The organism is Mesorhizobium sp. A623 (assembly GCF_054489405.1).
Window position 1 is genome coordinate 1 of sequence record NZ_JBTMXB010000011.1, and the last position, 56,123, is coordinate 56,123.

A 56,123-nucleotide genomic window follows, 5' to 3' on the forward strand; every position below is an offset into this window, starting at 1 on the left:
TTTCGTCTTTCGGGCAGACGTTTTTCATCGGCCTGTCGGGCAACGAATTGCGTGAAACATTTCACCTGTCCGGCGGTGCATTCGGCGGCATCTACATGCTTGCCACCCTCGCTAGTGCCGCAACCCTGCCGTGGCTCGGACGGACGCTCGATCTGATGCCCGGCTGGAAAGTGGTCCGCTTCACCATGCCGGGGCTCGCACTTGCCTGTGTCTTGTTAGCGCTTGCTCCCAATGTCCTCGTCCTGACGCTCGCACTTTATTTGTTGCGTCTCTTCGGCCAAGGCATGATGACGGAAATAGCCTTCACCGAGATCGGCCGCTGGTTCGTTGCCAACCGCGGTCGCGCGATGGCCCTGATCGCACCCGGGCAACAGGTCGGTTCCGCCATACTGCCCGCCATCGTTGTGCTGATCGTCGGGACGACGGGTAACTGGCGCATGGGCTGGTATATTTCAGCGGCCGCAGTTCTGTTTGTCGGCCTGCCCGCGATCATGGGGCTGATGCGGGTGGAACGCGAGCCACAATCCAAGGACGCCAACGTCGCGACGCTGCGCACGGCACGCGACTGGACGCGTGGCGAGGTGGTACGGGATCCCATTCTGTATCTGCTGCTCGTTGGCACACTCGCGCCCGCATTCATTGTCACTGTCATCTTTTTCCACCAGGGGTATCTAATCGAACTCCGCGGTTACGACCCCTTGGCCTTTGCCACTTCCTTTGCGGTGATGTCGGTGACCACGATCGTTTTCGGATTCGTGTGCGGCTATCTCGTCGACCGGTTCGGCGCTCTCAGGTTGTTGCCCTTTTTCCTCCTGCCTCTTGCCGTCGCATCCCTAGCCGTCGGGCTGATCACGCCGATTTGGGGGCTCTACGTTTTCATGCTCCTCGTCGGGGTCAGCAATGGATTCACGTCCACCCTTTTGGGTGCTCTTTGGCCGGAGGTCTACGGCGTCGCAAATCTCGGCGGCATCCGGGCAATCACTGTTTCGGCTATGGTCCTGGCAAGTGCCGTCGGTCCGGGCGTTACCGGAGTGCTGATCGATGTGGGCATAACGTTGCCTACACAGATGGTATGGATGGCTGCCTGGTGCATCGGAATCTGTTTCGTGCTGGCGTATGCTGCCCAGCAGATACGACAGCGTGAAGTCGTGCCCCGGCCATGCCAGGCATGATCGGCGAGCACGAGAAGCTCACAAACTTCCTGATATCCATTATTTGACCTAATCCGTCAGCCAACCTTGACCCTCGCGATTCGATGTTCCAGTCATGCCACGTAGGAAAACTGGCAACGAGATGACCACGATATGAATTTTACAGACGTACAGGCATGGTTCTCGGTTCATTATGTCCTTTGGACAAATATAGCTTTCGCCTTTCTGATCATTCTCGGCGTGCTGATACTCAATCGAATCATAAAGCAGGTGCTCGGATCATTCATTCGTCGCGCCGAAGCCACACACAATATTTGGCGAACCGCCGTTCTGAAATCCCTGAATTCTCCCGTTCACGGTGTCGTCTGGATCATCGGCCTCACCCTGGCGGTTGGCTTCCTCACCCGTAACGGCAGCTTCAGCCTCCTCTCGGGAGTCTTTGCCCCAACCCGCGATGTCGCCGTCATTGTGGTCGTCGTCTGGTTCCTCTTGCAGGCCGTAGCGCGGATCGAGATCGGCCTTCAGGAGAGTTCACGCGCCAAGGGCCAGGAAATCGATCCGACGGCCGCTGACGCAATCGGCAAGCTGGTACGGGCCGCAATCATCATTACGGCAATCCTGGTTGGTATGCAGACCCTTGGCTTTTCCATCTCGGGCATCCTCGCTTTCGGCGGAATTGGCGGCATCGCAATCGGTTTCGCTGCCCAAGGTCTCGTGGCCAATCTCTTCGGCGGCCTGACCATTTATGCCAGTCGCCCCTTCAAAGTCGGAGAATGGATCATCATGCCGGGCACCGAAGTCATGGGCGAGGTCCAGAATATCGGATGGCGAGCGACGCGCGTCATGGGTTTCGACCGAAGGCCGTTTTATGTACCCAACGCACTCTTCAACACCGCGGTCCTGATCAACCATTCACGCATGACTGCTCGACGCATCGAGGAATACGTTCACATCCGCTACCGGGATATCGACAAAGTGGGCATCATCGTTGCCGCTACCAACAAGATGCTCTCGGAGCACCCCGGTCTCCAACACGACTTCTTCGTATTTCAGATGGATTCCTACGGCGAATACGCTCTGAAGCTGTTCCTCTACGCTTTCACCACGGGCACGGACTACAACGAGTACATGTCGATCAAGGAAGACATCCTGCTGAAAATTGCCGGCATCGTTCACGAGCATGGAGCCGAACTGGCTGTCCCGACATCCACCGTTCATGTGCCGGAAGGGCTTAGCTTTCAGCGGAAGCCGAGAAACGAAGAATCCGAGCCGCTACTTCAAGGAATTTCCGAGCGTCCGCAGACGGCGTGACGAACGCCGCCGTTGCCATGGTCCAGAGGCATGCTGTCTTCAATTTCCTTTTCCGAGCTTCAGGCAGCCATTTGGTATGCTGGTTCCCCCGCCTCCCAAGGGCGTAATCGCCGTTGCGACCCAGATGCGTTCGGGAAGACTTCCAAGAGTCGCGCTTTAATGATCTCAAGATTGTCAGCGGCCTGGAACTTGGCGACGGCCGCGCGGAGTCAATTGTCGCCGAGACGGTGAAAGCGAATGCGGCCCCGGAAGAGGTCTCAGCAACTTGGGTGTCAATTCAGACCGACTGGAATTCCGCGATCGCTGACATGCTGTCCGTCCATTGGCGGTTCAACGGCCGATCCGACTGGTAACTGGGCGACCGGAATATGGCAGCGGATGAACCCAGTGGCCGTATCCTGCAGGGGTGGCGACACCTCTGCGCAGATGGCTCCAATTTGGTGAGGACAGCGGCCAGCCAGAGGACAACCCACATTCGCTTTGGATCGCGAGTTCGGCATAGAGGGCAACTTCGGAACGTAATGGTCCCTTCCGAGACTAGGGGCAGCTCGAAGAAGCATTTCAGTATATGGATGTAATTGTGAGTTAAATAGCGCGTCCGTTTTTGCCGCTTGCATTATCTCTCCATGGTAAAGAACGGCAACGCTATCAGCCAACTGCCTGACCACAGCGAGATCGTGAGAAATAAACAGCATTGCGATCGAGTGCAATTTCTTCAGTGAGGAGAGAAGTTCAACGATTTTTGCCTGAACGGACACATCGAGGGCAGAAAGGATCTCGTCGCAGATCAACAGTTTTGGGTTTACCAACAGAGCACGACAAATTGCTATTCTTTGCCGCTCGCCGCCGGACAGCTGATCAGGGAAACGATCCAGATAGCCAGCATGAAGCCCCACATTTTCCAATGCAATCTCGATGGCCTTGAGGTCCCGTTCGACCCCAAAATGATCCAGAGGCCGTTGGAGTATTCTCCGGATTCGATGTCGTGGATTGAGCGATGCATCGGGGTTTTGGAATATATACTGGATTTCTCTCAGCTGCTGACTCGTCCGGCGGCCAAGAGTTGGCTCCAGCAAATTTTCGCCCAAGCTAAGGCTGCCCGACATAGGCGAAAGCCGTCCACTGATTGCGCGGGCAATAGTTGATTTCCCGCTGCCGGATTCTCCGACCAACGCGAGGACCTCGCCAGAAGGAATCTCAAGGTTGATGTCACGCGCGACAATTGTCTGTGCCCTACCGAACAGTTTTCGCAGCCTACTGGGCCTAGCATAGGACAATGCCAGATTCGATACCGATAACAATGAGGGCGGAGAATGCCCGCGCAGACTGTGAACCTCTGAAGTTTTGAGTGGAGCCGTCGCCGTAATAGAGATATCGGTCCACCGCATACAGGCTACGGAATGCTTGTCTGCAATGGACACAAGTGCCTGTGGTGTCGAGCGACATTCCGGGCCTGCGAAATCGCAACGGGGTTCGAATTTACACCCTACTGAAATTTGATCGCTACGGAGTACACCGCGCAACCCATGGAATCCTGCTTCGCCTAGCTCGATAGTCGGAATTGATGCTATCAACCCGCGAGAATAGGGGTGAGTGGGTCGCGATAACAAAGTTGAACAATCGGCAACTTCCACAATCTGACCGGCATACATCACACCTACGCGATCGGCGATCTGCGCAAGCAGGGCGAGATCATGGGTGACGTAAAGCATTGCCATCCCGATACTATTTCTCAAATCCGACAGCAGTTGAATGATCTGGCGTTGAGTCGTGACGTCCAAGCCAGTAGTCGGCTCATCAAGAACGAGTAAATCCGGGTTGCAAGCAACGGCCATTGCAATCGTCACCCGCTGCTGCTGGCCACCCGACAATTCGTGAGGGTAGCGACGGCTGACATCGGGCAGTCCAACCATCGCGAAGAGTTCGGAGATCCGTTTGTCCATCGACAAGCCGCTTGGAAGCGCCCGGTGCCGTTTGATCATCTCTCGAATTTGCGACCCAGCGCGCATACCCGGGCTCAATGACGTCGTCGGGTTTTGTGGAACAAGCGCTATACGGTTACCGCGCATGCCTCTCAGTGATCGGGAATCAAGCTTGAGAAGATCAGTACCCTCAAACAGTACCTGACCGGTCCTTACACGACTGGTCGAGGCACCATAGGCAAGGAGGCGATAGGCTATGGTGGACTTCCCGCAGCCGGATTCTCCCACCAGTCCAAATGTCTCTCCTCGATTAATGTCAAAGGATACGTTCTCAACGACGTCGACCCACCCCCCTTTTCCTGGGTACGCTATACTTAGGTCACGAATTTCGATGAACTTCGTCATTCTTCAAGCCCCGATGACAGGACGTTCGCCCAGCGCACGCGATAATCCATCGGTAAAGAGATTGAACCCGATGACCAACGACGCCAAACAGAGGCCCGGTCCAAAAACGGTTACAGGAGAGGCGATCAGCAAATTGCGGTTCTCACTGATCATCAGACCCCATTCAGGGGTGGGGGGCCGGATGCCGAAACCCAGAAACCCTAGCGCACCGATAAGCACGGGCGCATAGCTTAGGCGCAATGAAAACTCGACAAGAAGTACGTTTGCCGTATTGGGGAGGATCTCACGCAATACGATCGACCAGATGCCCTCACCCCGCAACTGGGCAGCTGCGACATACTCCCTGGTAGCGACTTCCATCGCCGCAGCCCGTGCGATTCTGGCGGTCCGCGGGGCGTAGACAAAGGCAACCACAATGGCAATGAGCAGGGGCTGCCCGGCAAGAGCAGGCCCGGCTGCGATGATCAACACGAGCGCCAGAGCGAGAAATGGAATGCTGATCATGGCCTCGACAAGACGCTGGACGATTTCATCGAACCAACCGCCGAGGTATCCGGACAGGAGACCTAGAACCGTCCCGGCGACCATCCCCAGGACGGTGCCCGCGAATGCAAGCAGCAAAACGATGTGGGCCCCATACATGCAGCGGCTCAGGACATCCCTCCCGATTTGGTCGATGCCCATTGGATGCTGCCACGACATTCCTGAGAGCGGAATACCGGTCGCCATTTGAGCAAAGCCATAGGGGGTCCAGAATATCCCGATGAGTGCGAACAGTGCATGAGCAGCGAGGATGATCGATCCCGTTTTGAATGCACCGGGCATGGCCCGCCACCACCCAAATTGGACACGAGGAGAAGGCACCCATTTACGGGCTGATGACTTGGCAAGACTCATGATCCAGCCCTCAATCGGGGTTGAAGCAAGATCGCAGCGATATCCACTACGAGGTTGGCCGCGATGTAAACCGCCGCACTGATCATGACCGTTGCCTTGATCAGGGTAACGTCGCGTAATTGCAGCGCATCAATCAGAAGCGTGCCAAAGCCTGGATAAGAGAACACGCGTTCTACAATCACGACGCCTCCGATAAGGAACCCGAGGTTGAGGGCGGTAACGTTCAGTGCCGGAACAATCGCGTTCGGCAATGCGTGTCGCCAAAGCACTGCAGAAGGCCTCAGCCCTTTTAGCTCCGCCAAGCGTACATAGTCCGACCGCAAAACCTCAATCAGGCTGTCTCGTAAGATGCGAATTGCATAGACCGCCATAATAATCGCAAGGGTGACGGCCGGAAGAACCATAGCGCGGAGATGTTCTTGCCAACCACTCGTGTCAGAAACCGTAGCCAGGGCAGGCAGGATTGGAATAGCAACAGCGAAGACAAAAAGCAGGATGGTCGCGAGCAGGAAATCCGGGAGCGATAACAGCAACAACGTCACTACCGAGATCGCATTGTCGATCACACTACCCCGATGGGTGGCCTGGATGATTGCGGGAACGATCGCCAAAACAAGATAAATCGCAAAGGCAAACAGCGACAAAAGTAGCGTATTCACGATGCGAGGGCCAAGGACGTCAACGATCGGACGCCCCGTTGCGAGCGAAACACCCAGATCGCCGTGCAACAAGTCACGAAGCCAATGGAGATATCTGAGCAGAGCTGGCTGGTCGAGTTGAAGTTGGGAGCGAAGAATCTCGAGCGCCTTTTCGGTGGCGTCACGCCCGAGGATACGCGTTGCTACATCACCTGGGAGTGCCTCGAGTATCAGAAAAATCAGAAGCGATACAAGCAGCAGCGTAAGGACAGAGAGGGAGATCCTGGTGATGACAAATCGGAATATCCTCATCTCGACCCAACTCCTGACACGGCCGTGACCAGCCCCTTAAAAGGGGGAACAAAAACTGCATCGGTTAGAAGGTCACCCTGCCAGATGTATAAGAGTACGAGCGGCCTGTCGCCCGATAGTGTCGCATGTGGAACCCACGAGGGATGATGAATGATTTCTCCCGCGCTCCGTGAAGACCAAGGAGCATTTCCTGCTTGCCAGGACGAAGGCCCCGTAACTGTGTAATAAATCTCGTCTGCTGGGTGATGATGAAGCGGGTAGTGTGTTCCTGGTCCAAGAAGCATCAAGCCAAAAGCGATCCCCGTGTCGGCAATTAAAGGAGGCGGCTCTTTGTTCGGGCCGCAAATAATTCCATACCCATAGTTATCGCCGAAATCCGGGCTTGGTGGAGCTGCCAAATAGGCCTCGCTCCGGGTAACGTGGATTTCAAGTAAAAGGTCAGCAAGAGATTTTGCCAATGGCGAGTTATAAGACCGCAGCTCCTCTTCACAAATCGACTGAACGGGTACACGTGCCTTCGGCACTTTATTAATATTCGATAAGTCATTTTTTAGGGTACGCAGGCGATTTGCTGGTGCTCTTACGACTTCCATATCTTGTCGATCCAATTCATCGGCGAAACAGCCAAGAAATGTGGAGAGAAGCGAGAGGGTCATGCAAATAGCCTCGTATCGGTGCCAGTTGGCACCGATGGATTCGTTGCGATATAGTTCGGGGAAACTCTACGGGCTATTGATCGCAATGCAGTTGCGAATAGTCGATACGGTTCACATCGACGTTAGGCTCGTAGCCCGAGCATCCCTTACGCAAACCTGCCACGACGGACGTAAAAACGGGCAAGATCATGCCTCCTTCTTCCGCAACGATGCGCTGTGCATCGCGGTACAATTCATTGCGCTCCTGCTCGTTCAGCGTCTGGCCTGCCTTTACAACAAGCTGATCGAAATCGGCCCGCTTCCAGTGCGTTTCATTCCATTCAGATTTGCTGTTAAGCGAAAGCGTAAGGGCCTCGGCGGGCGGACGGGCGGCGGTGTAAGAGATGACGGCTGGCTTCTTGAGCCACACAGTGTCCCAGTACCCTTCCGCAGGAGACGTGATAACATTGACTTTGATACCCGCAGGGGCCGCCATCTGTGCGTAAACCTGGGCCAGAAGCAGCATCCCAGGATAAGAATCCGAGGTATACAGATCAATGCTTATTCCGTCGGGATGGCCTGCCTCCGCCAGCAGGGATTTCGCGCGCTCGGTGTCAGCAGCCATCGGGGCCGTACCTAGACCCAGCGGCGAACTGAGCGGTATTGGCGTATCACCGCCAATTTCCCCATATCCCAACAAGACGGTGTCCAAGATCATCTGACGATCCATGACAAGTTTCAATGCTTCGCGCACCCTAACGTCATCGAACGGTGGGGTATCGGTCCAGACCGCCATGTACAGAGAGGTCGCTCCAGGTGTTGAGACGAGGTCGACGGCCGGATTGTCCTTCAAGGTAATCAGGCTTGCCGGGTCAACGGTAAGAGACAGGTCGACGGTACCCGACAACAGAGCTGAAAGACGCGAAGTCGGTTCAAGGCTAGTTGTTATTTCAAGACATTCCGCCTTTGGAAGCCCGGGACGCCAGTAGTTTGGGTTGCGCCGCATAACGCGCACCGGGCCGTTTACTGTAAATTTTTCCTGCATAAACGGGCCCGTGCCGTCACCCTTGACCAATAATTCCGAGCTCTTTGCGCCATCGGGAACCATTAGCGCATATTTCGTGGCGATCAGCATTGGCAGTTCGACGACAGGCTCCTTCACCTTGAACCGCACAGTATGATCGTCAACGGCGGTGATTCCATCGGCGTCCAGGAAGGCAAGTGTTGAAAAGCCCCCGGGTGAAATCGCCGGATCCAGGAGCCTTCGATACGAATAAACGACATCGGAGGCATCGAAATCCGAGCCGTCATGGAATTTAACGCCTTTCCGGAGGTGGAATGTCCATTCTGTCGCGTCAGCGTTCGATTCCCATGACTCTGCAAGGACAGGAATGGGTTTCATGGAGTTACTGCGGTCGACGAGCGGCTCATAGACCGCTCTTATGTGATAGACACTGTCTGTACCGATCAGGCCAGCTGGGTCCATCGTCTGCTTTACGCCGTCGGACTCATAGCCGAGAACGCGAACACAGTTTTCTCCCGCAAAAGCGAGGGTTGACGGAAACAGGTATGTACATGCAGCGAGAGCGAGAGTTGAGGCTTTCAACCAACTACGTTTCATCATGTTTCCCCACCATTATTGGTTTTGAACACGAAGCAAAAATTCACTTGCTGTTGCAAACGATAAGAAGTTACGCTCACTTGAATAAATTTCATGTTGCGATGCACATATGATCCATCGAGCACTCCCACCGTTGACAGCTTTGAGAGTATTCGAGGCGGCTGCCCGTCTGCTCAGTTTCAAGGACGCGGCAAAGGAGTTGAACCTGAGCCAATCGGCTGTCAGCCACCAAATTGCGTCATTGGAGCGCTATTTGGGCACGGCTCTTTTTCGCAGACTCCCGGGCCGGGTAGAACTCAACCAGAAGGGGAGAATTTATTACCCGGTTGTGCAGGAATCCTTGGATCGCATAGCGATTACAACTGACCTCATTCGCGAGGTGCCAACCGAAGGAGCCTTGACCGTACAGGTCTACGTCACCGTCGCCGTGCGCTGGCTCATTCCAAAGCTCCCACATTTCAAGGAAGTTGCGCCTAAAGTTGCCGTCAGCCTCGATGCAAGCCTTCTGGATTGGGAATTCATCCCTGATCGCGCTGATGTCGGGTTCATCTATACGCGTACGCCCGACCGACCAAACGTAACGTACACACTCTTGCGGCGAGAGCACCTTGTAGCAGTTTGCTCGAAAGCAATTGCCGACACTGTCAAACGTCCCGAAGACCTCAGGAATATCCCAATTCTGGCTGTGTCGGGTACAGACGAAGACGCATCGATATGGGCCGAAAGCATTGGCCTCACCACGTTAACGCAGAAATCGTCGCCTCTGTTTGACAGTAATTTGTTGGCGATCGAAGCAGCAATAAACGGGCAAGGAATCGTGGTAGTGCCCAAATTTTTAGTTGATGCCGATCTTCGCAGCGGAAATCTCGTTATCCCCATTGAAACAGACGTCATGCAGCCAGGCGGATGGTACCTCACGCATTTAGCCAGACGAGGCAACGAGAAGCCCATTAAGATGTTTATCGATTGGGTTCGGTCACTGTGATCCGTTCGAACGTCTCCTCAACACGGGGCACGCTTTCGTTACAGCCGTGCTCTGCTGGCAAAGGGAAATCAAAAGTCTTCCAGTCCCTGCGGTCCATCTACCCTCGACCAAATTAGGTAGTCCCATTCATCCGTTTGGCGCTAACCGAACCGGAGTCGCGGGCCGCCGCCCCGCGCGGGTTGATTTTGGCCTCGTCTGCGGGCAGTCTTTTTCGTTCGGCGGCTGGGCATACCCAGGAGGCAGCAATGCCGGACGCTTCCGTTTTGCCCCCATTGATCCGCATGCATGCAGACCTTGGCCAAGATGCCAGACAGGATTTTGTCGTCAAAATTTTCTCACCGTCCACGCTGGTCGTCTCGATAGTCGGCGACGGTGCGGTCTTTGAAATCGAGGATTTTGTCGCCTCCAAAATGGTGCCGTCGGATGAGCCGCCGCGCCACGACTCAGCCTACGACTACGAAGATCACCATCCAGGAGGTGATGTGCACCCTGGAGGAGCCCATGCCGTCCAGTGGGTGGAGACTGGCCGTGCCAAAGCGGGAGAGCCGCTCCCCGTGCTGCCGAATCAACACGTGCAAGGCCACGTGATCGCCCGCGGTGGGGTAACCCCCGGTATGCGTACGGCAAGTCTTCATATCGAAGGCCTCGGCGACGAGCCTGTTGAAATCCCGATCCGGTTTATGGTCGGCAAGGTATCCATCACAGCGGCCGAGAACCCGGTCGTTTTGCATCAGGAACAATGGGGGGAGATCGGTCTCGTCGTGTCGCTGCCGGGTTCGCTCGACACCGAGATCACGCTGTCCGTTTCAAGCCCTGCCGACGCCATAAAATCTCGCTTCGTGGTGCCGACAGCAGGTAGCGTGACGACGTCCCTAAAGGTGCTTGTGACCAAGCATTTCTTCGAAATCGGCCCGGCACAAGTTCAAATTATCGTTGAGGGGGTGCAGGAATCCCCGCAATATCACACGCTCGATATTATCGTGCAGGCACCCTTGGTGCCTGCATCGGAAGCCGATAGGCCGTCATCAGGTTACCTGCTGCAATACGTCCGCGAGATGAACCGACCTGTGGCTGTGAGATATCTCGGCTTTCGCTGCGTGAGGGAGTCTGCTGAATTCTCCTTGGCCGACGAGCCGTATTATATTTTCGGAATTCTTCCAACCGATCTCGAAATGAAAAATAAAAAACGAACACATATCTATGATGACGTCGATGAAGGTGAAATACGGCTTGAGACAATTGAAATCTACAGCGGCCCGCCAATCGGTCTCGCTTTTTCGGTCACGGCGCTAGAGCACGATACCGGAGACCCCGATGAATATGAGAAGATCGTTGAGAAGGCAGTCGATAAAGCAGCCGAAGGTGCCGTTGATGGACTTGCACAAGTCCCCGTCGTAGGTCCTGCGCTGGCTGTTCTCGGTTCACTCGTATATATCGTCCTTGGCCCCGCGCTGATTGAATGGGTCAATGACCTTTTGGGAACGGGCGAAGATATCGTCGCCTCTACTGTTGTCACGCTCACGCCTCAGGAAATGATGCGGATCAGACGTTCTGAACCCGCCGATTTCAATGGCATCCGTGCACATTTTTCCAGGGCATTCCACCGACCGGGGGAGGGTGCATTCACGCTCTATTTTGATATCGTTCCTGCTGTCTAGCGCCGCCGGCGGCTCAGCTTGCCATAGATGATTTCCAGCCAGGCCTTCTGCTTCGGACTGATGCTGTAGCCACCTCCGAGCACCAACTTGGCCCTCATCTGCCGAACGAACGACGCCTCTCTCTCGTTCATGGCATCCGGATATCGACAGCAGAACTCGGCCATGGCAGAGCAGGTATCGAGATCACGTTCCTCGTCATCGCAATCAGCGAAATCCATTTTCCCCTGCGCCGCCGGCGGATTTGATCCGATGGCTTTCACGAGATCGTGGAAATCGCATCCTGCCGACTGCAAGGTTCTGGAGATCGCGGCCGCGGCACTGACGACTTCGCCGGGCTGATCGGATGCCAGCAGGGGGATCAGTTTCGATAGTTTGGGTGCTATACCAACGAGCGACGCCATAACATCACTTCATGACTTCGCGTTCGGGCTGCCTCGAGAACAGAAATGCGGGTGGTCCCGGACGGGCTGTCTGCGCCTTCCGTTCTTCGACCGCCTGGGCCTTGGCAGCCTCGAAGCTCTCTCGCCGATGGATTTCAAGATCGATGCGGGTCCACGTGGACTGAGGTTGGCATCTTTCGCCCTTCAGTTCCTGCCCCCGCTTCAGGTTCTCGCCGATCTCGACCGTCAACCATTTGCGGTCCATGGGATTCAGTTCTTTTTGAAGCCGCTGCTCCGTGCCGGGAACCAAATTTGACTGCGCGCTGCCGCGTACGGAAACCGCACCCCGACCCGGAACCGACAACTCGAGGTAGACCTTCCCGCCATATTCGGGCGGGTACATTTTGACTTTGCAGTCATCGAAATGCGAACTCCGATCCGGGTTGCCACCTTGCGCAAGAATGAATTCTTTAGCCTCGTCGTGCGCGTGACGAATTTGTTCACCGTCGACCTTTCCGGCCTTCCACCAGGGAAATTTGCGTTCGACCGCCTGGTTCGCGTAATCGGCAATCGTCTGGTAGCGATCTCTGTAATCCGTTGACATCGGGCACCCCCTCGCTGTTTTCGAGAGGGTAGGCGGTCGTCACGCAAGGAACCAATCCGCCGATTGGTAAGGCTCGGCCTATCCACCCCTCCCAACCTTCCAGTCAGGGTTTGCTCAACTCCCTAAGCACAAAAAACTGAAGGCGGCCTACCTTCATGGTGGACCGCCTTAATTCACAATCGTGCTGATCTCAGTCGAGGCTGGTAAAGACAGCGCTCCGTAGCTGTTGACTGATCACGCAGCCATTCGTTCCATCTTCAAGCGCATTTCACGCAGCCTTGCTGTCTTCTTCTCACGCACTTGACGTTCTGCTGTGATATATTCACGTGAAATCCTGTCGGCGCGCACGTGTCTGTTTTCCGGTTTCTCTCTCGCTACTACCTGCATGATTTTCTGTTCTCCATATTGCTTGTCTAATATGGGATTTTTATTCAGAAATTCAATGCTTTCGCGGCCAAAGGTCACCCCTGACACTTCAGACGACTTCACGGCTTCTGTGACTACTTCGCCTTCTTGCGAAGAAGTTTGTCCGCCATGATCTGCGGTACCGGAGGCTCGGGTTCAGGCTCGAAATCTCCGGTTTCGACCTCGTACTCCCAATCGTCAGGCAACGACGGCCGCGTGATGTCGATCCTGCCGACACGGATTTCTTCCTGCGCATCGATCGCCCATTTCAGATACACGCGGATCAGACCATTCAACACGAGTTCGTTCGGCGACACGGGATATCCGGCCCCAAGCCATGAATCGATCGACACCTTCTGCAGGCCAACCCGACGGGCGAGTTCCTGTCGCTGAATATTGAGCCCTCTCATTACCCACGAAAGCAGACGCTTCCGCCGCGCTCTCGGCTCTGTTGGGAGAGGCTCCCCGTCGATCACGATCGGAAAAGGGTCCTGGATCAGTCGCCGATAGTGCTGGCGGTAGGCAACATCTGTCCCCACGATGGCGTTCCGCTTGGTCTCTTTCCAGTCGCCGCCGGCGACATGGATCATAGAGATGTATCCGACACGTCCAGGAATTCGAACTCTTGCCTTGGCGTCTTCGCCAATGGCATCGATGGCCGCAAAGTGGGCTTCGAGTGCGAACGCTTTGACGAATTCTGCTTCGGACAGGGGATTCTCGGCTTCGAGTGAGCGCCCGATCTGGATTACCACGTCGACATGACGGCTGACGAGGCCCAGCACCTTGCCGATGATTTCGTCTTTCGGCCGTAGCAGGTTCCGCGCGGAATGAAGCGCCGTCATGGTGTGCAGCGGGATATCGAACACAGCCGCGATTTCGGGTACGCGCATGCCCGTGCAGGCCACGAGATCCCGTAAAATGCCCTTGCGGTTCCACATAAGTCCGGGGCCGGGCTCTGGCGGCAGGGAAAAACTCATTTCTTCTCGCGCCTGCGCTTCAACATTCTCGATATCGTGGGCTGCGAGAAGCCGCGCTCATCCTGATCGAGTTCAGGGTATTTCGTCCGCATGTGCTTTTTGACGTCTGTCTGGGACATGCCGCCGTCAATCAGTTTGAATACCTCGTTTTCCTGCCGTTTCGTCAGGATCGGAGGGCGGCCGAAAACATGGCCTCGCTTGCGCCCTTCAAGATGTCCGCCCCGCGTGCTGTCGCCCTGAACTTTCCATTCGGCGGCCGCGGAGGCCCGCAGGATGCGATAGGCCGTTTCACGGGTGCTTTTGATTTTCAAATTGTCTTCCAGCACATGAACCGATGCCCCGACGTGCAGGACCTCCTCAATCACCTTGCCGAAAGCCCCCGCATTGTAGCCGAGACGGGCAAGATCGGTGACGACCAGGACATCGCCTTCCTGCAGTCGGCCGACAACACGTTCGGGTGCGGGGTACTTGAGCCACCAATTATCGACGTCCTTCACATTGCCGACGAGCGAAAGCAGGGCAGGGCGTATTCGAGCTTTCAGGGGTTCCCTCTCCGAGACGATCTCGTTGGTGTCGGACAAGGCTTCCATCTGTGCAGCGTGGGCGTCTGTCTTCTCGAAAGGCGACAGGCAAGCGTAACCATAAATCAAGCTAGCGTCCTCGTATCCTATTACCAAGTTGTCTTGCTCATATGCATATGCTATTAAACCGTCGCGTTGTCGATCGCAAGCAGGAAGAGGATTCACAGCTTTATGAGCGAGGACTTTGACTGGGAGGCATTCGGCAAAGGCGGCTGGGCGGACGAGTATCCCGGATTGCGGGAACTTCTCGATCAGAAAGCTGCCGAGCAGAAGGAGAAACGCGATGGCAAGGAAGGGTGAACCCGATCTCACGATGATGTACGCCTCGGTGGCCGTCGGCAGCATTTTGCTTTCCAACGGCATGATGGCGGCCGCCAAAGGTCTGGGCGCGGGCATCGGTGCAGCCATCCGTGAAACCCGCAATGCCAGGCGCACCAACGACTGGAACAAGGCGGTCACCGCGAAGGCTGAGGAGGTCGACGCGCTGCTGGCTGAATACGACCAGTTCCGCAAGGACACCCTCTCGCCGTATGTACATCTGTCTCGGAATGCCGTCGAAAAGTACATGGTGTTCCGTCGGATGAAGCAGGCAGCGTATGATGGGCGTTCCCTATACGATTGCTACGATGTCCTTGCCGAACTCGTCACCCTGGTGCGGAACGAGATCGCAAATGCGAGGTCGATGGCCCGCAAGATGTCGAACGAACTCATCAAGCGGCAAGTCGCCAAGCGGATCGCTGAAGCCGTGGCGGCCTGATCCCACGCGGTGTTGCGGCAACTGAAAGGGAGGCTCGACGGCCTCCCTTGTCATTTCGGGTCGGAGGAAGTTGGGGAGTAAGTCCCGCAGCTGTTTCCCGGGAGGAACGACAACGGGGAAATCGCCCGGGTCAGTTCACTGCCTGCTCTTCCCTTGCTGATCAATCAAGACTGCCTGTTGCCATCGGCTTGGCGCTTTGTCGGTGCGATGAATGCAGCCGACCCAGCAGCAGGGGCGTTTCTTGCCTTCCAGCAGTTCTTCACAGGTTCGTTCAATGCGTCGCTGGCGCGTCTTTAATTGTTTCGCGTCTTCCACCCAGCAGATGAATTCATTCCGGCCGAGCGGCGTCAGGTTTTCCCACGGCACAAAGATATTCGGGTCTGAGCGCAAGGCTGCCTGAAGATCCTCACCTGCTTCATGGACTGTGCCATGTGGAAAAGCGTTCGTCATGCAACTTCCAAAAAATCCGGCCAGCAAGCCGCGTTCACCAACTCCGAATAGAACGGCAGCCTCCGATTTTGGCAACTGGACGATAAAATGTCCACAGTTCAGGATGAATCGGCAATTATTGGCAGGAAGTGGAACGGCAAATTTGGGGAGGCAGGTCTCGAAAGCTGACATTATGTCGGTGATCCCGATCTCTCTTTTTCACTTTAGCGATTATTCAAACCTCATATGCTCTGAATTGTGTTGAATACATTCATCGAGTCGATGCAAGACACGTGCATAACGGGTAAAGATTTTAGTATCTACACCAAGGTTCAACGCTGATGCCCGCACTATCCGCCGTCGAATGGGATATCATTGATGCCCGCGTACAAGCTTCGATGGAGCGTCATGCCGCGAAGGACCATTCCAAGGGATTTCTTGGCCTTGTGTTGGAGCAATACTTCCCCGACCGAGCCTCAGATTTTCCTGAAATGATCGTTGACGGCGGTAACGATCTAGGTGTTGACGCGATTGAGATCTTGGAACGGGATGCGAGGGCGGAGGTCTTCATATTCCAGTCGAAACATCGCACATCGCTGAAGTCTACCGACAGAACGATCAACGACAGCGAAGTCTTAAAAATAGCATCCTTTCTGCATGCTGTGTTCGACAAGGAGCCACGTCTCCTACAGACCGGAAATTTGCAGCTGACCGAAGCGGTGTCCAGGATTTGGAACCTCCACGAACACGGTGTCGTTTGCCGCTACCAAGTCGTTTTCTGCACAAATGGTCAAGGTCTCTCTGCGTCCGCCGAGACAATATTGGAAAGCTCTCTTAAGACGCTTTATTCGGTTTATCACGAAGTCTACGGCCCAGCGGAAATTATGCGAGACATTGGGGCGGCGGGGCGCGAGTCCGAAGTGGGGTACCTTCAGGTTATCGGAAAGGAGGCCTTCGAACGCACTGACGGAGACATCAGAGGCGTCATCGCATCTGTCGATGCGGGGTCGTTCGTGGACCTTATCGGGACTGCAGATGGCAAGTCGATCAAGCGACACCTGTTCGACGAAAACCTCCGCATCTTCCTCGGTGCTAATGGCGGTTACAACGGCAACATCATCGAGACGGCGACGTCTCACGACAGCCATCTGTTCTGGTATCTCAACAACGGCATCACCATCACCTGCAAGCAATATGCCTTCAATAAAGGGCATTCCAATCCGAAAATCCGGATCGAAGATTTTCAGATAGTAAACGGCGCTCAGACTTCCCATTCGCTACTCGAAGCCTATAAGCGCGCTCCAGAAGCATTTGAAAATGTTGTGCTAATGGTGAGAATTTACGCAACGGATCGCGAAGACATAGCGGAAAGGGTAGCCGTAGCAACAAACAGTCAGGCTCGTATTCAGTCCAGAGACCTCCGCGCAAACCATCCAGCTCTGAAGAAGCTCGAGCTCGGCTTTCACGACCAAGGATACTTCTTCGAGCGAAAAAGGAACATGCATGCGGACCGTGATCCAAAGAAGCGGATTGATGCACTCAAACTCGGGCAAATCCTACTCTCGTTCCAACTGATGGAGCCGGACCGGGCGAAGGCAGATTCAGACACAATATTTGGTGATCGGTTCCATCAGATATTCAACGAAAACTACCGCGTCGATGATCTCTGTCGATTGGTCGAACTATACAGATTAATCGAGGAGATGCGTGATGCCCACGTTGCCAAGCAGAGAGATGCCATCGAGCCGACTGGTGAAAGCCAATACCTAGTTTACGGCCACTGGTTCGTGCTTTACGCAGCCAAACTAATCCTCACTCAAAACGCAAAACCGTTGCCTACAGGTCAAGAGGCGAGGACATTGGTACTCGAAGCGATTGCTCTTGTGGCTAGAGCATGCACCAGCGTGAAGGCCACCGCACATTACCAACTGTTTCGAAGCTCGAAAACCAAGGCGCGCCTCATATCAGAGCTCGAGGGACGTCAAATGAGCCTATTCGATCTGTAGGCGCTTTGGGGGGGAAGGGCGCAATCCACATGCAGCCCATGGTTTGTCTTGGCGTTGGCCTATCCACCTCTCCCAATCTTAAAGACAAAGGCTTGCCCAACTCCCTTAAAATCCCATCGCGCGCCTTCGAGGCGCAGGTGCCGATCTCGGCCCATCCCGCCTCTCTTTCTCGTCCGCGATGAGTTCCTCACCCACGGATGACGCCTCGCGCACAATACGGAGACGCTCATCACGGGTCAGATGCTTCGTCATCCCCGACCTGGCTTTCACCACGGCCATCAGCACGGCATCGCGCGCCTTGTCCGGCTCCATTTTTGCGAGGGCTGCCAAAGTCTTTTCATCGCCCCCAGCCGCGATACCAAGAAGCCATGTCCGCTGGGGCGCGAGAACTTCCGTGAGATCGACCGCCGATCGTTTGTCCTTCGGCGTCCCGGCATATGCCAAGATGGCAGCTATGGCGGCATCTGAACACATCGTCAGCTTCCGTTCTGGCGACATCTCAAGGCCAGGCTCGGCCGCCTCGGACTCTTCGTCCGGCTTCCCCGCCACCTTAGGTGCCGCAGGCACAGAATAGCCGCCGCCCCCTGAAGGCACCGCCCACCCGAACAGCGCGCGAAGGACAGACATGATGAATTTCATGATCATGTCCATGAGATTCTTCATCATTGCGAGAGCGTTTTTCATCGTCGGAAACCTCCTTGTTACACCACGGATGTTCACTCGCTCTCATGAAAGAAACAAAGAAACAGTTGGTTTCTTGCGCCGACAGACTCCACAACATATCATGATATAGAGCGAGTTATTTTCGCATAGGCATTACGAAAGGCGGGACTTCATGGATTACGAAATCGACCCAATCGGCAACGACACATACCGGGTGACTGTCAGCCTGTCCGATGCCGAGATGAAGGAATTCCGCCTGGCTCATATCAGGTCAACGGGCCTGAACGTGGCGTCTCTCCCCGTCCTGCAGGTCGGCTACATCAACGACCGCATCGAACACGACGAATCCGGCATCGCCCATATGGCTGCCGTCGAGCGTCGGCTGTTCGCCACTTATCTCGAGCGGAACCCGGACCTCATCGAAGAAATCAGCCGCATGGCGGCGAATTCGGATTCATGGTCGCCGCCGGCGGCCTGAGCAATCAGAAACCCAACAGGAGGGAACGAAAATGGCAAATTTAGAAAGCACTGAATACGAACGCAGCGTCGTGGACAGCGTGATGGCAACGTTGGAATCCGGTGACCTGAACGACCTGATGTCCTCCGGAAAGGACGATCCTGCTCATCGTCGGAGACCTGATTCCGCTGTTTCCTCGCCTGTTTCGGATGTCGCCAGCCAAGTGGTTGAGGACATCTTTTATGACGAGGAAGAGACCAGATATTATGACGAGAAACAGTCCGAATATTGGAGCGCATTCTATGCAGCCAATACGGACGATCCCGATCAACTTAAAGAACTGGCGGAGGAACAATCTCGCGATGAAGCTCTCGAAGGTGGCATCATCGGCGTCGTTGACTACAAGGGTCAAGATCCTCACAGGAAAAACGACCTCTACGAGGTGGCATTCGGACGCAACGGCAAGGTTGAAACAGCGGTAATCGAGGTGTCCGATCATCTGGGCAACCCTGAATACGTCGGCATCTACAGGGGCGAGGACATCGGCGGTGAGCAGGAATACCGGGATGAACTCGAGCCTTTCCTGAGGGGAATGACAACTGAAATCGAGGCGTCCATTCTGCCTCATCATGATCGCATTAATCCTGATGCCGCGAAGGAGCGCTCGGACAAGGCGAAACTCGGCCTTCGCGAGGACAACGGCCAGCACGTTGCCTTGGTGCCGATCCCCGATGCCCTTCAGGAGGAGTTCTCGCTGAACATCCTGAGACGAGCCAATGTCGATATCCAGCCTGATGACAGGTTCGAACTCAAGCTCGATGTTGATGGCGACAAGGTCTCGCTGGATCGCCGGTTTAACGCTGCCAGCTATCAGGGCCGCTTCGAGGAAGCCCTGTTCAAACACCACGAAGCCAACCTGAACAAGGATGCCGCCATCCTGGCAGCCGAAGCCCAAGCGGCACGGCACCCACCTGTGAAAGCCGAATACTCTGCGCCTGCGGGCGACATCGATCACAGTGACATGGAAACGTACAAGGCGTCAGTCGGCCACGATCACTTCGCCGTCGAGGTCAAATTTGACGAGGCATACCAGGTGGTCGACGTCCAACTGGCAGGCGTCCAGGACGGTTATGAATTCGAATCCGACGACGGTGCCCATGGCGAATATCTGGCTTCTTTGGTCAGGGACAACCAGAAGGAGCTGGTCGCCGTCATCCAAGACAAGGCCGATACCGCGAAATCTGATTTCATGAAGCAATTCGGATGGGACAGCGACGAAAGCATGGACGCCGGGTACTGCGTAATCTCGCAAGATGAGGTGGATCGCCTGCGTGACGCCGCCGATGCCTCAAGCAAGGCGCTGGTCTTCGAGCAGGGGAGAACGGTCGACGGACGACCTGTCGATCTCACCTTCGACATGAAGGGACGCATCGAAGAAGCGTCACCGACCGGACTGGCGTTGCCGTTGAAGCCCGTTATCGAAGGCTCCCACGAACACATGGTCTATGCGAAGGCAGAACTGTCCGACGACGGCATCTCGCTGACGAAGAACAAGATCGGCGAATACAAGGTCGATTTCGTTCAGGGAACCCATGGTCACGTCGCGGGAGACGAAGGCTCCGCCTATTACACAGACGATCTCTTGGATGCGGTCGGCACCGCCCGTGAAATGGTCGCCCATCGTGAACTGCAGATCGCAATCGACAACGATGAAGACCATAATCGGTTGGTGTCGCGATGAGCAGGATCTCGATCAGCAAATCGGCATCGGGAGGACTCTCGGTGTCGATGCCTATCCCAGAGAACATCGGTAAGCAGTTTGACGCCAGATTGTTGTCGCGATCCGGTGTTCAGATCGACGGCGGCTGCGCAACGTTCGGATTCACGAGTTCCGGCAATGGCAACATCTCACTGGATCGCCAGTTCCGTGTCGATTCATATCCCGGCCGCTTTGAAACCGACATGGCATCGTATCACCTGGCGGACATCAAGAAGGAGTTCGAAAGCAGCGCCAGCCATATAGTCGGGAAGCAAAGTGGCCAGGAAACTGAAGACCCGATGAACGCCAACAAGTCATCTGCGGCGGCAGCAACAAATGCGCCACCGGAAGAGGCACCATCAGAAGGACCGACACGGCGACAGGACGATGATGAAACCATCGAGGCTTTCCCGGACGGCACCAAGGAAATGAAAGATATGAGGCGGCAACCGGCGAAGCCTGAACCGAAGCCGAAACCACCGAGTGCACCTGAGCCGATAATACCGCCGCCGCCGAAGGCACCGAAACCTTATATCCCGCCACCGCCAAGGATCCCCGATGCCCCGCGGATGAAGTAATGTGGAACCGAAAATTTCGGGGCAACTATCCGTACAGCGAACTTTGCAACTGATCGACAAACTCGGCGACAACCGCCTCTTCATCGAGCCTTTCAAAGTGCCGTGGGCGGCCATCTCCGACAGAGTCGTCCGAAGCTCGCGGGTATATTTCTTGCAGATTGTCCACCGAAAGCATCAAACAGTAGGGACCAACGATACCCTCCTCGATAAGAAAGCTGTTCAACGAGGAGAAGAAAGCCTTCAGGTCGGACCCAAACTTCGCCAAGTCCGGTGAACCATGTCGAGTTTCAAAGGGGTGCTTCATCCAACCGCTGATGTACCAGTCAGTTCCGACGAATAGTCTCTGATGGGATGAGGTCGCCTCGAAGCCTTCGCTGCATCCACGAAGTCGCGGCAGAATCCCTCCATCGAAATTCAGGATCGCTTTTGAATTGGTTCGGGAAGACGCGTAGCGAGGGCGGGTACTGTCGTAGTGCTGCCTCGGCAAAATCCCGAAATGGAGCCGAGGTGCAATCTCTTCTTCGCTTTCTTCCTGAAAAACGCTGAAGCCCGACCGCGCGTTCCGCATATGGACCATCGAGTCTTCAAGACCAGTGGTATTCACATCCATCGCAAAACGCTTTTGAAGATCCCCCTCCATCCTTTCACGGCTGGCCAGGAGCTCCTGAATCTCCCCTACGGTCAGGATTCGGTTTCGCGAACCGGAACGCGTATAAAATGCTCCAGATATTCCGTTCTGGTAGGGCCTGCTGGAGTGCTCGGGGATGCGGATATCCATCACGAAGCCATCATCGACATCGATGAATTCAATATCAACCTTGGATGGCAACGGTTTGATATTGTCCTGGATCACCTGCAAATACTGGTTCCGGATTTTCTCCTTGTTGCCTGTCAGCGGATGATAGCTGCGCCAATAGCCGTCCTCCTCATCAACCCCCACGATCAAGTGACCAGCGCCACCGTTGAGAAAGGCTACGATATCATCGAGGAACCGCTCTTTGGATGATTTCGTCGATCTGGTCTGCTTCTCGCTAAGATCAACTTGGCGCTTGAAGTCGTAGTGCCTGCCCTCGGCGATCTCCTTGGATTCGATCAGCTCACGGGTAGGCACTTTCGGCATCGACATGGCACATCCCTGTCAGACGGATTTCTCGTTAGCTCTTGTTTTGCTTCTTTTCACAACAATAGCTAGCGAAGCAGGGAGTCAATGTTGTTGCGTATCTGTGCCTTCCTACCCTCAAGAAATAGCTACGCGGCTCCACCACCAACGAATGACTTCAAAATCCCTGGAGCCGCCTCAATCCAACTCTGGACCAGAGGAATCCATATCCACATCGCCAACACATAAAAAAAAGCGGTTCCAGCCCAGACGCCGATCTTGATGGGGAAGGGCACCGCATTGCCGACCCTGAGAGCCGAAAACCAACCAAGCAGCCACATCGTGCCCAGGGCAACGACATTCATCACGATGCCGACAAAGCCGATGCTTCTCATGGTTGCAGGGCTAGGCACCGGGATCAAGTCGCCAAGCCGACCCATAAAATACAATGGTCCCAGCACGCAGACCACCAGAAGCAGGGGGAGGAAAAACAGAACCCTCTTGCCTTGCATTGCCGACATAAAAACCGAACTCTGATTGCTCATATCACCCCCCTTAGAAATTGCCTGAAACCGTCAGGCCGTTGACCTTCCGGACACCGTCGGCATCCGCATTTTCCTCCTCGGTTGCCTTCGGTTTTACAACGGCAACTGCCTCTGCAGCAGGCTCCGCAATGACCGGTTCGGCAGCCACGACAACCTCGGGTTCTTCCTTGGGCGCTGTCGGGATCGCAGCAGTTTCGACAACGTCAGCCGGAACCGGAACCTTCTGTTCGATGGCTGGTGCCATCGGGGTCGCGTCGGCAACGGAAGGCGTCACGTCGTCGTCGGTGAAGTCCTCGGGTTCGACAGCCTCTTCGGCCGCGATATGCTCGGCGTCGGCAGCCAGGTCCTCCGGCTTCGGCGAGAAGTGTACGATGCCGTCTTCTACCGTTGCCGCTGGCATTGTGGCCTCGGCGATAGCCGACGTCTTAGCCGCTGCGATTTCCTGACGGGTTTTGGCCGACCCCAAGGCAATCAGGAGATCGGGTGTGACCTTCTGGTCGCCCGAAATGGCGTTGTCGGTCATGAACAGGCCAATCGCCTTGCTGGTATTCGAACCCCCGAACCCATCGGCGCTGCCGACTTCGGTGTATCCGAGATCGAGCAGTTTCTGCTGCGCCGTCCGTATATTCTCGTCGGGAACACGGGCAGGTCTCGGGGCGGCCGCTTGCGCGCGGGGAGCCGATTGCTGGCTACGGGCGGCGGGTGCGGATTTCTGCTGTTTGGTCGTCTTCGGGCTTTTTGGCCTGTTATTCAGTGCTTTGATGCCCTCGCCGACGACTGCCATGCCGATGTCGAACAGCAAACGCTCGGCATCGCCAGCTCTCGCCGGAGCCGTTATCGTCACCGCGAAAACCGAAGCCATCAAGGCGGCTGTAATCTTCTTCATATCGTTGCCCTCCTTTTTCGATGGCTCAATGATCGTCACGGAAGCATGCAAGGCACCAGCCTTAGCGCTGTCTCATCCGATCTTCGTCTTCCTGAGACTGGTACGAGACCGCCGCGATGGGTGCCGGAATATCGATCGGTTCGTGATCGGATTCCATTTCGTCGTCAGCCCGCCGCATCACGGACGCTACGCCTGAATCGGTGTCCTTGGCCCTGTCGTTGTCGGCCAGTTCCATTTCGAACTCTTCCGGCATTCCCCCATTCGTGGGCTTGTCCAGCCGGGTCTCGATTTCCTTCTGGTGATACTCGAGCCCTGTGTCGTGCAAATATCTCCGCATCTCCTCGGCCCAAGGCTTGCCCTCGGCTTCCATGCGATCGATGGAGTTGCTCGCCTGTTTGTACGAATCCTCGAACTTCGAGGCGTCCTTTGAATCCGTATCGGCACCGCTCTTCAGGAAGCGATCGGCATCGTTCCTGAAATCGTTCATGTTGGATTTGAATTCCCGCCTGTCTGTCAGGTAGTCATTGAAGTCGCTGTTCGAGGCCGCCATTTCACCGCGGGCGTCATGCAAAGCCTGCTCGTCACCGGACTCGCTGGCCTTGTCCATGGCTTCCATCACCTGCCTGGAGCGCTCCTTCATGTCATAGATGCGATGCCTGTCGGCCTGTGAGAATTCCGCATACAACGATGCAGAAGCATCAGTTTTCGGAGTCTCGGTCTTTTCGGCCGACTGCTCCTGTTCCCGTTCCTCGCTGCGGCGGACCGGTGCCATCTCATATTCCCGGTCGTGATCTTCCTCACGATCACCGAATTCCATCTCGGTCGGCATCTGCGGATTCGAGAAATGGTCATCTTCCCGCATTTGGGCTTCGCCGTCGCTGTCGGCTTCTTCCTCGCCGTTCAGGCTCCGCAGGTGTGCGTCCTCGGCCGCCTGTGCCTCACCTTCGAAATCATGGTCATGGTCGTAGGCCATCGGGTCTTCACCGCGATCCCATGCAGCCTGCATCTCGTCGGCCCTGGCTTCGGCATCGTCGACATCATCGACGGGGTAGCCCTTGTCGGTATCGTTCTCGCCGTTGTCATCCTCGGTGCCGTAACGGGCCAACTCTTCCGCTTCTTCAACAGCCTTTGCCTCGATGACACGGTCACGAAGGCGGTCCATCATCGATGACTGCTGCTCAGGCTGGGTTTCGACGTCATTTTGCTCGGCTTCGATCTCGGCGGCCTTCGCCTCCTCGGCTTCCTGCTGCTCGGTGAGTTCATCGGCGGAAGCCTCGTCCTGATCGACGGCATCCTCCTCGGCCTGTTGCAGACGTTCCTGATCAGCCTGTTTCTCGGCCTCGTCCTGGACATCAGCCTGGGTATCGACTTCTTCCGGGTACTCAATGACAATCTCATCCCGGGCGTTGTCATGAACCTGCGGCCCCTCCAGCAACTTGGGCGGGGCCTCCAGCATCAAGTTATCGGATTCCATCGTCTCCCGAAGGCTGGCATCCATCTCCGTGACAGCATTCAGTTTTGCATAGAGGTCTTCCGCCTTAAGGCCCAGATTCGTGACCTCGAGATACTGCTCACGGTAATTTTTCGAATCCTTGCCATACAGCTGGCCGTACATCGCCAAGACGGATTCACCAGTGTCGCGCTCATATGCCTTGGCCTCGTATGTTTTCCTGGCTTCAAGGACGAGAGCACCGTTGGCGTCGCCTTCCGATTTCCGGTCGGCGATAGCCTGGTCATAGGCTCCCTGCTTGTCGTTGAAGGCTTGGTATCTCTCGTCCGCTAGCTTCTGCGCATGCTGCAGAAACGGTACCGTCGTGAAGGCGTTGCCCTTTTCGACGATTTCAGCGGCTTTGTTGTCGAAGCCCGAAAAGGTTCCGCGCGGGATTTCCTTTGTGCCGTCGGACTTGATGTAATCGACAAGCGCCTTCTGGTGACCGTCGTGCCAGCGCTGGATATCGCTGCCTATCTCCTGCATCTCTTCACGGGACAACTGCCTGTCGCCCTTCCGGGCCTGCTCGATCATCTGCTGCCAGCGCTCGGCGTCACGCTTCTTGTCGTAGTATCGATTGGTCTGCTCGCGTTCTTTTTCATGATGAGCGAGGGTGTCATCCAGAGCCTTCAGGTTTTCCGTAAGCCGGGCCAAGGCCTCGTCGTCCGATGCTTTCTTGTCCCAATACTGTTTGTCATTTTCTGCCATGTTAGCCTCCCATCATAGTGCTATTATGCATAATACCCGTCGGCGGAGCATTTGTCAGATCCCGGTTACTTTCTCAGGTAAACGAAGTCCCTCCGGGTCGTGCCCGCGCGGTTCCAGATCACGAAGGCGTAGCCCTCCTCGAAGTCGACGATGTCGTTCATGGTGACGAGGGGCTGAACCGAGCCTTCCTTCATTTCCGTTTTCTGTGCATCTTCCATGGCCACCAGTCGGTTTCGGCCCTCGTTCACGTTCTGCTGGTCGTGATCGATATTGCTGGACAGGTCGGCTTTGGTCCCAACCTCGATATCCTGCGTCACGCAGTGGAAAACATCCTGATCGTTGATTGTCGTGTGCAGGCTCGGCCACAGACCGCCAATGAAACGGGCAAGAGGAGGTGGCACCAACGCATTGCCGATGGCATCCAAGAGCTGCGTAAAATTCGGAAACAGGTTGGCCGCATACGGGCGCGACTGAAAGGCAGATCCCGCCGACTTGATAATGAACTCGGCGTTGTCGGGGTCGTCCGTTTTGAAGAAGATCTTGGTCGTGAAGTTTGCCATCAGCTCCATGGCTTTCACGTGCCCGATATTCTTCGACAGCGCGTGCACTGTCTGCGTCGCAACAACCAGGAACATACCGGTCTCACGGCACTTTGCCAGGAACGTGGTGTCGGCCTTTCCGCCGTCGCCGTCGGTGATGTAATCCTGGTATTCATCGATCATGACCATGCACGAAGACGTCAGCGGTGCGTCAGCGACTTCCTGGTAGTGTTTCAGCAGCTTCGCGCCTTCCTCCGAATTGAATGCCATCGTCTGGACGTCATCAGTGAAGCTCGCAATTTTGTTTTCGACGCCGCTATAGGCGCGCTCGTTGACCCACTTCATGTTCCTCAAATCGAACCGCTTCTCAGCAGGAAACCGCTTTCTGAAGATCGCTACAGTCTCTTTCATCATTGAATCGAGATCAGCACCGCTTTCAGCGAACTCGACGTCCTGCAGCAGTATCTCAAGCTCCATAAGAGCAGTGGCACGCTTTTGAAGGGACACAAGATTTTGACGGCAATCGTCTACTCTGCCCAGGAGTTCTATGGCCTTGGAAGATTCAGCCAAGCGCTTTTGGGCAAGAAGGTAGGCACGCTGCTTGATGAAGTTCGCGATGGTTTTGCCCGCGGGCCCATCAGCGATTTCCGACAAGCCGAGCAAAAGGATCTTTCCATCAAAGATATCCTCAATATTGACAGTCGGATACTTCTTCGTCTCACCGGAAGCAAAGCGTTCGGCAAGCCTCTTGTTAGCCGCCAGATCGCCGAAAGTGTTGCTGATATTTGATATATAGGAAGATCTGGTTTCCACAGCCATTTCTTTCCATTCACCAGTGAAAAAGCGCGCGGCGTCGATCACATGGGTATCGAAGGACACCCCGTTTTGCAGCTGCTTCATGACCCATGTACCGATACCGAAATTCAGGGACGTTTCCAGCGCGATGGCGACCATACCCATGAGCGACGAGGGGCTGTATTCCCGGTTTAACCAGGGATCCTTGCCTCCAATTGTCACCTTCCTGCTTTCCAGAAGCTTTCCGAAATACCCCGAATGTCCGAGAGCATTGCCGGAGCCTTTGATCCACTGTTCATTGTCAACGACACCCGCCTTCTGCTTTGCCAGCAGAATGTATAATTCGACGACTTCCGAGATGGACATCCCGCGCGTGACATCCATCACATTTAGCCCATCTTCAGTCCCAACGAGTTTGACATCGGCCATCCTATGCTCGGGGATGACTTTCGGCAGGTCGAAGGCGATCTTGCCCTTGCCGTCCAGCGCCAGCATTCCTGCCTTGTGGTCGCGAATTATGTTACCTTCGCTGTCACGCTCCCTGAAATCGCTCTCGAAGTAGGTTTTTGCCAACGGCAACAGGAGGTCACGCGTTTTTCCCGAACCCGTGCCACCACCAGTGTAAATGTTCTGACGGATCGAGATCCCGTCGAGGCAAACTTCCTGTCCTGCATAGGGAGCACCAGGGTCACCTCTCCAACCTAAAAGACCAGTTGTCTCTCCCAATTTGAAAAGCGGCAAGTGTTTACGCCAACCGAGAGCCTGGCCAATGGAGTTGGCATACTTGACCATCATGGCGGCCGTCTTTTTCCTTTCGAATCTCCAATGGTAATGGGAGTCCTGAGACGGCATCGTCAGAACAAAGGTCAGCGAATGTTTCCATGGGCCGATTACCTTGTTCAACGAGATCGCCGTCGCCGAACCGGTCGACATCGCAAAGACGAGCGCGGAGAGGGTCAAGCATGCCGTAATCGGCCAGACGTTGGACGACAGCAGTTCCGTCACCTTCCCGATGGCATCGGCTGCGTAGACGGCAACACCAGACGACCACACATGAATCTTCGTGCTCAGGGGCAGGTCCGTCATCCAGGCTGCATCCCAAGGTGCAACAGGCATTCCGGGCCACTTTAAATTTGTCGAGAGACCCAATGCCAGAGCGAAGAGTCCGGCGGCCTGACCAACACGGACGCCCGTCCTGACGGCGCTGGTTTCGATATTTCTCCCGTCTTCCTGGGTGATATTGCTGTAACCGGTCCACCACATGAACTGTCCGTCTGGCGTGCGGCCGTTCCAATCGAGCGAATGCCTCAGATCCTCGGGCACCTCCTGGGTCAGGTGAGGAAATCTACTTCCGTTGTGGTCGATGGTGCCGTCGCTGTTGCGTTTGACGCCATATCGAGCTTCCGCGAACTTGTCCTTGTCGCCAGCCAAGAGCCAGTCTTCGTCTTTCTGGACGCCGCCTTGGGACTTGATGCGCGTCTTTGCAATAAAGCCGACAGCCTTGGATAGACCGGTCTCCGCTTTCGAAACGACGGCCTGATCTGCATTTTTCGCTTTCGCCAGCAGTTTCTTGATTTTACCGAATGCAATCATGATGCCCTCCTTATTCCGTGGCTGCGAACATCGACTTCAAGACGTCGCCGTATTTCGTGAGATCGCCTGCACGGCATTCGCCGATCAGTGTTCCGATTTCGCCGTAGATCGCCTTGCAGTCCCAACTGCCGCGGCTGCCGATCTCGATGACGTTCAGACTCAGACGACCCTGGAAGCTGACGGCAAACAGGAATGTCCGCTCCATGTCTCTGGGGAGGATAACGGCACCGGTTGAAGACAGCGCCGCCACGTTTTCGGGTTTCGCAAAGAAGCCTGCGGACCTCGCCACCAAAGGCGGCTTGTCGAGTTTCGGCGTGTTCGTCCAGTCGGAAATCTTGTCGCTATGGTTGCCGACGTCGGTCAACGCCGCATTGAACACCGTGATGATGTCGTTCATTTCCAGCGAACTCTCGGCAACCATTGGCGCGGCCGAGAACCAGAAGTATGGCTCGATGCCGGCAGTGCCGGAATCAGGCTGCTCATAGAGCGCCTTCACCATGACCGGGATTTCCTCGACCTGTGCGATATCGCCGGACCTGCAGGAAGTACCCGTTTCACCGAAGATTACGCCGCAACTGCCGCCCTGCGTCCTGACCCGCACCTGCGCCTTCCCATCGACGTAGGCGGCAATGGCAAGTTGTCCTGGGACATCGGTCGTGGCGATGACGCCACCGTTCTTCATGGCCTCGATCGCCTTCGGATTATGAAACATACCCTTGGCGGCAACCGTCATCGGAGCCGCAGGCAACAAGCTGACCGCACTGGTAATCGCCGAGTGCAGGGAGCCACCCTGTGTCTGTGCAAATTGATCAACGGCTTTGGTCAACGCGTTGAAGTCATCCGACGTCAGGACCGAACTGTCGGCAACCAGCGGAAAATCGAGATACCAAGGTCGGCTCGGCTCAACTTCCTGCACTTCCTCCACCTCTGCGATAGCCATCTCAGGCGCAGGTTCGCCGTAGAGGGTGTTCCGGAGAAGATTCAGGTCACCAGCGCCCATTGCCGAGAGCGGCTTGCAGCCGTCATACATAATCCCGAGAATTGTGTAGCAGCCGTAGTTGCCGAAGTATGAGATCGCAGGGACCCCACCGATGTATGCCGCGGTGAAATAGCTGCCGGGTTCGTCGGTGATGGCAATCGCCCCGGTCGTCTCCATCCTTTTGAGATTGCTGTCATCCTGCAGGAAGCCCTGCGCCGACACGGTCTCGACCTCGGTGGGCTTTGCAATCGTCAGGCCGTCAACTGCGAGCTGGTATCGAAGCACCCAAGCTGTCGTATCCCATTCGTTGGACGCCTCGAGCCGAGCAGCGGTTGCCTCATCCTTCGCCTTTTCCACCTCGTTCTGAGACGGCGTCTTAACCAGCGACGCCTGATAATCGGCGAGCAACTTCTTCGAGGCGACGGCGTCGGGCATCCCCGCACGGATGTCGGTAAAGCGGGTCAGGAACCCGAAACGCGCATGCGCACGGGTGCCATCCGGTAGAAGGATCGCTGTCGTTTCGTCGAAACCGATGCCACTGTGAACCAGGTCTCCGAGCCACGAACGCCCGGAATCCTCGAACGTGTCGGTTGAAGCAGCCAAAGCCTCGACGGCTCCATTATCGCCGTCAGCTTCTACGGGGTCAGAGGACAGGTAATAGCTGACGTTGGATTTCAGGAAGGCATACGTGCTTTTGACGGGGTCGAACTGACCGACACCAGAAATCGCAAACCCCAAGAAGAATGCCGAGGCCAGGATACCCATGGGAGCAATGAAGCGTCCATATTTCGCGGCATTCGACAGCTGCGAAAATACGACGTGTCCCTCCGATGCAAAGTACTCGATGTCTGTCTTGAACCTGAAAACATCGGACGCCTTCGGACCGAAAAACTTCGGTTCCTTCTCAGCGGTCTCCCCCGACGGCGCAGCAGACTCGTCATCCACATCGACGCGATCAGCATAATCCCCGACATCCAGCTCTTCCTTGAACTCAACTTCATCCGACACCTCAGGCCCTCCCTGTCGTCTTGCGGAACTGCTTCGATCTCAGGGTCAGCTCCGCGTAATCGTTCCGCAATTTCTCGAATTCGGCCTCCGTGTAGTGACCAGCCGCATACTCGCGGACGGCCGTCCGGACGATTTCTGTAAGGGTCACGCCCTCTTGGGCTGCCATGGCACGGACGTGATCCAGCAGCGGTTGTCCGAAGGCCACCGACGTCGTCCCGTACCTGTTTGTCTTTTGATTTTCCTCGGCCACGGACACCTCCCGAACGCTTCATTATTTCGATGAGACGATGAGGTGCTGAATGTCACAATAGCCGACAGAAAGATTTCTATGATAATTTTTAGGGCTACTGATCATAGATGCCGACATAATTTGACCCGATAGCGAAACCTGATGTTGATGATTTCAAGCTATCGTCGCCTCGGGCAACTTGGGGTCAATCATGAGCAAGGGCATTTTGACGATTATCGCCGCCATGACGTGCGCGGCGGCCGCCGGATATTTCGGCCCCGATGCCCTGGCCAAACTCCCGATGTCAGCCTCGGTCTCACCGGCCGCAATGAAATTCACGCAAACCCTCGTCGGTCGTGCCTCCGTCATCGACGGCGACACCATCGAAATTCATGGTGAACGCGTCCGGTTCAACGGCATCGATGCCCCGGAAAGCGCGCAGCAGTGCACTGACGGCGGCCACAATCAATATCGATGCGGCGCAAAGGCAGCCCATGCCCTGGCGATATGGTTGGCGGCCTCATCCCCGACGACTTGCGAGTTCGTCAGCAGGGATCAGTACGACCGGTTCGTCGGTAACTGCACCAGGGCTAACGGCGATAGCGTTCAGAGATGGCTAGTTCGAAACGGCCACGCCATGGACTGGCCCCGATATTCCAAAGGCGTTTTTGCCAGCGAGCAGTCAGCCGCCAAATCGGCAAAACTCGGCATCTGGCGGGGGGAGGTTCAGCCGCCGTGGGAATGGCGGGCTGCCAAGCGTGACGCCGTCGTAGCCCCGACATTGACGACCATCGCAGGGCAGGGCGGTAACTGCGAAATCAAGGGCAACATCAGCAAGAAAGGCGAACGCATCTATCACGTGCCGGGCCAGAAGTATTACGGGAAAACAAGGATAACGCCGTCCAAAGGCGAACAGTGGTTCTGCTCGGAAGGGGATGCCCGAGCTGCTGGATGGCGGCGTTCAAGGCGGTGAGCGAAGCCAACCAAATATTGGTTGATCGTTGCGGTGAAAAGACCACCGCAAATATGAGGTACCCGGCAATGTTTCCAGGTATCCGTGCTTCTTATGATACGTTAGCTATCAGCTCTGTCCATTGAAGTCAGACGCCCTGTATCATCTGAGCGCCTCATTCTCGAAGGACGTCGAAGACTTGGTGAAGATCCTCCCATAGTTCGTCCTCGTGCTCGAGGCCGATGCTCACCCGGATAATTGTCCTATCGTCTCCATAAGGTCCGAAGTCGCGCTCACCTTCCACCGACATGGGAGCGAGGAGACTCCGGGTGCCACCCCAAGATGCACCGATTGCAAACGTCTGAAGTGAGCCCAAGGCTCCGTTTACCCGACTGCCCACTGACCTTGGAAGGACAATACTGAATACGCCACTGGCTCCTTCGAAATCGCGTTTCCACAATTCGTGGCCCTTAAATGAGGGAAGCGCCGGATGAAGAACTTCCAGGTTCGAAAAGGTTGAGGCAAGCCTGCGAGCAATTCGTTCAGCTACCGCACCGACATGAGTGATGCGAACCGCCATTGTTTCAATCCCTCGCAAAGCCAGCGAGCATTCGTCAGGGGATACGCTAAAGCCGAGAGCGCTCATTGTAGCGCGTAACTGAGCGAAATGCTCCCATTGGCTGACGGTGACGGAGCCGAGGAGAAGGTCGGAATGGCCTCCAACGTATTTGGTCAGCGCCTCCATCACAAAGTCGACACCATGTTCGAGCGGCTTGAACAGTAGCGGGCTTGCCCAAGTGTTGTCGCATCCTACCAGAGCGCCCGCAGCATGGGCGGCCGATGCAATGGCTGCAACATCCTGAATTTCCAATGTCGTTGAACCGGGGGACTCTATCCAGACGAGTTTTACTCGGTCGTTCAGGCTCTCTGATATTCTCGCTCCGATAACTGGGTCATAGATTGCATGATCGATACCCAGTGATGCGAGATAATTCTGACAGAAGTTTCGAACGGGTGGATAAACGGCGTCCGGGATAAGCACGCAATCACCGGGTCGAAGCACAGACAGCATGATAACTGTAATCGCCGCCTGACCGGACGGAAGGATTACGCTGCGCTCTCCTCGGTGGAGTTCAGTAAGTTGCGCTTCGAGTGTACGAGATGTCGGCGTACCGTTCATCCCGTATGTATAACCATCAGGGCCTCGGTCCTTCCTACGAGCGTATTCTTCTGCATCTTTGAATACGATCGTCGAAGCCCTGTAGGTCGGGACTGTAAGGCTTGCAAAACCATCCAGAGGTGATTCCGAGTGCCGAACGCATCGGGTGGCGTCTTTCATAGATGTACCTATTATCGAAACACTGTTTCAAATATAGATATCAGATGAGTCCCGAGTGTCAATCGACATCCGGTCCATCAGAAAGATTTCTAGGCGGGAGGCAAATATCCCAGTTCTTTGGACAGTCGTTCAGCAGCAGCCATGACAAAGGCGGCTGCCGTTTCTGTCGTCAGTTCTGGAGCAAACTGCCTCGCAAATGCGACGCTTAACGCTGCTCGAGTACTCCCCGAGGCAGTTCGAATTGGTGCACCAACTGACGTCACGCCAAGGATGTTCTCATCCATCACTGTCGCGTAGCCAAGGCGACGGATGTCCGCCAACGCAGCAATCACCTCCCGCGGATCTGTTATTGTTGCAGCCGTGACCTTAGTGAGCGGACCCGATCCGAGCAGTGTAGTTGCTTGCTCGTCGGTTAAAGAGGCTAACAGCACTTTTCCCATCGCGGTTGTATGCAGGTGAGTCACCTCTCCTGGGTCATTCCGGATTGCAACCGGTCCTGCACTCTGCACTGACAATAGATAGACAGCCCGATTTCCTTGAAGGGTGCCGAGATAGCCGTTGAGCATCTGACTGGACGCCAACTTCTGGAGTTCGGCATGAGCGGCAACGATTACGTTGTCGGTTCTTTCAAGCGAGGTGCCGAGGCTGAGGGCGCGATATCCGATACTGTAGCGACGGGTTTCTTCGTCCTGACGTACGTAATTGTGCTGAACCAAGGTCTTCAACAGACGCTGGACGATTGCCGGGCTGAGAGCCAGTTGCCTTGATATCTCACGAACGCCAACAGGACGGGTTGATGCGTCCAATAGTTCCAGGACCGCGATACCACGATCAAGTGACTGGCTGCCTGTCATCTCGCAATGTCCCCATTATCGCTACGCCGTGTTCATCGACACGACCCCATCACTTGTCAAGATATCGCGTTGACGTGTCGATTTGAAACATGTTAACGGAACAGTGACGCGATAATCGATACGTTTCTCAATAGGTCTCTTATCGCGGAATCGCAATGGGGAACATGGAAATGATGTTTGGATTCTTGAAGAACCTAAAAGTGGCGTTTGGATTGGGAACTGTGGCCGCACTGATCGCGTTCCAGCCAGCGAATGCCGGACCCTCACTGCCGTCGGATACCATCCATGCCGGAATCCTTCGAACTGCGCCGCCCTTCGCGTTCGTTCAGGATAACAACTACAAGGGGATGACTTACGACATCCTCCAAGCCATTGCGAAGAAGGAAGGGTTCAAGGTTGATCTGCGTCCGATGGGTTTCGACGCAATGATCCCTGCTATGCAAGCCGAGCAGATTGATGTCGCTGTCGCAGGTTTCTTCGTTACCGAGCAGCGCAAGAAGATCATCGATTTTTCAACGCCGTTCTTCAAAGAGGGAAGCGTGCTGGCCGTTCCAATCGATAGCCCAATCAAATCCTATGAAGATTTGAAGGGCAAAACGATCGTTTCTCAGCAGGGTTCGGCCGCTCTGGCGCTCCTAAACAAGATCGCACCGAAATATGACGTCCAAGTTGGCATTCTCGCTGACTCTGCAAACATGCTTCTTGCCACCCAAACTGGTAATGCCGATGGCATCTTTTTCGATTCGGCCGTCGTTGCCTACCAAATCGCCGTGGAAAAAGATCATCCAACATTAAGGCTCGTCGGTGATATCCAGAGCCCGTCGGATATCGCTTTCGCTCTTCCCAAGGGCTCACCTTGGAAGGAAGTCCTTGATGAGGGCCTCGATAAACTGCGGAACTCAGGCGAACTTGAGAAGATCGTCGACACCTACGTGGCCAAGTAAGGCTCGATGAGCGCGTGACGCGAACGCGCTCAACATAAAGGCAAATTTACCCATGGAAGCAATCCTTGGCTATCTTCCGGCACTGCTCTATGGGGCGAGTTACACCGTCGTCGTGACTATTCTCGCGATGATTTTGGGAGCCATTCTCGGCGCTGTGATCGCCTTGATGCAGTTAGCCCGTAACCGCCCCATGAATGCAATCGCTCGTGGTTATAACAGCGTAATCCGTGGCGTACCTCTTCTAATCCAAATCCTGTACATATTCTTTGGTCTGCCATTGTTGACTGGATTGCGACTGTCCGCGTTAACCGCTGGAATACTGGCAATGACACTCTATACCGGTGCATTCCTATCGGAGATTTTCCGGGCGGGCATCATCTCCATTGACAAAGGGCAAATGGAAGCTGGCCGCTCCATCGGATTCTCACATTGGCAAACAATGCGCTTGATCATCTTCCCACAGGCCATCTGGCGGATGATCCCTGCTATTGCCAATCAGTTCAGCATTACCCTTAAGGACACGTCCCTCCTTTCGATCATTGGTGTCGTCGAACTCACGATGGCCGGGCAGACAATCTATTCGATGAACTTTGACACGGTTCGGGTTCTTACCCTCGTCGGTGTGATTTACTTCCTGATTTTCCTGTTCGTTGAACGCATCACGCAAGCTTTAGAAAGGCGGTATGCAACATGATCAGGGCGGTTTCTGTAACGAAGAGCTTCGGAAGCCTTCAGGTATTGAAAGGCGTCAGCCTTGACGTCGCGAAGCGTGAGGTCGTCTGCATCATCGGTTCGTCTGGCTCGGGAAAGTCCACGTTCCTGCGATGCTTGAACAGACTTGAGGAGCCCGATAGCGGTGAAATCTACTTCGATGACCAAAGCATCCTCGTGAAAGGCCATGAGGTGGACAAATTGCGCCAGCGCATGGGCATGGTCTTCCAGCATTTCAATCTTTTCCCCCATCTCAGCGTCCTCGAAAACATATCCCTCGGCCCGATCCGCCTCAGAAAACTCAGCAAGGATCGTAGCTTCGAAGAGGCGCGTACTCTGCTCGCCAAGGTTGGGCTCAGCGACAAGGCCAACGCCTGGCCAGCCGAACTGTCGGGCGGTCAGAAGCAGCGGGTTGCAATCGCGAGAGCTCTTGCGATGCATCCGGAAGCCATGCTTTTCGACGAGCCGACCTCCGCCCTCGATCCCGAAATGGTCAAGGAAGTGCTCGAGGTCATTCGATCTCTGGCCGACGAGGGAATGACGATGGTGATTGTTACCCATGAGATGGGATTCGCCCGCGAAGTTGGCGATCGAATAGCTTTCATGGATGCTGGACTGATCGTTGAGGATGAAAAGCCAAAAGAGTTCTTCGCAAACCCAAAGCATCCCCGTGCCAAAGAGTTTCTTTCGAAGATACTCTGATTCTTCTAGCTCTACGTCTCGGCCGAAAATGGTCAGGACGACTTCCGAAAAGGCGATTCTATGAAATTCGTATCCTTACCGGTGTCTCTTCGTGATCTCGCATCTGCGAGAATACAGCGAGTGAGAGACGCACTTAAGAATGAAGATGCTGACGTTCTAGTTGTCTCCAGCGCGGAAAATGTTCTTTATATGACTGGGTACGAGAGCATGCTGGCAAGTCTCAATAAGCCCCATCCTTATGCTGCCATCATCAGCAGGGACCAACTCGTACTGGTGGCTCCGTGCGGTGATTTCGCTCCTGCCATCTATGAGGGTTTCGCTCCCGATGACGTGATCCCATTCGGACGCTTCTATTTCAGCGGCGAAACGCCGTCGGCCACTGTCAACGTCGAACACTTGTCGTTTGCTCCGGCACTGCGGCAAGGTTTGGCGCGCTTTGGCAAAGTGGGAAATGCACTGATCGAAGCAAGCTGTTTGCCGAACGAAGCCCAGGTTGTGTTTAAAGACTGCTTCAATGAAATTCGGGACGCCTCTCAGTGGATGCTGGGTCTCCGTGCGGTAAAACTGCCTGCGGAGCAGAGTCTTTTGCGTCACGTGGCAAACCTAACGGAAAGAGCTCTTGAAGCTGGTATGGCAGCCGCAGGTGTTGGCGTCACCGACAAGGAGGTCTCAAACGTTGTCGCGGCGGCAATGTCAGCGGCTGGCGGTTACCCGCGTAACGTAACTGTGGCCGGAGGGGCAACAAGCGCGCTTGCTGATGTCCTTAGCTCTGAGCGGCCTCTTGCAAAGGGTGACTTGCTCCGCTTCGACATTGGATGCAGCTATTATGGATACAAGTCGGACATTGCCCGTACTGCGGTTATCGGAGAGCCTACTGCGTTGCAGCAGAAGCGTTATGACGCCCTATTGGCTGGACTGGAAACGGCCTTTGAAAAAGCCAAGACAGGTGCCGTATCCGAGATGGTATTTGCTGAGACGATCCATACAGTAGAAGCGAAAGGGCTTAAGCCGTTTCATCGTCATCATGTCGGTCATGCGATCGGCCTCTCTACCTACGAATGGCCAGTCATTACGCCCAACAACAAAGCGCAACTTCGCGCTGGGAGTACTTTCTGCCTCGAAACGCCATATTACGAGCCGGGTTGGGGTGGCATGATGGTCGAAGATACTGGGGTCATTACTGACAGCGGCTTCGAGACCTTCACTACAATGGATCGATCGCTTCGCGTCTTGTAGTCGATAAATTCTCTCGGAGACTTCAGGTGCGGAGGCACTGCGTTAGCCCCCGCACCTTGGTCAGCAACTCCTGCAGCTCGGAAATCGGCTTCCTGCACATGGCAGCCGTCCATCTGGCGTCCATGTGATCAATGTCGACGCCCGTGATTTCAGCCGAAACAGGCAGTCCTCGATCCTCGTAAGCAAGCTCGATGTCGTTGATCAGCAGGAATTTCGTCCGTGTCTCCTCGGGATTCGCATAGCCGCGATCCTTCAGAAAATTACCGCTGTCCAATTGGGGATATTTAGACATCAACCCTCACGCCACGAATGCAGTCCGCCGCGGGAGACGTAACCCGAACAGGGCTCGGACATCTCGGCACCCTTCGGCAGATTGTAGCAGACATATTGATATCTCTTCCGGTCGAAAAGCCACTTATCAAGCTTCTCGCCGCCCGCAAATGTTGCCGAACCCGGGGTCAGGGGTAGATACCCTAAACACCATGCAAGGTCAGGTTTTTTGTCGGGCGACCTCGCATAGCCGGGACACCAGCTTGCGAAATATGTCTCCCGCCACCTGGTAAGAGCTGCCTTGTCGAAATCAACCGAGCCCGGCACCAGCACCATGTAATCCTTGCACCATGCGAGGTCGCGGTTGGATTTTGGCGTCCAGTCTTTGCAGATGCGAGAAGCAGTTTTTCCGGCCGTGGCGTCGTTTTCAAGACGGAATGCAGCTTTATCATCCGCCGTCATAACAAATATCCAGCCAAATAGCCCAATTAGGATACTGCAACTCACTATTATCCAGTGTCGTTTTAGGTCTTCAAATTTAACTTCCGACAAGATTTCCCTCCTCGAATTGTTGAAATCCAAGGATCAGGGGTCATCACGCAACCGACAACCTACCCTCCATCCACGACGCCCTCGCTCAATTCGCCAATCCTTTGGCGACCAGAGCATCGTGCACGAATTCAATAACCGCGCCGCCAATCCCGGTGCGGAGATCATGGCCGCTCCAACGATACCGAACGCCGTCATCGGTCATCTCGATCCCACCAAGGCCTTCGCCTTTCCGTTTCGCAAACATGGCAACTACAACATGCAGATCCGGTGGATTCCCATCGAGCGAAACCGCCCAATAATTCAGGCGATCCAACTGAAACAGGCGGCCTTCGCGGGTCAGGCAGTCGAAAATGGCGATGATGTGCAGCGTCGACAATTCGTCGTCGACCAAATACTCGAAATCCATCCATGAAACAACGGCACCGTGGTGCTGCGCAGACACGGCTTTCCAGATGTCGGCCACCAGCTCGTCGGCGTTGGCGGCGAAGCGCTCCAGTATCCCCGCATATTTATCGCAAACGACTGGATTCAGAGTGCAGCCATCCGGCACGTCGCCATCGACTGCAGGGCGGAAATCGGAGCCGTCGCAGCGAAGACACGTGTAATTGGCGAGCGTCGAACGACCGCCGTACGACGCCTTGTCCTTCTCCGACAGGCCGTCAAAATAGGCATTGAACTTCGCGATCTGCGCCTCCGCATATTCCTTGGAAACGGCAAACGACACCCATCCGCATTTGTTGCAGGTCACATTGTCGGGGTTCATTTCAACCTTCCTTGGCTCGATCGGCGGCAGATGTTTCCTGATGTCTTCGGGGTCGTATTCGTCATCAGTCATGCCCGATCCCCTTCTGCTTCAGGATTTGAACAAACGCCGCTACGCGTTCGTCTTCGCCCTCATCGGCAACCATCTGCATCGGCGGCAGATCGCGTTTTGCGCATTCCTCACGCAACTGCCAATGATCCCATCCCATCACGTACATGGCCGTCCGGTCGCCGATCTCACCGCCGACAAACCGCGCGATCACATCGTCAGCGTCAGGTTTCTTCGGCTTCGCCAACAAGGCTGCATGAACGCGTTCCGTCTCGGCCGCGAGATACAAGCATTCCTGACGCCGTTCCCCGTCAGTAGTCTCCGCCAAATCCTTGAGAGCCTGAATATATGGGCCGAAGTCATTCAGGTTTTCCCACCAAGGCCACGGGTGCTTACCCACTGACAGCTTTGCCAGTCCGCCGGACGCCCGCCAACCGATCATCCGCAGCCGCTGCACGACATCAACGAGATCCGTATAGTCGATGGGTTCGAACTCATCCGCCATCGGGTTCTCCGTGGTATTCGATGACAGCATCGGACGCCTGGTCGTAAATCCACTGTCGCCCGCCGATCTCACGGACATAGTGTTCCGGCTTCGTCGGCACGCCATCGCTCTTGTGGTCTTCGCAAGCCACGAAATATGAGTTGCCGCTTTGGACCAGATGTCCCGGCTTTCCGCAGCTCTCGCAGGTATGTGCGGAACGGTTTTCGGCCAAGAATTCAGCGGTGCTCAAGGCTGCCAAAACTTCATCGGAGACCTTGCCGGTTGGATTCGTATCAAGGATCAGAAGCCCGTATTTTTCCTTGATCTGATCGATATTGAATCCGGCATCCGATGGCAGCGCCTTTTCGACGTCGGCAAAATATTGCTCTAGGATTCCCAACCAACCGGAATCGCATTCAAACGATGTTCCGGCTTTCACGAGGCGTGGAAAGCGGTCGAGAATTGTTTGAGTTTCGTCATTCTTCATTTTTGTCACCTTCAATTTCCACGATGTCGTCCTTCACGACATCGAAGCAGTAGCGTTTTCCGCCGAACGTCAAAACGGATTCTCCCCCAACGGGCACCCCGCCGTCGGCATGTTCCTCGCAAGCGGTGTGGTACCAACCGCCTGACTGCATCAGGACACCCCGCTTCCCGCAATGCTCACATGTGTGGGCAGAGCGGCCTTCAGCACGATATCGAGCCCAATCCAATTTCTGGTCGATGCCGTTGTTCCCGTCGGCTCCATGACGAAAACCCGAACCCATATTCAAAAAGTCGACGGCGAAGATGGCGGTCGGCTCTTTCCCCGGCCACAAGGCTTCGCAATACAGCCGCAAGGTGCCGAACTTCTCCTTGATCTGCCTGTTCGACCACGGGACGTCGGCAGGCAACAGGGCATCAACCTCGCCAAAATACCGATCCAAAATGCTGATCCAGCCGGTACCGCATTCGAAGCCGTAGCCGCCGCCAAATCCGGGTTTGATCAGGCGAGGGTACTTGGTCATCAGATCATCGAAATCGGTCACCTCCATCGGGGCAGCTCCCCGACAGTCGGATGCCTTGGCACCCGGATTGCACGGATCGGCTCGTCGACGATGGTGATCACCCAACTCGCCGTCCAGGCGTACATTGGCGAGATGGTATTCAGCGAAAACGCGGCAGTCTCGTAATCCAAGTATGGCCGCGCTTCCTCGAGCGTGAGCGGAACATCCAGCTTGGTAGCGGGAACCTCGACAACAGGTTTTTCGCCCAAGATTTCCAACATCTCGACCGTCTCCGAGCCGATCATGACGGCTTCGACGGCCTCGGTGTCGGTCTGCTCCAGGATGAGGTCATATGGATTCACAGTATCAGTCATTGGCGGCACCCGTCGGTGGATCGTAAGGCGGCCCCCATAAAACCAGCGCGTTCGGCAACACGGTGCTCTTGAATTTCTCCGTCAAATCGGCAGCCTGGCTGACGCGATAAGGCACCCCGTGCTTTTTCCCGGTTATGTCGACATAGATCGTCGCCGGCACTGCACCCTGCTCGAAATCGACAACGACCCAGAGCTGACCCTGTGGCGGGGATTCCGTGTATTTATTGACGTCGAGCAACCAGAAACGTCCGCCTTGCTGGCGTGCGTAGTCCTCGAGATCGTACACGAGACGTTTGAAGTTATTCATTTAGTCCCCGCTATTTTTCATGGTATAGCTCAAAACGAACGGGATCTCCAGGCAAGTTTTCAGCCGAAATCGTTCATTTCCCGATGACTTCTCCCTCGTCGTCCAAACGCTGACGGGCTTCCTCATTCAGGCACGACCATGTTACCGCCGTGGCCTGAAGGCCAAACATCCAGATGGTTTCCGTCAACCAGTTTAAGGCTTTCGCCTCTCCGACCTCGAAATCAGCGTAGAATTCCATAGTAGTTTTGACATCAAACCGCGGGATAACGTGAAAGCGGCCGCCGTTTTCGGCAGCGTATTGCTCAAGCTCCATCCATGCAGTTGCCGCAAGTATGACATTGTCGACTGGCATTTCGTTTCCGAGAACAGGCACGATCTTCGCCTTCAGCCTGGCTTTCTCCAACTCCCTGACGGCAAACCGCCAAGCTCCGCTGATCTCGGAAACATGAAATTCGAGACGAAAACGACGATCTTGGGCGTCGACAAGACCGCCGTGGCCAAGTGCGTAGTTTTCAAGCCGTTTTCTGACCGCCGTCATCATGGCAAAGCCTCCGTATCGATGACGAGATTCCAGTCAAATCCATTCTCGCGCTCGTTTCGGACGCGTTGGTAGCCCAATGGATTACAAACGATCCTCGTCCCGCCAACTTGGACATTAACCGGATGATGCGTGTGACCGCAAACCCATAGGGCAGGGGCAGCTAACGAATGGAAAAGGCCGTCAAACGGCCGCTCGCTGCTGGCAAACAGGTAATTGGATTCCTCGTCCTTGTAGTATGCAGGCGTGGCAGCCGGATGCGGCAGATGATGTGTGACAACGACTGTTTTGCCGTCAAAAGGCTGCTCCAGTTGCCTCTTTAGATATGCCGCCGTCTCCCGGTGCACTTCCAGCATCCGCTGACCCGTAATCAGCTTACGATCCCGCGTTCTGATTTCGGCGAAGTCCGTGAGCAGCCAGCGGCCAGCATTCAGACGCCAGGCCAGATCGGACTCCTGGGCCCCCATCAGGAAATCGGTCCACAAGGTGCCGCCCACGAAACGAACGGCATCGATTTCGACAGTATCGTCATCCAGCACATGGAGCGGGTGCCGCCAATCCCTGGAATCTCGCTGCGTGAGCTGCAGCAGAATTCGATCACTCTCGATGGAACGCCCGCGATCACCGCCGCCGTAGTAATCATGGTTTCCCGGGATGTAGATCAGCGGCACCTGGTAGCGATCGACGATTTCCTGAGCTACGCTTGCGAGAGCAGGCGCACGGCAGAGATCGCCAGCGCATACGATGGCGTCAATGCCTTCGGGCTTCTCCGGAGGCATGTCGATCTTCTGCAATTCAAGATGGAGATCGGACCAAATCCAAAGCTTCAAGCAGCCACCTCGATGACCTTCTTAAGGTCGAAATTCGGATTGCCGCGGCCGTTTCCGCGGGGGTTGCAGACAACCCTCGTCTTGCCGACCCGATAGTCGAACGAAGCATGCGTATGCCCGTGAATCCAGATATCGGGCTGGTAAACCTCGATGGTGTCAGAGAGATCGGATCCGAACGCCGGGTTCAGCACGGAACCGGCGAAATCGTCTTTCAACGAATTCGGGTGAGGGCAGTGATGGCTGACAACGACGGTCGGGCCATCGAAGGGGCGAGCCAGCGTTTCCTTCAGGAAAGCCTTCGTGGCCAGGTGCATGGCGTAGGTGTCCTGCGGAGCCAGGTGACGCACCATGTCTTCGTCCAGAACCCAATACGATTCCCGATACTCAGGCATGTTGTCATTGGCAAAATCCATGGCCATCTCACGCGCACGACGCCGACGGGTGACTTCAAGATCACCCTGAACGCGGTCGTGGAAAAGCTCGAAGTCCGTCCACAGCGTCCCGCCAACAAAGCGCACGCCGCCGCCGATAACGACGTTGTCGTCGAGCAGGATAATGCGGTTTTCTTCCGCAAACCGTCGGGCATCGGTCTTGCATCGGCTGACACTCGTGTCGAAGAAATCATGGTTCCCGAGAACGTACATGACGGGCATGTGCGGGCGGATCACGCGACCCAGCCACGCCATGGTGGATTCGATATCGTCGCAAACGTCTCCAGCGACGATACACAGGTCAGCCGCCGGTGGCCTGATTTTGTCTCCATAGGAGAGATCCCATAGATGCAGGTCGGAAATCGTCCAGATTTTCATCTGCCACCTCCCAATCCGGGTGACGGCGCAGGGCTATCGACCTCGACGACGAACGCGGGATCAAATCCCCGGTTCTCGTCAACGTAGCCCCGTGGGTTACATACGACACGCGTGTCGCCGATCAGGTAGTCGGTGGAGTCGTGGATATGCCCATGAACCCAAAGGGCAGGGCGGCCGTTTTCGATCACGCTCTCCAGATCGGATCCATAGGCAGCGTTGAGCAGATCGCTTCCATATCGGACGTGAAAAGATTGCTTCGACGGCAGATGATGCGTGACCACCACGACGGGCAGCTCGGTTTCCTCTTCCATGGTTTTCATGATGAATTGGCGGGAATCCTGATGAATCCGAAAAGCGAATTCAGGCCGAAAGCGCTCCCAAGGCTTCTTCTGTTTTGCGATCATTTTGTAATCGTTCATGCGCGTTTTCGCGTGAAACATCGCAACTTCAGGACTTCCGCCCATGATCTTGTAATCCGTCCACAGCGTTGCCCCGACAAAACGGACACTACCGATCACGACTGAATCGTTCTCGAGAAAATGAACACGAGGCTGCTTGGAAGACGCCGCGCGACCCGACGCGAGGCCTTCCTTGATCGCGCCCCGGTAAAACTCATGATTACCAGCGATATAGATAACAGGCATCGTGCGGGCGACATGCTGCGCCAGCCACTCGACGCCTTTGCCCGGATCGGGCATCAGGTCGCCTGCGCAGATACAGACGTCGGCCTCCGGGATTTCCAGAGGCTGGCGCAGCTTCGCTACTTCGAGGTGCAGATCGGAAAGGATCCAGATTTTCATCGGCTACCTCCAATTCCCGGGAGCGGTGTCGGGCCGTCAATTTCAACAACCAAATCCATCTTGAACGCTGGATTTTCGTCGTCGTAGCCACGAGGGTTGCAGACGACACGGGTGTCGCCGATCCGATAGTCAGCGGAATCGTGCGTGTGGCCGTGAACCCAAAGGTCAGGCTGCTGCATCTCGATCAGGTCATCAAGATCGGATGCGAAAGCCGCATTCAATGCATCGCCACGGAAGCGTTCCGCCACGGATTTCATGGAAGGCAGGTGATGGGTCACGACAACCGTCGGGATGTCGCGATCCGCCTTTAGCGCCGACTCGATGAAGAGCCGGGATTCACTGTGCAGCCTGACGGCTTCCATCGGCAGAAACCGTTTCCAAGGATTCCGCTGGAGAGCGATCAGTTTATGGTCGTTCACTCGCTCTCGCGCGTTATGCATCGCAAGTTGTTGATGACCTTCGATACGGTAATCCGTCCACAGCGTTGCCCCGATGAAGCGCACGCCGTCGATGACAACGAAATCGTTCTCCAAGAAATGGACATCAGGAAACCGTTCGGCGGCCGCTCGACCGTCTTCCAAGGATTCCTTGATGCTGCCCTTATAGAACTCGTGATTTCCGGCCACGAAAATGACCGGCATCCATCGAGCAATATGCTCACCCAGCCAATGAACGCCGTTCGCTGGCGCACGCATCAGATCGCCAGCCATGACACAGACGTCAGCTTCCGGAATGTCTAGAGGCTGATGCAACTGCGCGTATTCAAGATGGAGATCGGAGAAGACCCAAATCCTCACCGGCGGAAGCCGCCTGTTGGCTCGTCGTCCTCGTCTTCGTCAGCTTCCACATACGGAGCGCGAGCACCGCTGGCCACCGTCCTCCGATTTTTACGGATGACGTCGGCACGTTCCTCGTAGCGATCCAGCAACCCGGCCAAGCGATCGAGATTCACATCGACATGCTTCTTGGCGTTGATGATGGTGTCCTCGGCCTGGCGTACGAACTCTTCGCACGAGATCGGCACCATGCCTTGAGCGTCGACGCCAACATCGACTGAACCCGGCAGCCCGAGCATGGAACCGTGCGTATGGCCGAAGGCCAAATAGGCACCTCGGTGCGCCTGGTTCCATGTCCAGCCTGCATAATGGGACAGCATGATCCGATTGCCGTCGTGCTTGATTTCGGCGGCATGGGAAACGGACTTCCAGTCGAGACGCTTGAGGCCCTCCAGCAGCTTGCCCTTCTTGTCGACGTCATGATTTCCGACGATCAGATGCTTGATGCCGTTGAGAGAAAAATAGATTTCGGCCATCTCGCGATTATCCAGCTTCATAGAGAAGTCGCCGAGATGCCAGACGGTGTCCTCGGGATTCACGGTCTGGTTCCATGCCTCGACGAGGGCGCGGTTCATTGCGTAAACGTCATTGAACGGGCGGTTGGGGCCGTTTTCCCGAACCATAAGCGGATGGCCAAAATGGGTGTCTGCGGTGAGATAGGTCGTCATGTGGGTTCTCCTTTGAAATCGAAATAGCGGCGAAAGCGTCCGGAAGACGCAGCGAGATCAGAGCGCTATTCGTTTCAGACCCGACATGATCCACCCCCTTTTTAACTTGCGAGCTCCCGCCCGTGTATGTTTCTTATAATTGGCAACTATGCTATTCACAAGGGCTCTTATGCATAAATTAGTATCGTCGACAACAAGGGATGATCAAGATGGCCGATAAATTCGAGGCATGGGGCAGCGGCAACGTGTTTGAAGATCTCGGACTCCCGGAAGCCGGGGTCCTGCTGGCGCAGGCAGTGAACGTACAACTGCTGCAGGTAGCGATCGAAGTGCGGGAACTTACGCCAGAGCAAGCAGCCGAGGTTTGCAATGTGCCGTTGTCGTTCATCGCCGACGTGATGAAGGGCAATTTTGAGGACTTGAGTGCCGATGATTTGAACACCGCCATGGAACGCCTCGAAGTCCATGGCGTTTAATAAGTCTACGGGGGAGCGGATATGGTTGACGATACTGTCTATGACGAGGTCATGCTGAAAGCCGAGATAGCCATTGATTTACAGCTGGCAGTCGACGAGATGCACCTCACACCCGCTCAAGCAGCCGAATATTACGGTGTTCCGCTGTCGTTCATTGAAAAGATGGACCAAGGCGAGCTGGACGATCTCAGCTTGGACGAATTGCGGGCTGCCAGGGCAAGACTTCTCGGCGTCAAAGAGGAATCCTTGAAGCAATTGGTCGGCGAAGGCGTCAGCGCTGCCGATGCCGGTGACTTTTCCAAGAAGAGCGTTTCCCAGATTGTTGATGACGTGATCCGGAAAGCCGGAGACTAAAACCCGAAAACTCACTCTAAATCCCGTGGATTCATATGACGGGATTTAGACGATTAAAGTGACAAGCTGGAATTCTTGCACTTTAATATTCGTCTACTTTTTACAACGGGTTATGGTGACGGGACGGATTCACAATCTGTCACTTTAATCGGCGGATTCCTCCCAGCCCTTCGATTTGTTTTCTCCTCAGATTTCGATCACCAATGCATCGTCGAATGACGTGTTGGCAAATCGAGGTCCAGCCGGATTGCAAAGGATTCGTGTGCCGCCTGGCCTCGTCATGTCGACGGTGGCATGGATGTGCCCATGAACCCACAAGGCTACTTTGCCGGAATCCGTCAGATCCGAGAGATCGGACGCCGAGTTTCCGGCAGACCAGGTACCCCGAGCGGAAACAGGCAAGCACTCCGGATGCGGCGCATGGTGCGTGATAACGACGAGGGGCAACCCGCCGCCATACCCGTTGATCAGGGTTTCCAGCCTGGCGAGGGAATTCCTGTGCAATTCAATCGCATCCCCGACCGTGATGAGGTGTGTCCCGCCATCGTGCTCGATGTCTATCTGTTCGGCAGTCTCCGCATGGGGATCGGGGATATCACCGCCAAGTTTGTAATCCGACCACAACGTTCCGCCGACAAAACGCACGCCGTCGATTTCTGCCGCTTCGTCGTCGAGAAGGGTGATCTGGTGCTCGGACGCCAGCAACCGAGCCGTACCGATATTCTCGTTCACCTCGCCATTCCAGTGCTCATGATTTCCCATCACGAAGGCGACAGGCTTGTCGCCGGCGAATTCGCGCACCTTACGAAACCCGCTCAGGCAATCGCCTTCCCAAATGTCGCCGGCGACGACCATGATATCGAAATCCGGGCGTGATGGCTGGAAGGCATCGGGGTAGGGGACGGATTCGAGGTGGAGGTCGGAAATGATCCAAAGTCTGGGCAACGGGAATCCTTCGGAACGGCGACAGAGCGTTAGCTAGTAGAATACAGCGCGGACAGGAAATTGAGAAAAGAAGATTGGCAGCCACGGGGAGGGCAGTGCTAATCCGGGGAGAGTTGTGCAGCAGGACGGTTCTGACGGATGACGTCTAAAACCCACTTTCTCACTCTATATCCCACGATTTCAGGGGATGGGATTTAGACGGAGGCGACACAAATATTGGTGATCTGAACCCCCGATTAAAGTGACTGGTTATGCACACTGCACTTTAATCTATTGCTCTTAGAAATCAATCCCTTAGGGCATGGTTGAAATCTTCACATTCTGTCACTTTAATCAGGCCATATACGGCTGACTACCCAAGTGTTGCCGTGACAGAAGCGGTCAGTCAGCACGACAACTAAAACCCACGAAAACCGATCAAGGGATTCAGACAATGTGGCTGCCGTGAACGGCGTCATGCCTTGCCGTTAGAATCACCGACTAGCCCAGATAGGCCCAAAGCTCCGTAAACTCCGCCGTCTGATGCGTTTGAACCAGTCCGCAGGTATCGGGTCGTAAAAAGCTAAAGGTGAGCAGGAACACCATCGCAGAGCGGTTTAACGGCTATATGGCGGTTAATTCAGGCAGGAAGTGAATACCGTAGTGTTTCCTCGTCCGAGATAAGGCCGAAACAGCTCAACTGAGAGCCTCAGCTGATTTAGTGGATCGATCGCCCATCTACGAAACACCCAACGGTTGGGCCGTTTACGCCCTTATAGCGACATTTCAGGACTGGCTCGGCCTATTCGCCTCTCCCAACCCTCTACATAAATTCCTTACTCAATTTCCTGAATAATCCGCCCTGTCCTTATTTGGTTCGCCACGGCCAAACTACTATCCCGGACATTTCGACAACCGTTCATCCCTTCGATCGGACACGGCAAACTCACTGAATCTGCACCGAAACGTACCGTTCGAAAATCACGGCTCCCTGATTCATATAGAATCGTGATTGTAATTGTTGACACAAAGTGCCCATAACCCTTGCAGCGTATGGCTTTGTCAACAACGTCTAAATCCCACTTTTTCAGGATTTAAACAAAATGACCTCTGTTTAAATCCCACAACTTCACACTAAATCCCACTTCTTCAGATGATGGAATTTAAACAAACCAGCTGTCTAAAACCCATTCGAAAAATATTCGGGATTTAGACATTGTCGTATGCGTGGTTTGAGGCGACCATTTCAGCATGGAACGATCACAAGGGGGTCGAAATGCTGAAAACACCGCCGCCACCCGGCACCACGAAACGAAACACCGAAGGCAACTTCTTTCCTGCTCCGAGGGGCGACATCGGCGAAGCTTTGGAGAAATCTGGCCAGCTGATGAAAGTCGCACCGGAAAGCCCACGCCCAGCAGAAATGATGGAAGGCGTTTTCATTACTGGCAAGGACTCCCTGACGGCCGATGACGCAGCCCTTCACGATCTGCTCGTTTCGAAGGCCTACGAGACCGACAACAGCATGGCGACGACGACATACGCGCTGGATGTCCGCCAGGCGATGCACTATCTCGGCACCGTGCACCGTGATCTGCTTCGGAAGTCATTGCGCCGTCTAGCCTCGACAACCGTCTCGTATGGAACTCTCTCCACGCGCCGTTACGAAGACGTCCCTCTGCTGGTCTCATGGCTCGAGTCCACGAATGGTGAAGACGTCATTCGCTTCCAGCTTCCGGAACCGATCTGCGTGCTGATGCGCGACCAGGTGAGGTACGCCTACATCGAGCTGGCCGCTCTCTCGACGTTCCGATGCAAATATTCATCCAGGCTTTATCGCATCTTGGCGTTGTCTATGGCGCAGAAGAAGTGGTCGCCAACGGAATCAAACAAGACGACTATCACCGTGACACCTGACGAACTGGCAACCTGGGTGTCGTTCCCCCGTGCGGCAAACGGCTCTTTTGCGTACGGCAAAATGAAGGAGCGCTTTTTGTCGTACCTGATGCCGGAGCTAAATGACGGCCGTGGCGACTTCGACGCAATCCAGCGTTTCCATGTGGCCGTCAATGAAGTCCGAAAAGGGGGTAGGGGCCGTGAAATCACCGCTATCGAGTTCGACATCACCCTGCGGTCTTCCAGCCATCATCTGACCAAGGCACCATTTTCGAAAAGCAAAAAGCGGATCGGCGGTGCGGACGCAGAGGCCTATCGCGTCAATAGCCCGACATGGAAAAAGGCCGAAAAAGAGTTCCGTCACCAACTCGGGATGATGCACACCGAGTTCTTCGATTTCTGGCAACTCGCCATTGAGGAAGCCCTCTCGGGCGATTTCCTGACGGATGGCTACCACACCAGGAAATACCGCGGCGAACGGCTGCTTGACGCCTGTCGGGTGCACGGAGCCGACTACGCGGCTTGGGGTCTGGTATGCGAAGAGGCCAACGAACCTGACCTGCGCAGCTACCATCGCCAGAACATGCGTGAATCTTATAACCGGATCAAGGAAGCCCAGGATGCAAGGTTCGAACGCCTCGGGATAGAAAAGAAGCCTCAAGCCGTCGTGCCGGCGGCGAATGAAATTATCGAAATCAATACCGAAGAGACCGAGGTCGTTGAAACTAAGGCGGCCCTGTTTGGCGTGAAGGAAATCATTTTCCCGATCAACAAAACGCTGAACGTGGATGACATCGACAGCATCGTCGGGCCAGCAATCTACAATTTGGAATTCTCGGGCGACGTCGATGACAAGCCCGTGAACCTGACTATCAGACATTGGGACGGCGGCTCAGTTGTGCATACGCCGCTCGGGCCGTTTCACGTACACGAAGATGACCTACCGATGCTCACCCACAAAATCGAACGCTATCTCGATAGCGCGTGGGAGTTCGTCCGATGACCTTGGATCTCATAAAAAAAGGCAAAGACCTCATTCATCCACGCGCCATCGTGTTGCGTTTCGATTGCTATATGGGGCCAGAGAAAATGTGGGGAGACGCGAATTCAATAATAGAGAGCGCCAAAACCTGGGTCGGAGAGCGCATTCCGGCATTTTTTTATTATCGGTCAATGTCGAAATTTGGCGGCGTCATGACGTTCGGCGAAGACATTGTCAAGCACCCCGGTGATTGGCCAGTCGGCTTTCTGCCACTGGATTACGACGGGATCCGTGAGGCCGTACTGAACCTGAAATGGGCATCCACCCTTCGGGTAGAAAGAAATTTCGACTCAAATCCCTATCCTCCGAAAGCTTCGGAAACCCGTCGGTTCACCAAGGCAGTCGAAATCTCGCCGCCAATTAGACCCGATCAGGTCTCGCCAAAATGGCGCTTTCTGTTGACGGATGAGGCCAAAAAGGACGGCAGGGAATTTTACAAACAGATGACGTTTTACGGATCGGGGATGTCGATTTCTGATCCAGGCCACTGGATGCGGAAACTCGTTATCGGCAGGATGGCTGAGCGGTGGCCGAATGTCGCGCGTGCCGACAAACTGACAGGCGGCCTCATTTCACTGGCGCTGGAAGCCGTGGCCGCTAACCCGAAATACCCCGCATGGTGGTTGCGACTCCCGATTGCGCTGGAGAAGGGCTACGGCGATTCAATCGAGCCAACCTGTAGGGGTATCATAGCTGGAGATCCCGATCTGATGGTCAAGAACCCGGTAAAATGGAAGCAGAAGCTCTCTCAGCCAACGGCATGATACACTGTACTGAGTTACCAATTCAGAGAATTGGAACTGTGACCATATATTTATCGTTATTTATCAATAGTTTAGTCGCGTAACATGTATTATGGAACTCGAATTTCAATCCGGGTCGGAAGCGTTCGCCGTTCATCTGGTAGCCAAGCACAAACCTCTTGCACCGCCATACTTCCTCGGCATCCGTAACAGCATTTTCGTTGAGTGCCCGAACCCGTTGTGCCAATATATCTGCGGGACTTGGGGATATTATGAAACAGTGGCACTACGCTGAAGGTGGCAAGCCTTCCGGATCGTTTTCAACTTCCGAAATAGAAGAATTCTTCCGTTCGGGCAAACTGGATGGCGACAGCCTTATTTGGGCTGAAGGTATGGCACAATGGCAAGCCGTCAGAGACACGGATGAGTTCACGCATCTTCTGCAACAGAAGATGCCGCCGCCTTTGCCTCCAATCGTCAACACGAAAGCGACCGATGCCATAGGCGCACCCGAAGTTGTGCCACCGAAGATAGAACCAGTTGCTGAGCCCGTGGACGATGAAGACGATATTCCGGTCGTTCGCGAGCCGTCCATTCGGTTCGTACCTGCGGGCCCGTGGTCAAGATATTTCGCACGGCAATTCGATCTCTCAGTGCTTAGCACCGTCCTCCTTGTCGCGGCGTCATTCGCCACCGCATACTCCAGTCCCCGACTATTCTTTCAGTTGAATTCGCTAGATGCGAGGGTGTTGTTTCTGCTGTTTCTGCCTGCCGCCCATATCGTCAACGCGGCGATCATCACCACGTTCGGTAACACCATGGGCAAGGCAATGTTCGGGATCAAGGCAATCCCAATTTCGAGAGACAAGCGATTGCCACTATCCGGAAATATCGGCCGAGAGCTACGGGTTTGGGTCTACGGCCTGGCCTTGGGCATCCCGATAGTTTGCCTGTTCACGATGGTGCCTGCGTACAGGAAAGTCAGCTTGGGACAGCGCACCAGTTACGACGAAGGCATAACGAATGTCCTGTCGTTCTCGTCGAGCAAGATCCGTCGAGCAGTTGCCATGTTGATCTCGCTCGGAGTCCTGCTGGCCATTACGATGTCGAACGCCATGCTCAAGCAGGAAGAAACCAAGGCGGCGCAGTCTTATACGTGGACGAACCCGGAAACCTCGATGAAAACAACCATCCCGGGCGGCTGGCAGTATGAAAAAGTGGCTGGCCCTGAGGGAGGGACACTTTACGGTTTCACGAACACGAAAACCGGGGTCGTTGCCTTGCTCGCAAGGGAGCAAATTCCGGATCAAACGATTTCGTCGTACGCTACCATTCTCGCAAAGGCATTGTCCGACACCATGCCGCTGGAGCCATGGGCGATGTCCGAACTCCCAAATGTCTGGATGGCAGACGGCGCACTTAAAAGTGGCAACCACCCTGCCCGGATATACGTCACGGAAGTAGGTGGGGCCTACTGGCGGGTTGTTTTGGTGAACCAGATCGACAGCAAAGCGATTTCAGAACCCGAGATCACAAAGGCTCTGTTCTCCAGCGCTGGCCTCCAAATTTATCAATGATTTAGTACCGTTAGTGAGCCGCGAATGAAAGAAGCTGATCTCCGACCAAGTTGACGGCCGATTTCTTGAGGTAAGCTGCTGCGGACTCGCAAATGCAATCGACCAAGACATCCAGCGTCTGTCCTCCAAGCCGCCAATGATGAAAGTACAATGGAACCTCCATCTGGCTCCTGGTGGCTATCTCCACCAGTTTCCCGGAGATGACCGCCTCAGAAGCCAGCATCTTTGGGACGACGGCCCAGCCGATGCCATGAACCGCCGCTTTCAGCATCGCATTGGCATCCGGCAGAAAATGCATTCGCGGGGTGCCCATTTTATCGACCATCTCGCCAGCAATGCGTCGTGACAATGAATCCGAGTGCTCGAATATCACCATCGGACAGTTGTCACGCGTCCCTTCCGTATCGCCGCTACCCAACCACTTGGTTGCAAACTCCGGGCTGCAAACAGCAACGTATTCCAGGCAGCCGAGCGAAACCGTCTCGCACCCCTGAGGCGGCACGTCCTCGGCGGAAATTGCCGCAACCGCCGACCCGTCGCGCAGCAGCGAGGAGGTGAGGGCTTGATCGACACAGCGGACTTCCACTGTCGCGCTCGAAACGCTGGAAAATTTGGCAACCGCAGCAACGAACCACGTCGCCAATGAGTCGTGATTGACCGCGACCGTAAGGGACGGAATCGCGTCCTTTCCCGTCAGAATTTGAATCGTATCCTCGAAAAGAATGTCTACCTGCAGGGCAAGACGGAGCAACGTCTCACCCGCTTGGGTCAATCTGGTCGGCGACGCACGGACAGCGACAACCTGGCCAATTCGGTCTTCGATCTGCTTGATGCGCTGCGACATCGCACCAGGCGTAATTTTCAGGGCTCTCGCCGCCGCCTCGAAGCTGCCGTTACTGGCCAAGGCACGCAACGACGTAAGGTCTTTGATGTCGATCATGCGTCGATAGAAACACTAAAGTGGGTTTACGGCAATTCGATTGCCTCGAGATAGCCCGCCCATTAGCCAAGGGCGAGTGAAAGTCATGCGGGAGATCAGATTGCCGGAAAATAACATCGCCACGTCTGCTCCTGTGAGACCATTCCTGGATTGGCCCGTCGTTACGGATCCAACCAAATGGCGAGATATCGTCGCTTCGGTGATCGGCATCCCTTATAGCGAGCCGTACTCCGGTGAACCCCTGCCCAACGACCAGGCAAGCGCACCAGATGCAATCCGCCTTCAGTCCGGTCAATTCTGCGACGGGCCTGCGCAATGGGACTTCGACTTCGGGGCGACACTCGAAACGGTGTTACCAGGCAAGGGTGTCGATGCTGGCAATTGTCCACGCTGGCGAAGCAGTTTCGAAGACTATTTTGCTGAAACGGTCGAACGCCTGAAGGTGCTCTTCGCAAACAGCCGCATGACCTTTGTTCTCGGCGGCGATCACGGCGTAACAACGCCTGTGCTGCAAGCCTTGGAGGTAATTGGAAAGCCAATCCATCTCGTACAGATCGACGCACACATCGATTGGCGCGATGAGGTACGTGGCTCCAAACTAGGCTACAGCAGCCCAATTCGCCGTGCCAGCGAGATGCCGTGGATTAGCGGGATAACCCAGATCGGCATGCGCAGCACCGGGAGTGCACGGGCGACAGAAGTCGAGGCCGCACGCTCATACGGCGCACGTATTTTCACTGCCGCAGACGTTCATTCCAATGGCATCGAACAGGTTATCTCCCACCTTGACGGGAAAGGTCCATTCTACCTCACGGTCGACGCCGACGGTTTCGACCCCTCGGTAATGCCTGCCGTCCTCGGCCCTGCCCCAGGCGGTCTTCGTTTTGAGCAAGTGCAACCCATTATACGCGCCTTGGCGACCAAAGGCCCGTTGGTCGGCATGGACGTGGTCGAGGTCGCTCCGAGTATCGATCTGCCGAACAAAATTACCAGCATCACCGCGGGCAGGCTCATTTTGAATGCGCTGGGTTCCGCGCTCAACCACCGGGAGGGGTGAAGACAATGATGAAACCAGGAACGTTGGCCGCTTTCGTTACCGCCGCGATGCTCATGGGTTTTGGCCCTGCGGCCGCCAAGGACAAACTTCGCCTTGGAACGGAGGGAGCCTACCCTCCATTCAATTTCATCCAAGCGAACGGGCAAATAAGCGGTTTCGACGTCGAAATTGGGCTGGCACTTTGTAAGCAAATGGACGTCGAGTGTGAGGTAATAGCCCAGGATTGGGACGGCATCGTTCCGGGCCTCATTGCCAAAAAATACGACTTTATCGCCGCATCCATGTCCATTACGGATCAGCGAAAGGAAAAGGTCGCATTTACTGACCCATATTACAGGTCTGGCTTCGCTCTCGTCGCTCCCAAAGACAGCCCTATAACCGATGTCAGCCCAGATGCGCTGGCTGGAAAAGTAATCGGTGCTCAAGCCGGGACGACACAGGGCGAATACATGAGCCATACGTTCACCAAGTCAGACCTGAAAATGTATCCGACCCAGGAGGAAGTGAACCTAGACCTCATGAATGGCCGTCTGGACCTCCAGGTCAGCGATTATCTCCCCATGCTGGATTGGCTCAAGAACTCGCCCGATGGGGCCTGCTGCAAGTTTGTAGGAAAGCCCGTCACTGATCCGGAGTTCGTCGGCGAAGGCATTGCTATCGCCTTGCGCAAAGAAGACAACGAATTGAGGGAAAACATGAATGCCGCTTTGAAGGCCATTCGTGCCGACGGCACCTACCAAGCCATCAGCAATAAATACTTTTCGACCGACATTTTCACGTTCGACTGACGGAACACGGTCATCCTACCGATCGGGGCCCTTTCTGCCCCGATCGGTGGCGGAATATCACATCCGCTGCCCCTGCCTCTGGCGATCTTCCTCCTCGCGCTGCTGCCTTGCCCGCATCTCATCGACCGCCTGCTGAGCCGCCGCATCCGCGTCCCGCTCCTCGCGAACAGGCCCGGACACTTCGATACGCTTCTCGGCTATGTACTCCCGAACCTGCTTGTCGTCGGCCGTCATCAGGAACTCGACCGCCTGCTTCTGCTCGGCAGCGTCCGCTTCCTTGCTTCCGATATCCCTGTAAGCCGTCATATCCCGATCCGGATGC

At 55.2% G+C, this 56,123-nt stretch carries 60 protein-coding genes (1 of these 60 running past the window's edge); 21 read left to right on the forward strand and 39 right to left on the reverse strand.

What is annotated here, in order from left to right:
• A partial coding sequence (locus ACX3P1_RS13120; protein ID WP_459080022.1) for an MFS transporter occupies positions 1-1,172 on the forward strand: 1,172 nt, incomplete at its 5' end.
• Positions 1,173-1,304: 132 nt separating this feature from the next.
• Positions 1,305-2,462, forward strand: a complete 1,158-nt coding sequence (locus ACX3P1_RS13125; protein ID WP_459080023.1) for a mechanosensitive ion channel family protein — start codon at positions 1,305-1,307, stop codon at positions 2,460-2,462.
• Between the two features lie 272 nt (positions 2,463-2,734).
• Here the strand turns inward: ACX3P1_RS13125 and ACX3P1_RS13130 are convergent, their stop codons facing one another.
• From ACX3P1_RS13130 to ACX3P1_RS13150, 5 genes are all read right to left on the reverse strand, one after another.
• Positions 2,735-4,789, reverse strand: a complete 2,055-nt coding sequence (locus ACX3P1_RS13130; RefSeq protein WP_459080024.1) for an ABC transporter ATP-binding protein — start codon at positions 4,787-4,789, stop codon at positions 2,735-2,737.
• A 3-nt stretch (positions 4,790-4,792) separates the two neighbouring features.
• Positions 4,793-5,614, reverse strand: a complete 822-nt coding sequence (locus tag ACX3P1_RS13135) for an ABC transporter permease (protein WP_459080025.1) — start codon at positions 5,612-5,614, stop codon at positions 4,793-4,795.
• 68 nt (positions 5,615-5,682) lie between these two features.
• A complete protein-coding gene (locus ACX3P1_RS13140) occupies positions 5,683-6,636 on the reverse strand; it encodes an ABC transporter permease (RefSeq protein ID WP_459080026.1) in 954 nt (317 codons plus the stop codon).
• Positions 6,633-7,292, reverse strand: a complete 660-nt coding sequence (locus tag ACX3P1_RS13145; RefSeq protein WP_459080027.1) for a dimethylsulfonioproprionate lyase family protein — start codon at positions 7,290-7,292, stop codon at positions 6,633-6,635. The genes ACX3P1_RS13140 and ACX3P1_RS13145 overlap by 4 nt, the downstream gene beginning before the upstream one ends.
• A 73-nt stretch (positions 7,293-7,365) precedes the next feature.
• Entirely contained in the window at positions 7,366-8,895 is a 1,530-nt protein-coding gene (locus ACX3P1_RS13150; protein ID WP_459080028.1) for an ABC transporter substrate-binding protein, read from the reverse strand.
• A gap of 106 nt (positions 8,896-9,001) precedes the next feature.
• Between ACX3P1_RS13150 and ACX3P1_RS13155 the strand changes: the two genes are divergently transcribed.
• Together ACX3P1_RS13155 and ACX3P1_RS13160 are read left to right on the forward strand one after the other, a co-directional pair.
• On the forward strand, positions 9,002-9,877 hold the full coding sequence (locus tag ACX3P1_RS13155) for a LysR substrate-binding domain-containing protein (protein WP_459080029.1): 876 nt from the start codon (positions 9,002-9,004) through the stop codon (positions 9,875-9,877).
• Positions 9,878-10,122: 245 nt separating this feature from the next.
• Complete coding sequence (locus ACX3P1_RS13160; RefSeq protein WP_459080030.1) at positions 10,123-11,535, forward strand: hypothetical protein; 1,413 nt, start codon at positions 10,123-10,125, stop codon at positions 11,533-11,535.
• Here the strand turns inward: ACX3P1_RS13160 and ACX3P1_RS13165 are convergent.
• The 5 genes from ACX3P1_RS13165 to ACX3P1_RS13185 all read right to left on the reverse strand — a co-directional run bounded on the left by ACX3P1_RS13165 (position 11,532) and on the right by ACX3P1_RS13185 (position 14,827).
• Positions 11,532-11,936: a hypothetical protein gene (locus ACX3P1_RS13165; protein ID WP_459080031.1), complete on the reverse strand. Its 405-nt coding sequence runs from the start codon at positions 11,934-11,936 to the stop codon at positions 11,532-11,534. The two genes, ACX3P1_RS13160 and ACX3P1_RS13165, sit on opposite strands and share 4 nt — an antisense overlap.
• A 4-nt stretch (positions 11,937-11,940) precedes the next feature.
• Positions 11,941-12,519, reverse strand: a complete 579-nt coding sequence (locus tag ACX3P1_RS13170) for a hypothetical protein (protein ID WP_459080032.1) — start codon at positions 12,517-12,519, stop codon at positions 11,941-11,943.
• A gap of 234 nt (positions 12,520-12,753) precedes the next feature.
• A complete protein-coding gene (locus ACX3P1_RS13175) occupies positions 12,754-13,008 on the reverse strand; it encodes a hypothetical protein (RefSeq protein ID WP_459080033.1) in 255 nt (84 codons plus the stop codon).
• Positions 13,009-13,019: 11 nt separating this feature from the next.
• Positions 13,020-13,901 carry a hypothetical protein gene (locus ACX3P1_RS13180; RefSeq protein ID WP_459080034.1) on the reverse strand — a complete coding sequence of 294 codons (882 nt, stop codon included), beginning with the start codon at positions 13,899-13,901 and terminating at the stop codon, positions 13,020-13,022.
• Entirely contained in the window at positions 13,898-14,827 is a 930-nt protein-coding gene (locus ACX3P1_RS13185; protein ID WP_459080035.1) for a recombinase family protein, read from the reverse strand. The genes ACX3P1_RS13180 and ACX3P1_RS13185 overlap by 4 nt, the downstream gene beginning before the upstream one ends.
• Between ACX3P1_RS13185 and ACX3P1_RS13190 the strand changes: the two genes are divergently transcribed.
• Positions 14,811-15,239 carry a hypothetical protein gene (locus tag ACX3P1_RS13190; protein ID WP_459080036.1) on the forward strand — a complete coding sequence of 143 codons (429 nt, stop codon included), beginning with the start codon at positions 14,811-14,813 and terminating at the stop codon, positions 15,237-15,239. The two genes, ACX3P1_RS13185 and ACX3P1_RS13190, sit on opposite strands and share 17 nt — an antisense overlap.
• 135 nt (positions 15,240-15,374) lie before the next feature.
• On the opposite strand, the gene ACX3P1_RS13195 is transcribed toward ACX3P1_RS13190, so the two are convergent.
• Complete coding sequence (locus ACX3P1_RS13195) at positions 15,375-15,860, reverse strand: YdeI/OmpD-associated family protein (protein ID WP_459080037.1); 486 nt, start codon at positions 15,858-15,860, stop codon at positions 15,375-15,377.
• Between the two features lie 149 nt (positions 15,861-16,009).
• Here ACX3P1_RS13195 and ACX3P1_RS13200 point away from each other — a divergent pair, with 149 nt between their 5' ends.
• The gene (locus tag ACX3P1_RS13200; RefSeq protein ID WP_459080038.1) at positions 16,010-17,674 is read left to right on the forward strand and encodes an AIPR family protein; all 1,665 of its coding nucleotides are present in this window, start codon (positions 16,010-16,012) and stop codon (positions 17,672-17,674) included.
• Positions 17,675-17,779: 105 nt separating this feature from the next.
• On the opposite strand, the gene ACX3P1_RS13205 is transcribed toward ACX3P1_RS13200, so the two are convergent.
• Positions 17,780-18,394 (reverse strand): hypothetical protein, encoded by a 615-nt coding sequence (locus tag ACX3P1_RS13205; protein WP_459080039.1) that lies wholly within the window; start codon positions 18,392-18,394, stop codon positions 17,780-17,782.
• 115 nt (positions 18,395-18,509) lie between these two features.
• Between ACX3P1_RS13205 and ACX3P1_RS13210 the strand changes: the two genes are divergently transcribed.
• Positions 18,510-18,815, forward strand: coding sequence for a hypothetical protein (locus tag ACX3P1_RS13210; RefSeq protein WP_459080040.1), 306 nt, complete (start codon positions 18,510-18,512; stop codon positions 18,813-18,815).
• Between the two features lie 40 nt (positions 18,816-18,855).
• Here the strand turns inward: ACX3P1_RS13210 and ACX3P1_RS13215 are convergent, their stop codons facing one another.
• Positions 18,856-19,425 carry a DUF2905 family protein gene (locus ACX3P1_RS13215; RefSeq protein WP_459080041.1) on the reverse strand — a complete coding sequence of 190 codons (570 nt, stop codon included), beginning with the start codon at positions 19,423-19,425 and terminating at the stop codon, positions 18,856-18,858.
• Between ACX3P1_RS13215 and ACX3P1_RS13220 the strand changes: the two genes are divergently transcribed.
• Together ACX3P1_RS13220 and ACX3P1_RS13225 are read left to right on the forward strand one after the other, a co-directional pair.
• On the forward strand, positions 19,387-20,535 hold the full coding sequence (locus ACX3P1_RS13220) for a hypothetical protein (protein WP_459080042.1): 1,149 nt from the start codon (positions 19,387-19,389) through the stop codon (positions 20,533-20,535). The two genes, ACX3P1_RS13215 and ACX3P1_RS13220, sit on opposite strands and share 39 nt — an antisense overlap.
• Positions 20,532-21,131 carry a hypothetical protein gene (locus tag ACX3P1_RS13225; RefSeq protein WP_459080043.1) on the forward strand — a complete coding sequence of 200 codons (600 nt, stop codon included), beginning with the start codon at positions 20,532-20,534 and terminating at the stop codon, positions 21,129-21,131. Before ACX3P1_RS13220 ends, ACX3P1_RS13225 begins: the two co-directional genes overlap by 4 nt.
• Positions 21,132-21,156: 25 nt before the next feature.
• Here the strand turns inward: ACX3P1_RS13225 and ACX3P1_RS13230 are convergent, their stop codons facing one another.
• From ACX3P1_RS13230 to ACX3P1_RS13260, 7 genes are all read right to left on the reverse strand, one after another.
• Positions 21,157-22,257 (reverse strand): AlbA family DNA-binding domain-containing protein, encoded by a 1,101-nt coding sequence (locus tag ACX3P1_RS13230; protein WP_459080044.1) that lies wholly within the window; start codon positions 22,255-22,257, stop codon positions 21,157-21,159.
• A 122-nt stretch (positions 22,258-22,379) separates the two neighbouring features.
• The gene (locus ACX3P1_RS13235; protein WP_459080045.1) at positions 22,380-22,775 is read right to left on the reverse strand and encodes a hypothetical protein; all 396 of its coding nucleotides are present in this window, start codon (positions 22,773-22,775) and stop codon (positions 22,380-22,382) included.
• A gap of 10 nt (positions 22,776-22,785) precedes the next feature.
• Entirely contained in the window at positions 22,786-23,661 is an 876-nt protein-coding gene (locus tag ACX3P1_RS13240) for a peptidoglycan-binding domain-containing protein (protein ID WP_459080046.1), read from the reverse strand.
• 61 nt (positions 23,662-23,722) lie between these two features.
• The gene (locus ACX3P1_RS13245; protein ID WP_459080047.1) at positions 23,723-25,858 is read right to left on the reverse strand and encodes a hypothetical protein; all 2,136 of its coding nucleotides are present in this window, start codon (positions 25,856-25,858) and stop codon (positions 23,723-23,725) included.
• Between the two features lie 65 nt (positions 25,859-25,923).
• The gene (locus ACX3P1_RS13250; protein ID WP_459080048.1) at positions 25,924-28,785 is read right to left on the reverse strand and encodes a TraM recognition domain-containing protein; all 2,862 of its coding nucleotides are present in this window, start codon (positions 28,783-28,785) and stop codon (positions 25,924-25,926) included.
• A 10-nt stretch (positions 28,786-28,795) separates the two neighbouring features.
• Positions 28,796-30,772: a hypothetical protein gene (locus tag ACX3P1_RS13255; protein WP_459080049.1), complete on the reverse strand. Its 1,977-nt coding sequence runs from the start codon at positions 30,770-30,772 to the stop codon at positions 28,796-28,798.
• 1 nt (position 30,773) lies between these two features.
• On the reverse strand, positions 30,774-31,022 hold the full coding sequence (locus ACX3P1_RS13260; protein ID WP_459080050.1) for a hypothetical protein: 249 nt from the start codon (positions 31,020-31,022) through the stop codon (positions 30,774-30,776).
• 190 nt (positions 31,023-31,212) lie between these two features.
• Here ACX3P1_RS13260 and ACX3P1_RS13265 point away from each other — a divergent pair, with 190 nt between their 5' ends.
• Complete coding sequence (locus ACX3P1_RS13265; RefSeq protein ID WP_459080051.1) at positions 31,213-31,974, forward strand: thermonuclease family protein; 762 nt, start codon at positions 31,213-31,215, stop codon at positions 31,972-31,974.
• A gap of 154 nt (positions 31,975-32,128) precedes the next feature.
• Here ACX3P1_RS13265 and ACX3P1_RS13270 read toward each other — a convergent pair whose 3' ends face one another.
• Positions 32,129-33,292: a trans-sulfuration enzyme family protein gene (locus tag ACX3P1_RS13270; RefSeq protein WP_459080052.1), complete on the reverse strand. Its 1,164-nt coding sequence runs from the start codon at positions 33,290-33,292 to the stop codon at positions 32,129-32,131.
• 89 nt (positions 33,293-33,381) lie between these two features.
• The gene (locus ACX3P1_RS13275; protein ID WP_459080053.1) at positions 33,382-34,146 is read right to left on the reverse strand and encodes an IclR family transcriptional regulator; all 765 of its coding nucleotides are present in this window, start codon (positions 34,144-34,146) and stop codon (positions 33,382-33,384) included.
• Between the two features lie 155 nt (positions 34,147-34,301).
• On the opposite strand from ACX3P1_RS13275, the gene ACX3P1_RS13280 reads away from it, so the two are divergent.
• The 4 genes from ACX3P1_RS13280 to ACX3P1_RS13295 all read left to right on the forward strand — a co-directional run bounded on the left by ACX3P1_RS13280 (position 34,302) and on the right by ACX3P1_RS13295 (position 37,739).
• Positions 34,302-35,090: a transporter substrate-binding domain-containing protein gene (locus ACX3P1_RS13280; RefSeq protein WP_459080054.1), complete on the forward strand. Its 789-nt coding sequence runs from the start codon at positions 34,302-34,304 to the stop codon at positions 35,088-35,090.
• Positions 35,091-35,142: 52 nt separating this feature from the next.
• Positions 35,143-35,784, forward strand: a complete 642-nt coding sequence (locus ACX3P1_RS13285) for an amino acid ABC transporter permease (RefSeq protein WP_459080055.1) — start codon at positions 35,143-35,145, stop codon at positions 35,782-35,784.
• Entirely contained in the window at positions 35,781-36,503 is a 723-nt protein-coding gene (locus ACX3P1_RS13290) for an amino acid ABC transporter ATP-binding protein (protein WP_459080056.1), read from the forward strand. The genes ACX3P1_RS13285 and ACX3P1_RS13290 overlap by 4 nt, the downstream gene beginning before the upstream one ends.
• Positions 36,504-36,623: 120 nt before the next feature.
• Entirely contained in the window at positions 36,624-37,739 is a 1,116-nt protein-coding gene (locus ACX3P1_RS13295) for a M24 family metallopeptidase (protein WP_459080057.1), read from the forward strand.
• A 22-nt stretch (positions 37,740-37,761) separates the two neighbouring features.
• On the opposite strand, the gene ACX3P1_RS13300 is transcribed toward ACX3P1_RS13295, so the two are convergent.
• The 14 genes from ACX3P1_RS13300 to ACX3P1_RS13365 all read right to left on the reverse strand — a co-directional run bounded on the left by ACX3P1_RS13300 (position 37,762) and on the right by ACX3P1_RS13365 (position 46,004).
• Positions 37,762-38,031: a hypothetical protein gene (locus ACX3P1_RS13300; protein ID WP_459080058.1), complete on the reverse strand. Its 270-nt coding sequence runs from the start codon at positions 38,029-38,031 to the stop codon at positions 37,762-37,764.
• Positions 38,031-38,471: a hypothetical protein gene (locus ACX3P1_RS13305; RefSeq protein ID WP_459080059.1), complete on the reverse strand. Its 441-nt coding sequence runs from the start codon at positions 38,469-38,471 to the stop codon at positions 38,031-38,033. Before ACX3P1_RS13305 ends, ACX3P1_RS13300 begins: the two co-directional genes overlap by 1 nt.
• Positions 38,472-38,646: 175 nt before the next feature.
• Entirely contained in the window at positions 38,647-39,396 is a 750-nt protein-coding gene (locus tag ACX3P1_RS13310; RefSeq protein WP_459080060.1) for a hypothetical protein, read from the reverse strand.
• A complete protein-coding gene (locus ACX3P1_RS13315; protein ID WP_459080061.1) occupies positions 39,389-39,877 on the reverse strand; it encodes a hypothetical protein in 489 nt (162 codons plus the stop codon). The genes ACX3P1_RS13310 and ACX3P1_RS13315 overlap by 8 nt, the downstream gene beginning before the upstream one ends.
• Positions 39,867-40,343, reverse strand: a complete 477-nt coding sequence (locus ACX3P1_RS13320; protein ID WP_459080062.1) for a hypothetical protein — start codon at positions 40,341-40,343, stop codon at positions 39,867-39,869. The genes ACX3P1_RS13315 and ACX3P1_RS13320 overlap by 11 nt, the downstream gene beginning before the upstream one ends.
• Positions 40,333-40,890 (reverse strand): hypothetical protein, encoded by a 558-nt coding sequence (locus ACX3P1_RS13325; protein WP_459080063.1) that lies wholly within the window; start codon positions 40,888-40,890, stop codon positions 40,333-40,335. Before ACX3P1_RS13325 ends, ACX3P1_RS13320 begins: the two co-directional genes overlap by 11 nt.
• Positions 40,881-41,216, reverse strand: a complete 336-nt coding sequence (locus ACX3P1_RS13330; RefSeq protein ID WP_459080064.1) for a hypothetical protein — start codon at positions 41,214-41,216, stop codon at positions 40,881-40,883. The genes ACX3P1_RS13325 and ACX3P1_RS13330 overlap by 10 nt, the downstream gene beginning before the upstream one ends.
• Complete coding sequence (locus ACX3P1_RS13335; protein WP_459080065.1) at positions 41,209-41,523, reverse strand: hypothetical protein; 315 nt, start codon at positions 41,521-41,523, stop codon at positions 41,209-41,211. Before ACX3P1_RS13335 ends, ACX3P1_RS13330 begins: the two co-directional genes overlap by 8 nt.
• A gap of 73 nt (positions 41,524-41,596) precedes the next feature.
• Positions 41,597-42,064: a hypothetical protein gene (locus tag ACX3P1_RS13340; protein WP_459080066.1), complete on the reverse strand. Its 468-nt coding sequence runs from the start codon at positions 42,062-42,064 to the stop codon at positions 41,597-41,599.
• Entirely contained in the window at positions 42,061-42,891 is an 831-nt protein-coding gene (locus ACX3P1_RS13345) for a metallophosphoesterase family protein (protein ID WP_459080067.1), read from the reverse strand. The genes ACX3P1_RS13340 and ACX3P1_RS13345 overlap by 4 nt, the downstream gene beginning before the upstream one ends.
• The gene (locus ACX3P1_RS13350) at positions 42,888-43,700 is read right to left on the reverse strand and encodes a metallophosphoesterase (protein ID WP_459080068.1); all 813 of its coding nucleotides are present in this window, start codon (positions 43,698-43,700) and stop codon (positions 42,888-42,890) included. Before ACX3P1_RS13350 ends, ACX3P1_RS13345 begins: the two co-directional genes overlap by 4 nt.
• Positions 43,697-44,500 (reverse strand): metallophosphoesterase, encoded by an 804-nt coding sequence (locus ACX3P1_RS13355; protein WP_459080069.1) that lies wholly within the window; start codon positions 44,498-44,500, stop codon positions 43,697-43,699. The genes ACX3P1_RS13350 and ACX3P1_RS13355 overlap by 4 nt, the downstream gene beginning before the upstream one ends.
• On the reverse strand, positions 44,497-45,297 hold the full coding sequence (locus ACX3P1_RS13360; protein WP_459080070.1) for a metallophosphoesterase: 801 nt from the start codon (positions 45,295-45,297) through the stop codon (positions 44,497-44,499). The genes ACX3P1_RS13355 and ACX3P1_RS13360 overlap by 4 nt, the downstream gene beginning before the upstream one ends.
• Positions 45,294-46,004 (reverse strand): metallophosphoesterase family protein, encoded by a 711-nt coding sequence (locus ACX3P1_RS13365; RefSeq protein ID WP_459080071.1) that lies wholly within the window; start codon positions 46,002-46,004, stop codon positions 45,294-45,296. Before ACX3P1_RS13365 ends, ACX3P1_RS13360 begins: the two co-directional genes overlap by 4 nt.
• Before the next feature lie 209 nt (positions 46,005-46,213).
• Here ACX3P1_RS13365 and ACX3P1_RS13370 point away from each other — a divergent pair, with 209 nt between their 5' ends.
• Together ACX3P1_RS13370 and ACX3P1_RS13375 are read left to right on the forward strand one after the other, a co-directional pair.
• On the forward strand, positions 46,214-46,480 hold the full coding sequence (locus tag ACX3P1_RS13370) for an XRE family transcriptional regulator (RefSeq protein WP_459080072.1): 267 nt from the start codon (positions 46,214-46,216) through the stop codon (positions 46,478-46,480).
• Positions 46,481-46,501: 21 nt separating this feature from the next.
• Positions 46,502-46,834 (forward strand): helix-turn-helix domain-containing protein, encoded by a 333-nt coding sequence (locus tag ACX3P1_RS13375; protein WP_459080073.1) that lies wholly within the window; start codon positions 46,502-46,504, stop codon positions 46,832-46,834.
• 186 nt (positions 46,835-47,020) lie between these two features.
• Here the strand turns inward: ACX3P1_RS13375 and ACX3P1_RS13380 are convergent, their stop codons facing one another.
• The gene (locus ACX3P1_RS13380; RefSeq protein WP_459080074.1) at positions 47,021-47,779 is read right to left on the reverse strand and encodes a metallophosphoesterase; all 759 of its coding nucleotides are present in this window, start codon (positions 47,777-47,779) and stop codon (positions 47,021-47,023) included.
• Positions 47,780-49,034: 1,255 nt separating this feature from the next.
• Here ACX3P1_RS13380 and ACX3P1_RS13385 point away from each other — a divergent pair.
• The 3 genes from ACX3P1_RS13385 to ACX3P1_RS13395 all read left to right on the forward strand — a co-directional run bounded on the left by ACX3P1_RS13385 (position 49,035) and on the right by ACX3P1_RS13395 (position 53,016).
• Complete coding sequence (locus tag ACX3P1_RS13385) at positions 49,035-50,657, forward strand: replication initiation protein (RefSeq protein WP_459080075.1); 1,623 nt, start codon at positions 49,035-49,037, stop codon at positions 50,655-50,657.
• Positions 50,654-51,460 carry a hypothetical protein gene (locus ACX3P1_RS13390; RefSeq protein ID WP_459080076.1) on the forward strand — a complete coding sequence of 269 codons (807 nt, stop codon included), beginning with the start codon at positions 50,654-50,656 and terminating at the stop codon, positions 51,458-51,460. Before ACX3P1_RS13385 ends, ACX3P1_RS13390 begins: the two co-directional genes overlap by 4 nt.
• A gap of 251 nt (positions 51,461-51,711) precedes the next feature.
• Positions 51,712-53,016 (forward strand): RDD family protein, encoded by a 1,305-nt coding sequence (locus tag ACX3P1_RS13395; RefSeq protein ID WP_459080077.1) that lies wholly within the window; start codon positions 51,712-51,714, stop codon positions 53,014-53,016.
• 10 nt (positions 53,017-53,026) lie between these two features.
• Here the strand turns inward: ACX3P1_RS13395 and ACX3P1_RS13400 are convergent, their stop codons facing one another.
• Entirely contained in the window at positions 53,027-53,956 is a 930-nt protein-coding gene (locus tag ACX3P1_RS13400) for an ArgP/LysG family DNA-binding transcriptional regulator (protein WP_459080078.1), read from the reverse strand.
• Between the two features lie 85 nt (positions 53,957-54,041).
• Here ACX3P1_RS13400 and ACX3P1_RS13405 point away from each other — a divergent pair, with 85 nt between their 5' ends.
• Together ACX3P1_RS13405 and ACX3P1_RS13410 are read left to right on the forward strand one after the other, a co-directional pair.
• Complete coding sequence (locus tag ACX3P1_RS13405) at positions 54,042-55,013, forward strand: arginase family protein (protein WP_459080079.1); 972 nt, start codon at positions 54,042-54,044, stop codon at positions 55,011-55,013.
• Positions 55,014-55,021: 8 nt separating this feature from the next.
• Complete coding sequence (locus ACX3P1_RS13410) at positions 55,022-55,801, forward strand: ABC transporter substrate-binding protein (protein ID WP_459080215.1); 780 nt, start codon at positions 55,022-55,024, stop codon at positions 55,799-55,801.
• Positions 55,802-55,858: 57 nt separating this feature from the next.
• On the opposite strand, the gene mobF is transcribed toward ACX3P1_RS13410, so the two are convergent.
• A protein-coding gene (gene mobF, locus ACX3P1_RS13415; RefSeq protein WP_459080080.1) for a MobF family relaxase crosses the window boundary here: on the reverse strand, positions 55,859-56,123 show its final stretch. Its footprint extends 4,922 nt past the window's final position; 265 of the gene's 5,187 nt are visible here — the last part of the coding sequence; its start codon lies off the right edge, out of view — the gene reads right to left on this strand; the stop codon is at positions 55,859-55,861.

Coding starts and splice junctions, on each gene's coding strand:
- ACX3P1_RS13310 (WP_459080060.1), bottom strand. CDS start 39,396: ATGACTGATGACGAATACGACCCCGAAGACATCAGGAAACATCTGCCG.
- ACX3P1_RS13125 (WP_459080023.1), top strand. CDS start 1,305: ATGAATTTTACAGACGTACAGGCATGGTTCTCGGTTCATTATGTCCTT.
- ACX3P1_RS13165 (WP_459080031.1), bottom strand. CDS start 11,936: ATGGCGTCGCTCGTTGGTATAGCACCCAAACTATCGAAACTGATCCCC.
- ACX3P1_RS13210 (WP_459080040.1), top strand. CDS start 18,510: ATGGATTACGAAATCGACCCAATCGGCAACGACACATACCGGGTGACT.
- ACX3P1_RS13305 (WP_459080059.1), bottom strand. CDS start 38,471: ATGACGGCGGATGATAAAGCTGCATTCCGTCTTGAAAACGACGCCACG.
- ACX3P1_RS13395 (WP_459080077.1), top strand. CDS start 51,712: ATGAAACAGTGGCACTACGCTGAAGGTGGCAAGCCTTCCGGATCGTTT.
- ACX3P1_RS13220 (WP_459080042.1), top strand. CDS start 19,387: ATGACAACTGAAATCGAGGCGTCCATTCTGCCTCATCATGATCGCATT.
- ACX3P1_RS13160 (WP_459080030.1), top strand. CDS start 10,123: ATGCCGGACGCTTCCGTTTTGCCCCCATTGATCCGCATGCATGCAGAC.
- ACX3P1_RS13225 (WP_459080043.1), top strand. CDS start 20,532: ATGAGCAGGATCTCGATCAGCAAATCGGCATCGGGAGGACTCTCGGTG.
- ACX3P1_RS13410 (WP_459080215.1), top strand. CDS start 55,022: ATGAAACCAGGAACGTTGGCCGCTTTCGTTACCGCCGCGATGCTCATG.
- ACX3P1_RS13185 (WP_459080035.1), bottom strand. CDS start 14,827: ATGCTGCCGACGGCCACCGAGGCGTACATCATCGTGAGATCGGGTTCA.
- ACX3P1_RS13140 (WP_459080026.1), bottom strand. CDS start 6,636: ATGAGGATATTCCGATTTGTCATCACCAGGATCTCCCTCTCTGTCCTT.
- ACX3P1_RS13290 (WP_459080056.1), top strand. CDS start 35,781: ATGATCAGGGCGGTTTCTGTAACGAAGAGCTTCGGAAGCCTTCAGGTA.
- ACX3P1_RS13170 (WP_459080032.1), bottom strand. CDS start 12,519: ATGTCAACGGATTACAGAGATCGCTACCAGACGATTGCCGATTACGCG.
- ACX3P1_RS13405 (WP_459080079.1), top strand. CDS start 54,042: ATGCGGGAGATCAGATTGCCGGAAAATAACATCGCCACGTCTGCTCCT.
- ACX3P1_RS13300 (WP_459080058.1), bottom strand. CDS start 38,031: ATGTCTAAATATCCCCAATTGGACAGCGGTAATTTTCTGAAGGATCGC.
- ACX3P1_RS13230 (WP_459080044.1), bottom strand. CDS start 22,257: ATGTCGATGCCGAAAGTGCCTACCCGTGAGCTGATCGAATCCAAGGAG.
- ACX3P1_RS13355 (WP_459080069.1), bottom strand. CDS start 44,500: ATGAAAATCTGGATCCTTTCCGATCTGCACCTCGAAGTAGCGAAGCTG.
- ACX3P1_RS13145 (WP_459080027.1), bottom strand. CDS start 7,292: ATGACCCTCTCGCTTCTCTCCACATTTCTTGGCTGTTTCGCCGATGAA.
- ACX3P1_RS13195 (WP_459080037.1), bottom strand. CDS start 15,860: ATGTCAGCTTTCGAGACCTGCCTCCCCAAATTTGCCGTTCCACTTCCT.
- ACX3P1_RS13375 (WP_459080073.1), top strand. CDS start 46,502: ATGGTTGACGATACTGTCTATGACGAGGTCATGCTGAAAGCCGAGATA.
- ACX3P1_RS13385 (WP_459080075.1), top strand. CDS start 49,035: ATGCTGAAAACACCGCCGCCACCCGGCACCACGAAACGAAACACCGAA.
- ACX3P1_RS13200 (WP_459080038.1), top strand. CDS start 16,010: ATGCCCGCACTATCCGCCGTCGAATGGGATATCATTGATGCCCGCGTA.
- ACX3P1_RS13315 (WP_459080061.1), bottom strand. CDS start 39,877: ATGGCGGATGAGTTCGAACCCATCGACTATACGGATCTCGTTGATGTC.
- ACX3P1_RS13270 (WP_459080052.1), bottom strand. CDS start 33,292: ATGAAAGACGCCACCCGATGCGTTCGGCACTCGGAATCACCTCTGGAT.
- ACX3P1_RS13235 (WP_459080045.1), bottom strand. CDS start 22,775: ATGAGCAATCAGAGTTCGGTTTTTATGTCGGCAATGCAAGGCAAGAGG.
- ACX3P1_RS13155 (WP_459080029.1), top strand. CDS start 9,002: ATGATCCATCGAGCACTCCCACCGTTGACAGCTTTGAGAGTATTCGAG.
- ACX3P1_RS13135 (WP_459080025.1), bottom strand. CDS start 5,614: ATGCCCGGTGCATTCAAAACGGGATCGATCATCCTCGCTGCTCATGCA.
- ACX3P1_RS13130 (WP_459080024.1), bottom strand. CDS start 4,789: ATGACGAAGTTCATCGAAATTCGTGACCTAAGTATAGCGTACCCAGGA.
- ACX3P1_RS13215 (WP_459080041.1), bottom strand. CDS start 19,425: ATGATGAGGCAGAATGGACGCCTCGATTTCAGTTGTCATTCCCCTCAG.
- ACX3P1_RS13320 (WP_459080062.1), bottom strand. CDS start 40,343: ATGAAGAATGACGAAACTCAAACAATTCTCGACCGCTTTCCACGCCTC.
- ACX3P1_RS13370 (WP_459080072.1), top strand. CDS start 46,214: ATGGCCGATAAATTCGAGGCATGGGGCAGCGGCAACGTGTTTGAAGAT.
- ACX3P1_RS13275 (WP_459080053.1), bottom strand. CDS start 34,146: ATGACAGGCAGCCAGTCACTTGATCGTGGTATCGCGGTCCTGGAACTA.
- ACX3P1_RS13250 (WP_459080048.1), bottom strand. CDS start 28,785: ATGATTGCATTCGGTAAAATCAAGAAACTGCTGGCGAAAGCGAAAAAT.
- ACX3P1_RS13150 (WP_459080028.1), bottom strand. CDS start 8,895: ATGATGAAACGTAGTTGGTTGAAAGCCTCAACTCTCGCTCTCGCTGCA.
- ACX3P1_RS13365 (WP_459080071.1), bottom strand. CDS start 46,004: ATGACGACCTATCTCACCGCAGACACCCATTTTGGCCATCCGCTTATG.
- ACX3P1_RS13180 (WP_459080034.1), bottom strand. CDS start 13,901: ATGAGTTTTTCCCTGCCGCCAGAGCCCGGCCCCGGACTTATGTGGAAC.
- ACX3P1_RS13400 (WP_459080078.1), bottom strand. CDS start 53,956: ATGATCGACATCAAAGACCTTACGTCGTTGCGTGCCTTGGCCAGTAAC.
- ACX3P1_RS13240 (WP_459080046.1), bottom strand. CDS start 23,661: ATGAAGAAGATTACAGCCGCCTTGATGGCTTCGGTTTTCGCGGTGACG.
- ACX3P1_RS13280 (WP_459080054.1), top strand. CDS start 34,302: ATGGGGAACATGGAAATGATGTTTGGATTCTTGAAGAACCTAAAAGTG.
- ACX3P1_RS13325 (WP_459080063.1), bottom strand. CDS start 40,890: ATGGAGGTGACCGATTTCGATGATCTGATGACCAAGTACCCTCGCCTG.
- ACX3P1_RS13390 (WP_459080076.1), top strand. CDS start 50,654: ATGACCTTGGATCTCATAAAAAAAGGCAAAGACCTCATTCATCCACGC.
- ACX3P1_RS13285 (WP_459080055.1), top strand. CDS start 35,143: ATGGAAGCAATCCTTGGCTATCTTCCGGCACTGCTCTATGGGGCGAGT.
- ACX3P1_RS13265 (WP_459080051.1), top strand. CDS start 31,213: ATGAGCAAGGGCATTTTGACGATTATCGCCGCCATGACGTGCGCGGCG.
- ACX3P1_RS13245 (WP_459080047.1), bottom strand. CDS start 25,858: ATGGCAGAAAATGACAAACAGTATTGGGACAAGAAAGCATCGGACGAC.
- ACX3P1_RS13340 (WP_459080066.1), bottom strand. CDS start 42,064: ATGATGACGGCGGTCAGAAAACGGCTTGAAAACTACGCACTTGGCCAC.
- ACX3P1_RS13335 (WP_459080065.1), bottom strand. CDS start 41,523: ATGAATAACTTCAAACGTCTCGTGTACGATCTCGAGGACTACGCACGC.
- ACX3P1_RS13330 (WP_459080064.1), bottom strand. CDS start 41,216: ATGACTGATACTGTGAATCCATATGACCTCATCCTGGAGCAGACCGAC.
- ACX3P1_RS13350 (WP_459080068.1), bottom strand. CDS start 43,700: ATGAAAATCTGGACGATTTCCGACCTGCATCTATGGGATCTCTCCTAT.